This window comes from Pseudomonas graminis (assembly GCF_004364335.1).
GTDB lineage: Bacteria > Pseudomonadota > Gammaproteobacteria > Pseudomonadales > Pseudomonadaceae > Aquipseudomonas > Aquipseudomonas graminis_D.
Genome location: NZ_SOCR01000001.1, coordinates 230,687 through 288,357, shown reverse-complemented (window position 1 = coordinate 288,357; position 57,671 = coordinate 230,687). Strand labels below are relative to the sequence as shown.

At 62.6% G+C, this 57,671-nt stretch carries 46 protein-coding genes (2 of these 46 running past the window's edge); 21 read left to right on the top strand and 25 right to left on the bottom strand.

What is annotated here, in order from left to right:
- The 11 genes from EC919_RS01220 to EC919_RS01170 all read right to left on the bottom strand — a co-directional run.
- A protein-coding gene (locus EC919_RS01220) for a YoaK family protein (protein ID WP_133770432.1) crosses the window boundary here: on the bottom strand, positions 1–736 show its 5' portion. 26 nt of this gene lie to the left of the window's left edge; 736 of the gene's 762 nt are visible here — the first part of the coding sequence; its start codon is at positions 734–736; its stop codon lies off the left edge, out of view.
- Between the two features lie 39 nt (positions 737–775).
- Positions 776–1,474 carry a PRC-barrel domain-containing protein gene (locus EC919_RS01215; protein WP_133770430.1) on the bottom strand — a complete coding sequence of 233 codons (699 nt, stop codon included), beginning with the start codon at positions 1,472–1,474 and terminating at the stop codon, positions 776–778.
- Positions 1,475–1,641: 167 nt separating this feature from the next.
- On the bottom strand, positions 1,642–2,364 hold the full coding sequence (locus EC919_RS01210) for a Crp/Fnr family transcriptional regulator (RefSeq protein ID WP_133770428.1): 723 nt from the start codon (positions 2,362–2,364) through the stop codon (positions 1,642–1,644).
- A 64-nt stretch (positions 2,365–2,428) separates the two neighbouring features.
- Entirely contained in the window at positions 2,429–11,074 is an 8,646-nt protein-coding gene (locus tag EC919_RS01205) for a GH36-type glycosyl hydrolase domain-containing protein (protein WP_133770426.1), read from the bottom strand.
- 127 nt (positions 11,075–11,201) lie between these two features.
- Complete coding sequence (locus EC919_RS01200) at positions 11,202–12,578, bottom strand: sensor histidine kinase (RefSeq protein WP_133770425.1); 1,377 nt, start codon at positions 12,576–12,578, stop codon at positions 11,202–11,204.
- Positions 12,575–13,237, bottom strand: a complete 663-nt coding sequence (locus EC919_RS01195; protein ID WP_133770422.1) for a response regulator — start codon at positions 13,235–13,237, stop codon at positions 12,575–12,577. The genes EC919_RS01200 and EC919_RS01195 overlap by 4 nt, the downstream gene beginning before the upstream one ends.
- A 10-nt stretch (positions 13,238–13,247) precedes the next feature.
- Positions 13,248–13,889 carry a tetratricopeptide repeat protein gene (locus EC919_RS01190; RefSeq protein ID WP_133770420.1) on the bottom strand — a complete coding sequence of 214 codons (642 nt, stop codon included), beginning with the start codon at positions 13,887–13,889 and terminating at the stop codon, positions 13,248–13,250.
- Entirely contained in the window at positions 13,886–14,695 is an 810-nt protein-coding gene (locus EC919_RS01185; protein ID WP_133770419.1) for an SDR family oxidoreductase, read from the bottom strand. Before EC919_RS01185 ends, EC919_RS01190 begins: the two co-directional genes overlap by 4 nt.
- Positions 14,682–15,371, bottom strand: a complete 690-nt coding sequence (locus EC919_RS01180) for a TenA family transcriptional regulator (RefSeq protein WP_133770417.1) — start codon at positions 15,369–15,371, stop codon at positions 14,682–14,684. The genes EC919_RS01185 and EC919_RS01180 overlap by 14 nt, the downstream gene beginning before the upstream one ends.
- Complete coding sequence (locus EC919_RS01175; RefSeq protein WP_133770415.1) at positions 15,368–16,849, bottom strand: AMP-binding protein; 1,482 nt, start codon at positions 16,847–16,849, stop codon at positions 15,368–15,370. The genes EC919_RS01180 and EC919_RS01175 overlap by 4 nt, the downstream gene beginning before the upstream one ends.
- Positions 16,839–17,561 carry a thermostable hemolysin gene (locus EC919_RS01170; protein ID WP_133770412.1) on the bottom strand — a complete coding sequence of 241 codons (723 nt, stop codon included), beginning with the start codon at positions 17,559–17,561 and terminating at the stop codon, positions 16,839–16,841. Before EC919_RS01170 ends, EC919_RS01175 begins: the two co-directional genes overlap by 11 nt.
- Before the next feature lie 189 nt (positions 17,562–17,750).
- Here EC919_RS01170 and EC919_RS01165 point away from each other — a divergent pair, with 189 nt between their 5' ends.
- Positions 17,751–18,302 carry a cytochrome b gene (locus tag EC919_RS01165; RefSeq protein ID WP_133770410.1) on the top strand — a complete coding sequence of 184 codons (552 nt, stop codon included), beginning with the start codon at positions 17,751–17,753 and terminating at the stop codon, positions 18,300–18,302.
- A 19-nt stretch (positions 18,303–18,321) separates the two neighbouring features.
- On the opposite strand, the gene EC919_RS27555 is transcribed toward EC919_RS01165, so the two are convergent.
- Positions 18,322–18,624: a hypothetical protein gene (locus EC919_RS27555; protein WP_279587546.1), complete on the bottom strand. Its 303-nt coding sequence runs from the start codon at positions 18,622–18,624 to the stop codon at positions 18,322–18,324.
- A 91-nt stretch (positions 18,625–18,715) separates the two neighbouring features.
- Positions 18,716–19,885, bottom strand: coding sequence for a DUF2314 domain-containing protein (locus tag EC919_RS01155; protein ID WP_133770405.1), 1,170 nt, complete (start codon positions 19,883–19,885; stop codon positions 18,716–18,718).
- 98 nt (positions 19,886–19,983) lie between these two features.
- Between EC919_RS01155 and gcvA the strand changes: the two genes are divergently transcribed.
- The gene (gene gcvA, locus EC919_RS01150; protein WP_133770403.1) at positions 19,984–20,889 is read left to right on the top strand and encodes a transcriptional regulator GcvA; all 906 of its coding nucleotides are present in this window, start codon (positions 19,984–19,986) and stop codon (positions 20,887–20,889) included.
- 77 nt (positions 20,890–20,966) lie between these two features.
- Entirely contained in the window at positions 20,967–21,794 is an 828-nt protein-coding gene (locus EC919_RS01145; RefSeq protein WP_133770401.1) for a DMT family transporter, read from the top strand.
- Positions 21,795–21,805: 11 nt separating this feature from the next.
- Here the strand turns inward: EC919_RS01145 and EC919_RS01140 are convergent, their stop codons facing one another.
- Complete coding sequence (locus EC919_RS01140) at positions 21,806–22,087, bottom strand: hypothetical protein (RefSeq protein WP_133770399.1); 282 nt, start codon at positions 22,085–22,087, stop codon at positions 21,806–21,808.
- A gap of 389 nt (positions 22,088–22,476) precedes the next feature.
- On the opposite strand from EC919_RS01140, the gene EC919_RS01135 reads away from it, so the two are divergent.
- Both EC919_RS01135 and EC919_RS01130 read left to right on the top strand, forming a co-directional pair.
- Positions 22,477–23,082 carry an FMN-dependent NADH-azoreductase gene (locus tag EC919_RS01135; RefSeq protein ID WP_133770397.1) on the top strand — a complete coding sequence of 202 codons (606 nt, stop codon included), beginning with the start codon at positions 22,477–22,479 and terminating at the stop codon, positions 23,080–23,082.
- A gap of 406 nt (positions 23,083–23,488) precedes the next feature.
- Positions 23,489–24,556 carry an alpha/beta hydrolase family protein gene (locus EC919_RS01130; protein WP_133770395.1) on the top strand — a complete coding sequence of 356 codons (1,068 nt, stop codon included), beginning with the start codon at positions 23,489–23,491 and terminating at the stop codon, positions 24,554–24,556.
- 33 nt (positions 24,557–24,589) lie between these two features.
- On the opposite strand, the gene EC919_RS01125 is transcribed toward EC919_RS01130, so the two are convergent.
- The 5 genes from EC919_RS01125 to EC919_RS01105 all read right to left on the bottom strand — a co-directional run bounded on the left by EC919_RS01125 (position 24,590) and on the right by EC919_RS01105 (position 29,171).
- Positions 24,590–25,486, bottom strand: a complete 897-nt coding sequence (locus tag EC919_RS01125) for a TIGR03915 family putative DNA repair protein (protein WP_133770393.1) — start codon at positions 25,484–25,486, stop codon at positions 24,590–24,592.
- On the bottom strand, positions 25,483–26,703 hold the full coding sequence (locus EC919_RS01120; RefSeq protein WP_133770392.1) for a putative DNA modification/repair radical SAM protein: 1,221 nt from the start codon (positions 26,701–26,703) through the stop codon (positions 25,483–25,485). Before EC919_RS01120 ends, EC919_RS01125 begins: the two co-directional genes overlap by 4 nt.
- A gap of 82 nt (positions 26,704–26,785) precedes the next feature.
- Positions 26,786–27,430 (bottom strand): HAD family hydrolase, encoded by a 645-nt coding sequence (locus tag EC919_RS01115; RefSeq protein WP_133770390.1) that lies wholly within the window; start codon positions 27,428–27,430, stop codon positions 26,786–26,788.
- Between the two features lie 230 nt (positions 27,431–27,660).
- Positions 27,661–28,614 carry a 2-hydroxyacid dehydrogenase gene (locus EC919_RS01110; RefSeq protein ID WP_133770388.1) on the bottom strand — a complete coding sequence of 318 codons (954 nt, stop codon included), beginning with the start codon at positions 28,612–28,614 and terminating at the stop codon, positions 27,661–27,663.
- 11 nt (positions 28,615–28,625) lie between these two features.
- A complete protein-coding gene (locus EC919_RS01105; protein ID WP_133770386.1) occupies positions 28,626–29,171 on the bottom strand; it encodes a cysteine hydrolase family protein in 546 nt (181 codons plus the stop codon).
- A 385-nt stretch (positions 29,172–29,556) separates the two neighbouring features.
- On the opposite strand from EC919_RS01105, the gene EC919_RS01100 reads away from it, so the two are divergent.
- The 11 genes from EC919_RS01100 to EC919_RS01050 all read left to right on the top strand — a co-directional run bounded on the left by EC919_RS01100 (position 29,557) and on the right by EC919_RS01050 (position 42,377).
- Positions 29,557–30,678, top strand: a complete 1,122-nt coding sequence (locus EC919_RS01100; protein ID WP_133770384.1) for a DUF1615 domain-containing protein — start codon at positions 29,557–29,559, stop codon at positions 30,676–30,678.
- Positions 30,679–30,835: 157 nt separating this feature from the next.
- Complete coding sequence (locus EC919_RS01095) at positions 30,836–31,315, top strand: hypothetical protein (protein WP_133770893.1); 480 nt, start codon at positions 30,836–30,838, stop codon at positions 31,313–31,315.
- A gap of 267 nt (positions 31,316–31,582) precedes the next feature.
- Positions 31,583–32,434, top strand: coding sequence for an STAS domain-containing protein (locus EC919_RS01090; protein WP_065991450.1), 852 nt, complete (start codon positions 31,583–31,585; stop codon positions 32,432–32,434).
- Positions 32,435–32,438: 4 nt separating this feature from the next.
- Entirely contained in the window at positions 32,439–32,801 is a 363-nt protein-coding gene (locus EC919_RS01085; protein ID WP_037010489.1) for an STAS domain-containing protein, read from the top strand.
- Positions 32,798–33,202 carry an anti-sigma regulatory factor gene (locus EC919_RS01080; protein WP_133770382.1) on the top strand — a complete coding sequence of 135 codons (405 nt, stop codon included), beginning with the start codon at positions 32,798–32,800 and terminating at the stop codon, positions 33,200–33,202. Before EC919_RS01085 ends, EC919_RS01080 begins: the two co-directional genes overlap by 4 nt.
- Complete coding sequence (locus EC919_RS01075; RefSeq protein ID WP_208294937.1) at positions 33,193–34,218, top strand: ATP-binding protein; 1,026 nt, start codon at positions 33,193–33,195, stop codon at positions 34,216–34,218. The genes EC919_RS01080 and EC919_RS01075 overlap by 10 nt, the downstream gene beginning before the upstream one ends.
- On the top strand, positions 34,211–35,110 hold the full coding sequence (locus EC919_RS01070; RefSeq protein WP_133770380.1) for a sensor histidine kinase: 900 nt from the start codon (positions 34,211–34,213) through the stop codon (positions 35,108–35,110). The genes EC919_RS01075 and EC919_RS01070 overlap by 8 nt, the downstream gene beginning before the upstream one ends.
- Positions 35,100–37,040, top strand: coding sequence for a response regulator (locus tag EC919_RS01065; protein ID WP_133770378.1), 1,941 nt, complete (start codon positions 35,100–35,102; stop codon positions 37,038–37,040). The genes EC919_RS01070 and EC919_RS01065 overlap by 11 nt, the downstream gene beginning before the upstream one ends.
- Positions 37,041–37,196: 156 nt before the next feature.
- Positions 37,197–39,452, top strand: coding sequence for an ATP-binding protein (locus EC919_RS01060; RefSeq protein WP_133770376.1), 2,256 nt, complete (start codon positions 37,197–37,199; stop codon positions 39,450–39,452).
- A 19-nt stretch (positions 39,453–39,471) separates the two neighbouring features.
- Positions 39,472–39,933 carry a response regulator gene (locus EC919_RS01055; protein ID WP_133770374.1) on the top strand — a complete coding sequence of 154 codons (462 nt, stop codon included), beginning with the start codon at positions 39,472–39,474 and terminating at the stop codon, positions 39,931–39,933.
- Between the two features lie 68 nt (positions 39,934–40,001).
- The gene (locus EC919_RS01050; protein ID WP_133770372.1) at positions 40,002–42,377 is read left to right on the top strand and encodes a response regulator; all 2,376 of its coding nucleotides are present in this window, start codon (positions 40,002–40,004) and stop codon (positions 42,375–42,377) included.
- Positions 42,378–42,641: 264 nt separating this feature from the next.
- On the opposite strand, the gene EC919_RS01045 is transcribed toward EC919_RS01050, so the two are convergent.
- The 4 genes from EC919_RS01045 to EC919_RS01030 all read right to left on the bottom strand — a co-directional run bounded on the left by EC919_RS01045 (position 42,642) and on the right by EC919_RS01030 (position 48,029).
- Positions 42,642–42,986, bottom strand: coding sequence for an FKBP-type peptidyl-prolyl cis-trans isomerase (locus EC919_RS01045; protein ID WP_133770370.1), 345 nt, complete (start codon positions 42,984–42,986; stop codon positions 42,642–42,644).
- Positions 42,987–43,136: 150 nt separating this feature from the next.
- On the bottom strand, positions 43,137–44,720 hold the full coding sequence (locus EC919_RS01040; protein ID WP_133770368.1) for an aldehyde dehydrogenase (NADP(+)): 1,584 nt from the start codon (positions 44,718–44,720) through the stop codon (positions 43,137–43,139).
- Between the two features lie 251 nt (positions 44,721–44,971).
- The gene (locus tag EC919_RS01035; protein ID WP_133770366.1) at positions 44,972–46,078 is read right to left on the bottom strand and encodes a Gfo/Idh/MocA family protein; all 1,107 of its coding nucleotides are present in this window, start codon (positions 46,076–46,078) and stop codon (positions 44,972–44,974) included.
- 505 nt (positions 46,079–46,583) lie between these two features.
- Positions 46,584–48,029 carry a PLP-dependent aminotransferase family protein gene (locus tag EC919_RS01030; RefSeq protein ID WP_133770364.1) on the bottom strand — a complete coding sequence of 482 codons (1,446 nt, stop codon included), beginning with the start codon at positions 48,027–48,029 and terminating at the stop codon, positions 46,584–46,586.
- Positions 48,030–48,243: 214 nt separating this feature from the next.
- On the opposite strand from EC919_RS01030, the gene treS reads away from it, so the two are divergent.
- The 4 genes from treS to mnmH all read left to right on the top strand — a co-directional run bounded on the left by treS (position 48,244) and on the right by mnmH (position 54,187).
- Positions 48,244–50,313, top strand: coding sequence for a maltose alpha-D-glucosyltransferase (gene treS / locus EC919_RS01025; protein WP_133770362.1), 2,070 nt, complete (start codon positions 48,244–48,246; stop codon positions 50,311–50,313).
- Between the two features lie 362 nt (positions 50,314–50,675).
- Positions 50,676–51,824 (top strand): MFS transporter, encoded by a 1,149-nt coding sequence (locus EC919_RS01020; protein WP_243842168.1) that lies wholly within the window; start codon positions 50,676–50,678, stop codon positions 51,822–51,824.
- 216 nt (positions 51,825–52,040) lie between these two features.
- Entirely contained in the window at positions 52,041–53,075 is a 1,035-nt protein-coding gene (gene selD, locus EC919_RS01015; RefSeq protein WP_133770360.1) for a selenide, water dikinase SelD, read from the top strand.
- Complete coding sequence (gene mnmH / locus EC919_RS01010; protein WP_133770358.1) at positions 53,075–54,187, top strand: tRNA 2-selenouridine(34) synthase MnmH; 1,113 nt, start codon at positions 53,075–53,077, stop codon at positions 54,185–54,187. Before selD ends, mnmH begins: the two co-directional genes overlap by 1 nt.
- 275 nt (positions 54,188–54,462) lie before the next feature.
- On the opposite strand, the gene EC919_RS27060 is transcribed toward mnmH, so the two are convergent.
- Positions 54,463–54,609 (bottom strand): hypothetical protein, encoded by a 147-nt coding sequence (locus EC919_RS27060; RefSeq protein WP_166650460.1) that lies wholly within the window; start codon positions 54,607–54,609, stop codon positions 54,463–54,465.
- Between the two features lie 341 nt (positions 54,610–54,950).
- On the opposite strand from EC919_RS27060, the gene EC919_RS01005 reads away from it, so the two are divergent.
- Complete coding sequence (locus tag EC919_RS01005) at positions 54,951–56,309, top strand: MFS transporter (protein ID WP_133770356.1); 1,359 nt, start codon at positions 54,951–54,953, stop codon at positions 56,307–56,309.
- A gap of 83 nt (positions 56,310–56,392) precedes the next feature.
- Here EC919_RS01005 and EC919_RS01000 read toward each other — a convergent pair whose 3' ends face one another.
- Positions 56,393–57,671, bottom strand: partial view of a DUF3772 domain-containing protein gene (locus EC919_RS01000; RefSeq protein WP_133770355.1) — the 3' portion only. 1,151 nt of this gene lie beyond the right edge of the window; only the last 1,279 of its 2,430 coding nucleotides appear in the window; its start codon lies beyond the right edge, outside the window — the gene reads right to left on this strand; it ends in the stop codon at positions 56,393–56,395.

Genomic DNA, 57,671 nt, shown 5'->3' with positions numbered 1-57,671 from the left:
ACCGCCGCACATCGTCCAGCGCGGGCACCACGGCCAGCGCGCCAAGCACCAGCGACAGCGGCACGGTGGCGATGTACCCCACGTGTTTGAACCCGTACGCACCCGCCACGCCGCCGGCGAAAAAGCTCAAGGCCAGTACGGTCAATATTTTCAGGCGCGCACGATTGGCCAGCACGCGCGGCTGCCCGGGCGGTGTGGCGCCATTCCAGTAAAAGAATTTGCCGAGCTCAATACCGATGTCCGTGACGATGCCGGTGATGTGCGTGGTTCTGATTTCGGCTTTGGAGACTTTGGTGATGAGGGCGTTCTGCAGGCCCATGATGAAACACAGCAGCATCACGGTCAGCGACACGATCATGCCGTCAAGGGCCGACAGCCTGGCACCCAGAAAGCCGAAGCAAATCAGCAAAAAAGCTTCCAGCAGCAGCGGCAGTGCGAATGCACTGTGGAGGCGTTTGCGACGGGAGTAGTTGACCATGATGGCCGAACAGGCCGCGCCTGCCACGAAGGACAGCAGGGCGCTGCCGCCGCGCACGACCAGTTCGTACGCACCCAGCACCGCGTTGTCGGCCATTGACGAGACGATGCCGGTCATGTGCGAGGTGTATTGCTGAACCGCCAGAAAGCCCCCGGCGTTGATGGCGCCGGCCACAAACGCCAGGGCGAACCCAAGGTGCCGGTTAGCGGCGGGGGTGCGTCTTCTGCCGGTCAGGCTGCGGATGTATCTGATCGCCACTGAACGGTCCCGTGCCTGCTGGTTAATCCGATGCCGTTGTCACCCGACCTGCGCAATCACCGCCTCGACCCGCCAGTACGCCACCCGCCCGTAGTGTGCGTACAGGGCTTCTTCGCGTTCGCGGTTCAACTGCTGCGTGGATTCGTAATGAGGGGATGCCCTGACGGCGGCCTGTTCGAGGTCGACCGCGACAGACTTGTCCTGCCACGACACCTCGACGATCCACTCTGGCGCGATCAGCACCTTGTGTCCATGCCACCAATGGCTGGTATTGACCACCAGGTACTGAATCGCCCAAGTGTCTTCGTTGATCAGCACGTCATCGACATGGCCGATGTCACCGTCTGTGGCTTTGATGTGACAGCCGATCAGTGCACGGCAGCTGCGCAAGCTCTGATCATCGGTGGGCTCCTGCGTTGGGGGCGCAATCGCCCAACTCTCGTTCGGCGGCTGATGCCGAGCGGCGGCGTCGAGGCGCCGGTCATGCTCGGATTCAAGAATCGCTGTGACCTCCTGCTTTTCAACATTGATTGGCAACCGGCGTGACGCCCAATCAGGCAGTCCGATGGAAAACGGCGAGATCAGCACTTGACCGCCGAACAGCCAGGAGCCGGTTTCGACCACCAGATACCTGATCACCCAGGCTTCGTTGTCGAAGTAGAAGTCGCTGACGTCACCGATGTCACCGTCGATCGCGACGAGGGTGAAACCTTCAAGGTCTCGCATGCTACGTAACATAAGGGTGTCCTTTGGTGTGCCGGTCGAGTGCTCGGCACGGGGGAAGGGTGCAAACCGGCCGCTCGATCGGGCCACGGACACTCTGCGCGGTGCTGCACGTCGCGTCTGTTCGTCAGCGCACGGTAAAAGCAATACGTCTCCAGGTGCTTGAAACCATTGACGGGACCTCACTCACGTCGGCGGGTGTAGCTCAGCAAACGGTCGGACTCGGCCTTGACCACCGAATAACATTCGCAGCTCAAGCGCTCCAGCCGCGGGCGGTCCATGACCTTGATCTGGCCCCGGCTGTATTCGATGATGCCCTGGCGCTGCAGCTTGCCCGCCGCCTCGGTCACGCCTTCCCGGCGCACGCCCAGCATGTTGGCCATGAGTTCCTGGGTCATGGTCAGCTGATTGCCTTGCAGGCGATCCAGGGACAACAGCAACCAGCGGCACAGTTGCTGATCGATTGAATGGTGACGATTGCACAAGCCGGTCTGTGACATCTGCGCAATCAGGGCCTGGGTGTAACGCAGCATGAGCAGCAACAGGTCGCCGTGACGGTCGAACTCTTCCTTGAGTTTGTGGCCGGCCAGGCGAAAGGCGCCGCCGGCACTCTGCACGACCGCGCGGCTGGACGTGCTCTCGCCACCCATGAACACCGCGATCCCGACCAGCCCCTCGTTGCCGACCACGGCGATCTCTGCCGAGGCGCCGCTTTCGGTGACCTGCAGCAGGGACACGATCGCGTCGGTAGGAAAGTACACATGACGCAAGGTGTCGCCGGGTTCGTACAGCACCTCGCCCAATACCAGCTCCACCCACTCCATGTGCGGCGCCAGCCGACTGAGTTCTTCATCGGCCAGCGCAGCCAGCAAGTGATTGTCGATCGGCTGGGGCGCAGTGCACATACGGGAACTCCGGAAGAGGGAACGACGAACAGAGAGTACTCCAGCGCGGCGCCGGCACTGGAGGTCAATCATCGGCCGCCTTCCTGTATTCCACTGCCGCTGGCGCTGCCGGCCGCGAACCGCCGCACTGGATGCGCACCCGGCGTTCAACGCCATCATTCACCAGCGTGAGCGTGTCTCCCTCGGCCGGCTCGCCGTCCAGTGTCATCGAGTTGCCCTGCCCATCGCCACGGACCACCTCGAAGTGATACTGCGTCTCTGCGAAGCGATAGGTCAGGGTGAATCCGGGCCAGTCCGCCGGCATCAGCGGGTTCAGCTGCAGCAGGTTGCCGTTGCGCTGAAGCCCCAGCAGCGACTCGACACCCAGACGGTACATCCAGCCTGCGGAGCCGGTGTACCAGGTCCAGCCACCCCGTCCTGCATGGGGCGCAATGCCGTAGACATCGGCTGCCATCACATAGGGTTCGACTTTATAGGTGTCGATCCTGAGGCTGTTGAGGGGGTCGGCCGGGTTGATCATGTGCAGCAGCTCCCAGGCTTTGGTGGTGTCGCCCAACTGCGCAAAGGCCATCGCCGCCCAGACCGCCGCGTGAGTGTACTGCCCACCGTTCTCGCGCACGCCCGGCACATAGCCCTTGATGTAGCCCGGGTCTTGCATGCCCTTGTCGAACGGTGGGTCGAGCAGCAGGACAGCGCGGATGTCCGGTTTGACCAGGTACTGATCCACCGCCTGCATGGCGAGGTGCTGGCGCGCGGCTGATCCGGCACCGGACAGCACCGACCAGCTCTGGGCGATGGAATCCAGCCGACACTCATCGTTGACTGATGAGCCCAGAGGTTGCCCGTCGTCAAACCAGCCGCGGCGATACCACGCGCCATCCCAGGCAGAGGCTTCCAGGTTGTCACGCAGCTGTTTCGCCTGTTCACCGCAGCGTGCCGCGAATTCGCTGTCGCCGTGGCGTGCGGCGACCCGCGCAAAGCGCTCAAGCACATGACACCCGAAAAAGCCCAGCCACACGCTTTCACCCCGGCCGAGATAGCCCACGCGATTCATGCCGTCGTTCCAGTCGCCGCTGCCCATCAGCGGCAGACCGTGTTCGCCGCGGCTCAGGCTGTGCTCGATGGCGCGAACACAGTGCTGATACAGCGGCTCCTGCAGCGCTGATAGACCGGGCAGGTCGTAATAGGATTCTTCCCCGGGCCCCAGCGCGCGCCCTTCAAGGTAGCCGGCGGGTTCGTCCAGCACGGACAGATCATCGGTGACCTCAACGTAGCGGCTGGTGGCGGCGACGAGCCACAGGAAGTCGTCAGAGCAGGCCGTGCGCACCCCTCGATTGAGGGGAGGGTGCCACCAGTGTTGAACATCGCCCTGGGCGTATTGATGATGGGCGCAGAGCAACAGATGAGCCCGCGCCGCTGCCGGGTCGGCATGAATCATCGCCATGCTGTCTTGCAGCTGATCGCGAAAGCCGATGGCGCCGCCCGACTGGTAATAGCCACTGCGGGCGAGAAACCGGCAGGCGATGACTTGGTACATCAACCAGCCGTTGAGCATCACGTCCAGGGCGGGCACCGGGGTCTTCACCTGAACCACGGAAAGCACCGAGCGCCAGTGATCTTTGACTTTCTGCAACTCGGCCGCCGCCACCTGCGCGCCTTTGTAGCGTTGCGCCAACTGGGTGGCCGCCTGGGGATTTTTCTCCGCACCCAGACGCAAGATGACTTCCGTGCCCTGGCCGTGTGCGAGCGCCACCGACACCTGTATCGCGGCGCAGGGGTCCAGACCGCCGCCGGTTTTTCCGGACAGCCCCTTGTGCCGCATCGCGGCGGGAGACTGCAGGCTGCCGCAACGTCCGATGAACTCGGTACGGTCCGCCGTCACGCTGTGATCGACGGTGTCGGTATCGAAAAACGCCACACGCTCGCTGAATTCCACCGACCAGGCGTTGCGCGCGAACAGGGCGCCGCTGGCAGGATCCGAATGGGTGACCACATGCATGGCCGATTTACTGCGCAGATCGCCCAGCACCCATTCCACATAGCCGGTCACCGTCAGTTTGCGCTCACGCCCCGAGAGATTGCGCAGCACCAGTCTGGAGAACTTGATCGGTGCATCCAGCGCCACGTAAACCCAGAGCTCGCTCTGGATGCCATCTTCCTCGTGTTCGAACACGCTATAACCAAAGCCGTGACGCGTCCGGTAAGCGCCAGTGCCCGAGGCGGGTCTGGGGGTGGCCGACCAGAAGTGGCCGGTGTCTTCATCGCGCAGGTAAATGACCTCACCGACGGGGTCGCTCACCGGGTCGTTGTGCCAGGGCGTGAGGCGGAATTCGTGGGCATTTTCGGCCCAGGTGTAGGCACTGCCGGACTCCGAAACCACCGTGCCCATCTGGGCATTGGCAATGACGTTGCCCCAAGGGGCTGGTGTGGCATGGGAGGCCGGGTCGTTGATGATGTACTCACCGCCCTCCTGGCTGAATCCACCGTAGGCATTGCTCAGTGGCAATGACACGGGCAAAGGCGCAAGGGCCTTTAATGGCGCTGGCACATGAACGGCGGTAGCGACAAACGGCGCGTGCACCCGGACCACGCGGCGGCGGTGAACCTGTTCGGCGAGGTTCCCCAGGCCTTCGGAAAACACCAGGCGCGCAGCCGACAGAATCAGCGTGCGGTCCTCGTTCGACATCTGCTGCGCCATGCGGACGAATATGCCGCCCGGCCGGTCCACCAGCGTGGCTTCGCTGCCGGAAGTGACCAGGCCCATGATCGCGTCCTGCAGTTGCTGGCGATAACCGAGCTGATCCTCGTTCCAGATGAGGAGGTCCGTCAGCAGGCCTTTCTGGCGCCAGTAGGCGTGGGCCTGAATCATCTTCTGCACCAGCTCGATGTTTTCAAGGCTTCTGACCTGCAACAGCACGATGGGCAGGTCGCCTGAAATCGACTGTCCCCACAGGCCTTGCTGATTGCGCAAATTGGCCGTCAGCACGGTGTTGTCGGCGCGCAACCCTGCGTTGGCGTAAATCAGTGAAGAAGCCATCTGTTCGAACAAACGGGCATCGGCGGGCGAAACGTTGAGCTGACGCAGCAGCACCTGACTGTGGGTCCACGACAAGTCGAAGACCCGGTCCGCCAGATGTCGATCCCGGTACTTGTTGATCAGCGAGAGGCAGTCTTCGCGGCTGTCCGCAACGCCCGTGACCAGGTCGAGGGTGCCTTGCTGCCCGGGCTGCAGGGTGATGCGGCAACGGATGGCGACAATCGGGTCGAGAACCGGGCCGGCGCTGCCGGACAGTTGCTCGCAGTCCGGGTCCAGCGCCGCCGGCGACCGGGTGCTGCGGCCTCGACCGATGAAACGGGCGCGATCGGTCTCGTAGGAAATGGCCTGGATATCCACCCCATGGGCTGCCAACAGGTGGCACATCCACGGCGTGTGTTCATCGCTGGCCCGCGGGCGACGGCTGCAGACGATGGCTTGCAGCGGCAACAGCAATTCGGTCTGCACGAATAGCTTGCTGAACGCCGGGTGCATGGCGTCCGTTTCCGGCGCAGCCAGCACCACTTCCGCATAGGTCGTGATCTCCAGGGTCTTGGCAGACTCCCCTCGGTTGGTCACGTGCAGGCGGCGCAGTTCGATGTTGTCTTCAGGGGAAACGACGATTTCCATATGGGTGTCGAAACCCCGTTCCCGGGTGCGAAATTCGGCACGGGCATCGCTGAAAATAGCCTCGTGGCTCTCGGCCCGGTGCAAGGTCGGCTGAAAGGCGCTGGACCAGACGGCACCCGTGGCAACGTCCCTCAAGTAACAGAACATGCCCCAATTGTCCTGGGTGGTGTCTTCGTGCCAGCGGGTGGCGGCCATGTTGTCGAGGCGGCTGTAACCGCCGCCGTTGCTGGTGAGCATGACGTGGTACTTGCCGTTGGACAGCAATTGCACCGCCGGGCGCTTATGCCCCGGGTTGGCGAACACCCGGAGATCATTCTCCTGGCCGGCGCCTGTATCAATTGCGGCGGGCTGCTGGGCGGTTTGCAGGTAAGGCGCTGCCACTTTGGGCACCCGCTCCTGCAACAGCAGAAGTGCCGACTGCAGGGCAGGGTCCGCTTCAAACCGCCGTTGCATGGGCTGGTTGAGCAACACACTGGTCAACGCCAGCAGGCTCATTCCCTGATGGTGCGCCATGAAGGACTGCACCCAGGCGTAACGCTGGCCCCGGGGCAGGCGGGCTTCGGTGTAATCAATCGCTTCGTAGAATCCAAAGCGTCCGCAGGCGCCTTTGCGGGCGATAAGCTGCAGGTTTTTGCAGGCCGCCTCGGCGTCCACCATCAAGGCCAGGGCGCTGGCGTACGGCGCGACGACCACGTCGTCGCCCAATCCGCGTTTGAGGCCCAGGGCCTGAACGCCGAACGCCCGGTACTGGTAATTGAAATGCGCATCCAGGGTGTAATAGCCCGATTCCGAGACCCCCCACGGGATGCCCAGGCGTTTGCCGTGTTCGATCTGCACGGCCACCGCCGCACGGCAGGTCTGGTCGAGCAGGCTGCCGTCGTAGTTGGGCATGACCAGCATGGGCATCAGGTATTCGAACATCGAGCCGGACCAAGACATCAAGGTCGGTACGCCGTCGGAGTCACCGAGCAGTCGGCCGAGGGTGAACCATGCCCGCTGGGGAATCTGCCCCTGAGCGATCACCACGAAGTTGGTCAGACGCACTTCCGACGCCAGCAGGTCGTAATAGCCGGTGTCCAGGCGACGCTCGTCGGCGTTGTAGCCGATCACGAACAAGTCGCGCTTGTTGTCATAGAGCAGGGAGAAGTCCATCTGCGCCAGGTTGCCCGTCAGCAGGATCAGACGATCAATCCGGGCGATGGCGTCGAGGGCAGCCCTGCGGACCGCATCAATGCGCGGGTGATCGTTCGAAGCCCAGTCTGCTTCATCCAGCGTGGACAGCGCCCGCAGTGTGCTGCGACGGGGTTGTCGGCCGATCAAAGGCGTGGGCAGTCGGTAACGTTCGAGGACCGCGATCCAGTCGTCACACTGCACGAGCAACGCGGTCTGCCAATACGCGCTTTCTTCGGTGCCGCCCGCCGTCAGGGCTGCAACCCGGGCACGGGCGGTCTGCACCGCCGTCAACAGCTCACGGGTGTCATGGGCGTCGGCAACTTCTTCCAGCAGCGGGTACAGCGCCTTCAACGTGTCGGCGGCGTCTGTTGTTTCCAGCAGCGTGTCCAGCGTGATGCGCAGGCCCTTGACCATCGCTTCATCGAACACCGCCGCGTCGGGCAGCTGGATCAACCCGGCGCGCAGGGTCAGCAGGTGCCCGGCCAGGTTGCCGCTGTCAACGGTGGAGATGTATTGAGGGCGCAGGGGCTTGAGTGTCTGCGTGTCATACCAGTTGTAGAAATGGTGCTGGTAGCGCTCGAGGCTGTCCATGGTGTCCAGCGATGCGGACAAGCGCTGCAGCAGTCGGTCGGTGCTGAGGTAGCCGAAGTCGTGGGCCGCCAGGTGCGCGAGCAAGGCCATGCCCATGTTGGTCGGCGAGGTCCGGTGGGCAATCATCGATTTCGGCTCTTCCTGGATGTTGTCAGGGGGCAGCCAGTTGTCCTGTGGCCCGACGAACTCATCGAAAAACGCCCATGTGCGACGCGAGAGCACTTGCAGGAAGCGCAATGCCTCCACTGAAGGCTCGAACACGGCATTTTCCGGCATTGCACTCAGGCGCCAGGCGATCCAGGGGCCGGCCGCCCAGGCGAGCAGGAACGGCAGGGCGATCAACAGGGCAAGCGGGTCAGTCAGTAGGCCGGCGAACCCGCAGAAAGCGAGCACAGGGCCTATCCACATCTCGCGGTAGAGCGCCGGCAGCGGGTTTTGCGTGTTGCGCTCGACTTCCCGGGAGGGTTGCCATTGCAATAACAGGCGGCGGCTGAACAGGATCCGCCAGAGCGAACGGGCGATGGCGCCCACGCTGTAATACATCTCGAACGGCAACCATGCAACGCTGGCCGCGGCCTGGGCGAGGTCCTGCCCCAGACTCCTGCACAGCGCGGCCAGGTATTGCCGATACGGCACGTTCAACGGCGGTTGCAACCCATCGGTCAGGGTCCTGAGCAGCGGTTGCATGACCAGCAAGCCGACCACCGCCAAGGTCCAGGCCAGCGGTTCACTGCTGGCGAACCAGCCCCAGGCCAGCATCAGCAACACAGCCGCCGGCTCAAGGCTGCGGCGCAGGTTGTCGAGAATCTTCCAGCGCGCCATGACATCGAGACGATTGCGGGTCCATTCTCCCCGCGTGTTCAGGGTCCAGGGCAGGATCCAGGGGATCAGTTGCCAGTCGCCGCGAATCCAGCGATGGCGTCGTTTCACGTCCACGCTGTAGCGGGACGGGTATTGCTCATACAGCTGCACGTCGCTGAGCAGGCCCGACCGGGCGTAGCAGCCCTCGATCAAATCGTGACTGAGGACCTGGTTGTCCGGCAGACAGCCTTCCAGCGCACAAGTGAAGGCGTCGACATCGTAGATGCCCTTGCCAATGAAAGAGCCTTGTTTGAACAAATCCTGATAAATGTCCGACACCGCCCGGGTGTAGGGATCAACGCCGCCGCCACTGCCGAACAGGCGTGAATAGATCGAGCGGGGCGTGCTGGTCAGGCTGATGCCGACCTGAGGTTGCAACAGCGCATACCCGGAAATGACGCGCTCACGGCGCGCATCGAACACAGGGCGGTTGAGCGGATGCATCATGGCGGCCACGCACTGGCGGGCCACCTCGCCAGGCAGCAGGGTGTCGGTATCCAGGGTCAGCACGTAACGCACAGACCCAAGGGCCGAAGTGTCGCCCGCCATGGTGGTGAAACGATTGTCGCCCTCACCACGCAGCCACGCGTTGAGGTCGGTCAGCTTGCCGCGTTTGCGTTCGTGGCCCATCCAGGCGCGCTCACCGGCGTTCCAGCGGCGGGGGCGGTGAAACAGGAAAAACCGCGCTGGCAATTCGTCCAGATACTTGCCGTTGAGTCGGTTGATCGCCTCTGAGGCGTAGATGAGCAGTTCTGCATCCGCTGGCTGCACTTGCGTCGGTGAGTCGAGAAAGTCGGTCAGCAGCGCGAAGAAAAGATTGCTGTCGCGATTGGCCAGGAACCTGACTTCCAGGCCCTCCACCAGTTCGTCGATGTCCGCGCGCGAACCGATCAGGGTCGGAATGGCGACCAGCGTGCGCGCCTCATCGGGAATTCCGTCGGTGTAATCCATCTTCGGCAACATCGCCGGCAGCAGGCTGAAGGTGACCAGCCAGTTGATGAGGCTGAACGCCAGGCGACTGGTCATGACCAGACAGGGCACGGCCAGTGCGATGAGCGCAAGATCAGGCAGTCCGTCCCGGTATGCCGAAGTCAGCAGCGGCAGCGCAAAGATAATCGTCAGGGCGCCGGCAGGTGCCAGGTAGAACGTCAGCGGAGAGCTTTCCAGCAGGCGTTTCCAGCGTTCATGAAAGGGCACACGGGCGTCGAGTTTTTGCTCGAGCACCCCGATGCCGGGGCCGACCAGAAAAAAACCGATATGGCGGGCGAGATTGTCTCCGGCGGCTGCGTCCCGATGTTCCCCGGACAGCGCCACGACGGTCTGGGCGACGAACATCTCCGTGTGTCGACTGCGCCTGGCCAGCCGTTCGATGACGTGGCGATAGCTGTCGCGGGTGGCGAAGTCCATGCGCGGGTAGACCTCGGCCGGATCCTGTTGAAGGGTCTGCTCGACATGGCTCATCGCTTCGACAAACTCACGCCAGGGGGTCGCTGAAAGCAGGCGCAGGCTGGCGATGCTGTTGCTGATGGACATCTGATCCGCAGACTGTTGCTGCGCATCGAATTGCACCTGGCGCTCGATACTCGAACCTGTCTCGGCGAGCAACTGCTCGATCCAGTTGAGCGGCAGCGCCAGGGCGGCGCTTTGACCCTGTAATCGGCGGGCGAACTCGGCAACGAATGCAGCCGTCATGGGCGGGGAGGAATGGGCCATGTCGGCGACGCTCAGCACCACGCTTTTCACATCGTGCTCGGACACCTCGATGAGCCGTTCGGCCCAGTCATCGGCCAGGTTGCGATCGTCCCAGTTGGCCATGACCCGCGAGGCGACCCGTCGCAGGTTCTCGATCAAGGCCAGGCGCAGCATGATCGGAATGGCCCACAACTCGCCCAGCGTCAGCGGCATGACCGTCTGATAAGAGACGACGAAGCGCTTGAGGCTCAGTTCGTCAAAGCGGCCATCACCGTGGGAGATCGTCTCCAGGGCAATGTCATAAACCCTCGGCAGGCCGCTGGAGGGCCCATCGCTCAGGCGCGGCAATTCACGGCTGTAACCCTTGGGCAGGTGGGACCGTGCAGTGCGGATGTGATCTTCGATCAGAAAAAAATTATCGAGCAGCCACTCGGCGGCCGGGGTGATACGGCGCTCGGACGCCTGGGCTTGGGTCAACGCGTTGCAGCTTTCCTTGAGCAGTGCCTCGTTGTCATCCAGCCTGTCCAACAGGAAGTCCCGCGTAGTCACTGCACCGAGCTGATGCTGGGTGGCCAGGGCAATGCCGTGGCTGGCCATCTGGTCGGCGTTGAAGAGTTCGGCGCGCAGCAGCCGTTCATAGGCGAACGCAAGTTTTGGATGGGCCCCGGCGCGACCCGCCAGCCTGACCCGTGAGATCGCCTGTTTGGTGCGTGTCCATGTGCTCGTCATTAGTTTCCCTGAAATGACTTGCACTCCGGCGAACGCAGCGTGTTGGGCAGTGTGCACAGCGGAGCGCCGGCACGGTTGTGCCCTGGTGAACGAGACGTTCAAGCCCTGATAGTGTGAGTACGCTTTCTCAGGGCTGTCTGTTCGCTGGCGCACATAGCGTTGCGCGCAGGCCTTTTCCTGCGCGGTTCTCCAGGGTGATTTCACCGCCGAGGCGTCGTGCAATCGACTGCACGATGGTCAGGCCCAGCCCGGCGCCCTGATCGTTGCCGCGGCTGTAGAACCGCTCGAACAGACGCTCCCGCTCGGCTTCGTCAATGCCGGGTCCCTCGTCCGCAACGCTGAGCTGGAAATAGCCATCGACCACGCCCAGGGTGACGATCACCTGACCGTTCGCGGGCGAAAAATTGACCGCATTGGTGATCAGGTTTTGCAGGGCAATGTCGATGGCGGCGAAGTCGGTTCGTACCATCAGGGAAGGTTCATCGCAGTCGAACACCAACTCCAGCCCTCGGCTCAAGACCCACGGCGTCATTTGCACCAGGCTCTCGCGCACGGCCGCAACGAGATCGGCGTTGCGGGTCACAACGGGGCCTGCACCGGGTTCCATCCGCGCGACGGTCAGCAACTGATTGACCAGCCGTGTCGTGCGGTCGACGCCAACGATGAGGTAACTCAGTGACTGGTCGCGCTGCGCCGCGTCGTGTGCCTCCAGCACGTTTTGCGCATGCACCCGCAGCACCGCCAGCGGCGTGCGCATTTCGTGGGCAGCGTCGGCGATGAACCGCCGTTCGCGGCTCAACACCTCTTGAATCTGTCCGAGCAGTCGGTTCAGTGCCGCTTGCATGGGTTCCAGCTCGCTGGGCAGCGGCGCCAGTTGCAAGGGTTCGAGGGAGCCCGGATGACGACCGCGCAGCGTGGCAGCCAGATCAGCCAGCGGCTTGAGTCCCCAGCCGATGGCCAGCCAGATCGCGGCCATCAGCAGCAAGCTGCCGATCAGATTGGGGATCACGGTGTGGCGGACGATGCGGTTGACCAGGTCCGAGCGCACGTCGTCACGCTCGCCGACCCAGATCAACAGGTCGTGTTGTTCGTCCCTGAGCACGAAGGTGCGCCATTCATGTTTGCCGAGATCATCGATAACGCTGAAACCGGTGTACCGGGGCGCACGGCTCAGGCTCGGTGCGCTGGGGGTATGCACCAGCAGACGGCCTTGAAGGTCCCAGACCTGAAAGGCGATTTTGCTCTCGTAGGGGTGGCCGTCGACTCGGGGTTCGGCCTGAGCCAGGGCCTGGTTGAACGCCTGGTACAACTGCGCATGCTCCTGCCGCGCCAGGGGCATGCGCATGACGCCTTGCAGCAACCGGGCATTGGTGGCGAGCTGGGCATCGTAGACTTCGGCGATCTCGTGGTTGCTGTCATGGAGGTTGACCAGCGTCAGGATCAGCAACCCGATCAGCACCAATCCGAGGATCAGGGTCAGCGTGCGGCGACGGATCGAGGTCAAGGGCGATCCTCTACCAGGTAGCCGACACCGCGCACGGTGCGGATCAGCTCGCTGGAAAACTTCTTGCGCAGGTGATGGATGTGCACTTCCAGAGTGTTGCTCTCGGCTTCTTCGTTCCAGCCGTACAGCAGTTGCATCAAGCGTTCGCGGGTCATCACCCGGCCCGGTGGCGAGAGCAGTTCGTACAACAGCTGGTATTCCTTGGGCGTGAGGGCGACGGGTTCGTTCTTGTAGCTGACTTGCTGGGTGGCCGGGTCCAGGCGGATGCCCGCGTGCTCGATCGTGACCCGCGCGCGACCGGCACTGCGCCGCAACAGCGCCCGCAGGCGTGCCTTGAGTTCGGACAGGTCGAAGGGCTTGATCAGGTAATCGTCGGCCCCCGCGTCGAGGCCGGCAATGCGGTCCTCGGTGGCGTCCCGTGCCGTCAGGATCAGCACCGGCAGTGCCGAGCCGCTTTCACGCAGGCGCCGCAACACCGCCAGGCCGTCCAGCCTGGGCAATCCGAGGTCGAGAATGGCCAGATCGAAGACTTCGCTTAACAACGCATGGAGAGCGCTGGCGCCATCTTTCACCCAGTCCACCGTGTAGCCTTCGCGACTCAGCGCCTGATGAATGCCCTCGCCGAGGGCGACATCGTCTTCAACCAGCAGCAAACGCATGAATGCTCCGTCATTTCAGTTTCTTGTTTACGTCCACCAGCAATAGCTGGATATCTTTGCGGCGTCCACTGTCCGCCACTTCGCGGCCGGGCCGAGGCGCGGCGAGCAAGGCCTTTTCCAGCGCTTCCTTCGCCTGACCGTAGTGGCCCTGGCGGTAGAGATGATCGCCCCAGAAGTAAAACGGATCGATACCGTCGGGATTGAGCTTCAGCGCCTGCTCCAGCAGCCCTTGCGCCTTATCTGCATCGCCGAATCCAATGGGCCATCCCGGCACGCGATCATAAAGCGCAGCCAGGCTGGCGTAGGCCGAGCCTTGCAAGGCATTGGGGTCCAGCGTCATGGCTTTTTCAAGATCGGCCTTCGCGGTTTTCACCTTGCTCAAGGCACCCAGTCCGCCCTGGGCACCGGCCCAACTGCTGGTGACAATGCCCGACCATATCCAGGCCTCGGCGACGGCGGGACGCTGCTGGGTGAAGGCGGAGGACTTGGCGGCCAACTGTTCGAATGCAGCGACGCGCTGGTCTTCCGGCAACTGGTATTGAATTCGCGCCCACTCCTGCTGGATCCCGGTCAGGCGTTGCTGGTCAGGTGCATCCAGTGCCCACACTGGCAGGGCGAAGGTGGCGAGCAGTACGACGAGTAGACGTTTCATGGCTTGGTGCTCTTTTCGAGGGGGGCGCTGCTGAGTCGGCGAATAAGGGGCAAATGTTTGCGCAGCCCACGGTCCACCACGGCAGGCAGCAGACTGTTGAGGCGCACAAAGAACTGTTCAGGCCAGCCCATATAAAGCTCACGCTGATTACCGACGATCGCACGGACCACGGCGGCGGCGACCGTCTGCGGATCGTCCTCGGCGGTTTTCAGGGCAGAGTTGAGCGCGCGTGCTGCGGGACTGTTCATCGTGGTGCGGGTGGCGCGCGGGGCGACGTACAACACGCCCACCCGGGTGTCCGCCAGTTCGCGGCGCAAGGCTTCGGAAAACCCGCGCAGCGCAAACTTGCTCGCGCAATACGTGGCGTAACCGGCGTAGCCGATCGAGCCATAGGTCGAACCGACATTGACCACCATGGCGCGGCTGGCCTGGCGCAGCAGCGGCAACAGCAGGCCGGTGAGCTGGATCGGCGCATTCACGTTGATGTCGAGCATCGAATCGATCTCGTGCCCCGGCAACTGTTCCAGCATGGCGAAATGATTGATGCCGGCGGCGTTGATCAGCAGGTTGACCCCTTCCATCGCCTGCGCGGTCATCAGCACGTGCTGACGACCTTCGGCGGTGGTCAGATCGGCCTTCACCCCGTGCAACAGATGCGGGTACTGCTGTTGCAACGGCAGCAGTGGCTCCTGATGGCGGCACACGGCGAGCACTTCAGCGCCATGGCTGCACAGCGCTTCGGCAATGGCCATGCCGATGCCGCCACTGGCGCCGGTCAGCACCACGCGGGTTTCAGACAGACGCATGGGCGAGTTCCTTCACGGGTTCGGCGTGTACGAGGGGCAACTGACGGAACATCTCGGTGTACAAGCCGTACACCACTTTCGAGGCCTTGATCACGGACGCTTGATCCTGCGGGTCTTCGAGACGGTCCATCAGCGTGCGATAGGTCTCCATGTGGCCGACATCGAGGCTGCCGTGGGAACTCAGGTAGCTGAACGCAGTGGCCGGGAGTCCCAGGCGCTGCTGAATGCTGCCGGCGGCATGGGTGGCCAGGGCGATGCTGGTGCCTTCCAGCACATTGACCATGCCGAACAGTCCCACCGGATTGCCCCGGGCGATGAGATCGTAGAGGTAGGCGACCATCAGCTCAATGGGCAGGCCGGGCGTACCGTCGCGCACGGCATCAGCATCGCCACCGCAGGCGCGCAGGTCATTGAGGATCCACTGCTCGTGGCCGTATTCGTCTTCGATGTACTCGCAGACTGCGCCTCGCAGCCATTCCAGTCGCGACGGCAACCGGGCGCCACAGGCCATCATCAACGGCACGGTATGCCGCACGTGGTAATAGGCCTGGGTCAGGAAGGCGCGATAGCTCTCCAGCGAGACTTCGCCGTGCAGCGCCTGATGGATAACGGGCAGATTGAACAAGGTCTCGCGCTCGGTGCGGGTGGCGTCTTGCAGGGTTTGGAAAAAACTCATGATTGAAGGTCCTTTGCTCGAGTGGGCTCAGTGAACAGATGTCGGTAATTCGCCAGAATGGCGTCGCGCCGGGGTCGGCCGTTGGCAGTGGCCATGCCGTTGGCGGTGGTGAAAGGCTGATCGAGACGGGTCCAGCTGTGGACGCGTGCGTAGTCGGGCAGCGCCTGGTTGGCCTGGGCGACAGCGCTGTGGATCTGCGCGTCGGTGATGTCCGGGCGCAACGGCCACAGCAGCGCATGATTGCGAGGCAGGGCTTCGCCGTAGACGAGTGCTTGAGCGATCAGACCGCGTTGGGTCAGTTCGGCCTCGACCCACTCAGGGTTGACGTTGCGACCGTAGCTGGTCACGAACTGATGCTTCTTGCGGCCGTGAAGGTAGAGGTAGCCGTTGGCATCAAACTCGCCGAGATCGCCGCTCGGCCACCACTCGGGTGCGGGGTCTGCATCGCCGAGATAGCCCCGCATCCGCGACCCGCGAATCAGGACCTCGCCGTCCTCGGCCAGGCGTATCTGCACATGGGGCAAGGGTTTGCCGACGCTGCCGGGATGATGGGCGTCGGGACGGTTGAGGGCCACCACCGACGAGCATTCCGACAGGCCATACCCTTCGTACACCGGCATGCCGAGGGTTTCGGCGCGCAGCAACAGCTCATGGCTGACTTTGGCGCCGCCCACCGCGATGAAACGCAACGCCGCCGGGTTAAACGCGCGCATTTCGCAAGCGCTGACCAGCAGCAACAACAGCTGCGGGACGAGGATCATGCTGTGGGGCTGGCGCGCCGCCAGCGTTGACAGCAGACGCGGCAACTCCACGCCACTGGCCCCTTGAATCCCCAAGGCTCGCTGGCTGGGCAGGCTCAGCATCGCGCCGGCATAGAGCGCGGCGTAGCAGCCAACGTTTTCCAGCAGGATCGCCAGCGGCAAGAGTGAAAGGTGGTGGGCGGGCTGGCGAGATTCGCTGGCGCGCTGCAGCTCCAGGGCAACCGTTAGTACGCTTGCGGCGTCCAGGCAGACGCCTTTGGGCGTGCCGGTCGTGCCGGAGGTAAACGTCAGCTTTGCCGCGCCAGGGGGCAGGGGAGAAGTCTGACGGTTGGCCCGCAGCCAGAACCCGTCCTGATGATGAAACACAGACGGGGTTAGCTCATCGGCATAGTCGTCGTCCGCAATGACCACGTCGGCCTGGCTCTGCTCCAGGCAATAAAGGCGCTGCGCTGGGCTGAAGAACGGCGGCAGCGTCACACAGGCCAGGCCTGCGAAGAGGATCGCCAGGTCCCAGATCAGCAGGTCCGGGCCATTCTCCAGGGCCAGGGCCACGACCCTGGCGTCCAGGTCCTTGAGCCTCTCCTGACGCAGATTGATTTCTGCATCCAGCTCGGCATAACTCAGTTTCAGGTCATCGCCCCACAGCGCGCACGCATCGGGCTGCTTGGAGGCGAGATCGGTGATGCGCTGGCGGAAGCCGGTCAGTTCAGGCGACATGGCAGCTGTCCTCCAGTGTCAGGGGCAGCCCGAAGCGTTCAAACACGCCACTGCTGCTCAAATGCAGAAAGCCTGCGCGGATGTCGCCGACGTGCACGTTCGGTTGCGTGTCGTAGTAATGACCCCATGCGTGGCGGTCCTCGCCCAGACGCATAGGGTCGGCAGCACAGAGGGTGACGGGGCGCAGCCCGAGGCGATTGAAGCTGTTCACCAGTCCGGCGTTGCCGGTGAACGCCACCCATTCCAGGCCGCTCATGGCGAGCAGCCAGGTCACGGTGATGATGCTCAGCCGCGCGCTGCCCAAGTTGCTGGCGGCGAGGTTGCCCACCTCGACGATGCCCTGACGGTCCGCTGGCCTGTCTGCATGGGCTTCGATCATCTGCTCGACAGGCTGATCGAGATAGCGCTCCAGAAACAGCCTGCCGGAGGTCGCCACACGCACGCCGGCCACGGCGCAGAGCGTGCCGGTGTTGTCGTGCAGTCCGAACAGCTCCGGCATGAAGCTGCGGATCTCGGCGTTGTGCGCCTGGCGGAAGCGATGCTGGATGAACGTCTCGTAGGCGTCGCGCAGGGGCTCCTGCGACAGCGCACGATTGAGCGAGAGGGCCGGTGATTGCGCCGCGCCGAATCCCATAGGCAGGAAATCCAGAGGCAGCGCACCGGACGGCATTGAGTGCTGTGGTAATCGGTTATTCCAGTCCAGACCCTGCATGGGTGTGGCTCCTCCCCAGTGGTGATGGGGTGGAGTATCGGTGTCGATTCTTAACGAAGTCTGAAGGTGAGAAATTTGTCGGGTCTGGCTTTCCTGGCGATCTGCGCCACGTCTTCAGACTGCCTTAAGACAGTGGCCCCAAGGTGCGCGGAAATCAGCAACATCCTCCCCACTCAGCGAGCGCCCACGATGAAGTCAACCCCACACCGGTACGCCAGATTGTCGATGTCCCTGCACTGGCTGATGCTGGCGCTGTTCGTCGGCGTTTACGCCTGTATCGAGCTGAAAGGCTTCGCGCCCCGGGGCAGCACGCTGCGCTCGCTGGCGTTAGGCATGCACGGGATGTTCGGCCTGTCGATATTTGCACTGGTCTGGCTGCGCCTGCTCGGCAGGCTGATGCACAAGGCGCCTCCCATCACGCCGACCCCTCGTACCTGGCAGCTCGGGATGGCACACCTCGTTCATGGGCTGCTCTACACGCTGATGATCGCGACACCGGTGCTGGCCTGGCTGATGCTGTCGGCGGGTGGCAAGCCGATGCCGTACTTCGGCTTCTTCCTCCCGTCACCCCTGGCCGTCGACCCTGATCTGGCCAGACAAATCAAAGGCTGGCACGAGTGGGCCGGCAACCTGGGCTATTGGCTGATCGGCGTCCACGCCGCAGCAGGGCTCTTCCATCATTACTTTGTCCGCGACAACACCCTGCGCCGCATGCTGCCGTTGACGGCCGAAAAGCGTTAATAAGCGGTCACTGCTTTTATCACTCCACCGCGACCCAATGATCCACCGCCACCGCCGAAAACCGCTGCACCGGCGCGACAAAATCCTTTGTCTTGATCGGATCAGGCCGGTCCAGCTCTTTGAGCAGGCTCTTGAAATCCCGGCGCCGGCCCACTTCGGGCACCGGCACTGCGGAGAGCAGGCGGCGGGTATAGGGATGCTGCGGGTTGTGCAGCACCTGATCGCGGGCGCCGATTTCGACGATGCGGCCGCCTTTCACTGATTGCACGGGATGCTTTGCTGGGACCGGCTTCAGCCGGGAAGCGGGTAGTTTGAACGCCATCAAGCTTGCGGTGTGACGCCTGACGCCTTCCCGGCTAAAGCCGGTCCCACATTGGAGTCCATACTCGATTTCACTGACTGCGCGCACTGCGTCAATAACGAAGACTGACGAGGTAGCGGCCCAAACAGTCATACAGCGCATAGCCAAGCACCCATAAGCCGAGCATCGCCATCAGATCCAGCACGCGGCTATTTCCCGCTCGCGGGGTGCGCAGACGCAGCCTTGAGTACCAGGGGCCCATGGCCGCGAGCCCGCAGCCGAGCAAGAGCAACGCAGCCGCAAACTGGAGCGGACCCTGAATCTGGCTGCCAAGACCGGCCGCCGCCGTGCGTATGGGGTAGATCACCAAGTAATAGAGCCATGCAAGCGCTGCGGCGATGAGCGCCAGACCCAAGGGCATGCCAGGGATTTCCTTGCGTTTGACCGGATCAACGTGGTCCGAGTCCTTCCCCTCAAGCAGATCCACGATACGCTGCCAACCGGCAACGCTCGCCAGCGCCAGCGAGGTCTGGCCGTTGCAGTTGGGTGTCAGCGGATCCGCACCGTGGCGCAGCAGCGACCGAACCACCGTGTAATTGCCCGCCAGCACTTCGCGATGCAGGAGCAACCACCCGCCGGCATCCAGCTCGTGGATCACTTCCGGATGCTGTTGCAACCCTTCTTCGACCTTGTCGCGCATGTTAAGCGCCATCGGATGCTCGGTGCGTTCCAGGGCGGCCAGCGTCTTTCGGTCCTGCGGGAGATCCAGATTTCGGGACAGCAGCCGCGGCGGCCGGCCTTCTTCAGCGGGCACCACTTCAACGCTGCCGGCCTTTCCGAAATTCAGGCCCCAGGCGCGGTCATGGGCTTCGCGGTCATCTGTAGACATTCCGCTGCGCAGCGCATCGACGGTAAAGCCTCCGTAGACATGCCCTTCGCGAACGTACATCCAGTCGTTGAGGGCTGCGAGCGGGAGCGTTACCGGGTCGGACGCCTTCAGTGAGGTGAACCAGCGAAGTTCGTTCATCAGCACGCCGCTGATGGACTCCCCGTCGAACTCGATGTCGGTGACCCACATGTTTTCGACGCCGGGGATGTCGGGGTCATCGGCGTCCAGCACGAAAGACATTTTGACCGCCGCCATGTCCAGACTTTTGACGATTCGGCGGGCCTCCCATGACAGCTCACGCCAGAAGAAATTGAAGGTAGCCTGTGCGCTGGCGACCGCCGCCTTGAGTTCGTCACTCTCGCCTTTCACGCTGTAGATGATCTGTCCGGTCATAAGTGAATCGTTCCCTCTGTCGATTTGAATAATGTTCTACCATGAGCCGTCATTCATGATGTGGGCAGCTTCGTTCATGCCCCCCGAGGCCCGATGAGATGAGAGACCTGCCACCTACCGCCACCTTGCGCGCCTTCGAGGTCGCCACCCGTCACGGGACGTTTACCTCCGCATCCGAGGAGCTGCACGTTACCCAAAGTGCGGTCAGCCACCAATTAAAACATCTTGAAGACATCTGGGGCGTGCAGCTGTTTCAGCGCGGCAAGACGTTAAGCCTGACGCCGGCCGGGGCGGCCCTGGCGCCGATCGTACGGACGTTTTTCATGAACCTGGAGGCGACGCTCGCGGACCTTCGGGAAGAGAACGGCCGGGTCAGGCTCAAGGTCAGTACGACCTATTCCTACGCGCTGAAATGGCTGCTGCCGCGCTTGCCCAATCTGTCGCAACTGCATCCGGAAATCCTCGTCACGCTGGACAGCACAGACACGGCCATCAACTTTGCCAGCGGCGAGGCCGACGTGGCGATCCGTCTGGGCAGAGGCAACTACCCTGCGCTGCACTCGGAATTCATGTTCAGGGAACACATTTTTCCCGTGGCGAGCCCTGACTTGCTCAAGCGCTTCGGCATGCCCCGGGAGCCGGCCGAGTTGTTGCGTTATCCGCTGCTGGCCCGGGACGGTTCGGATCTGGTGCCGAAATGGGAGGTGTGGTTCCAGAACATCGGCCTGGGTGTTACCTCGCTCAAGGAAAGCGTGCGTTTCCCCGACACCAACATGACCGTGGAAGCGGCTTTGCTGGGGCAGGGCATCGCCCTCGTTCGCAGTGGCCACGTGGAAAAAGAGCTGCGCGACGGCACTCTGATCAGGTTATTCGACGTGCCGTTTCCCTCGCCCGTGGCCTATTACTTCGTCTGCCCGAAGGGGGTCGAAACCCAGCCCCACGTCGCCAGCTTTCGCGACTGGCTGATTGAGGAATCGACCTCAGCCGGCCTCAGTTATGACTGAAGCATGAGGAATTGCTCATCATCCAATGAGAAGACTTCGCTTTCGTTTCTTCTGTCAGCCTGACTAAGATCGGCCCCATGCCTACTCACATCATCCTGTTAATCCTCTTCGCCGCTTTGCTGCACGCCAGCTGGAATGCCTTGCTGCGCGGCGGTGGCGACAAGCTCTGGTCGATGACCGTCATGTGCGTGGCGGTGGCCATCGTCAGCCTGGCCGGAGCACTGTTCATGGATGCCCCGGCGCGGGAGAGCTGGCCTTACGCGGTGCTCTCGGCGCTGCTGCATGTCGGCTATAACCTGTTTCTGGTGCGCACCTATCGCAGCGGCGACCTCGGGCAAACCTATCCAATCTCCCGGGGTTCATCGCCGGTGTTGATTACGCTATGTGCGTCGATCTTCGCGGGGGAGGTGGTCGATACCGGCGCGACGATCGGCATTGCACTGGTGTCAGCGGGGATTATTTCCCTCGCGTTCAAAGGCCGCAAACTGGATGTCCCCAGCCTTCCTTATGCGCTGGGCACCGGGTGTTTCATTGCGGCCTATAGCGTGACGGACGGCATCGGCGGGCGTCTGTCCGGCGCGCCAATGGCTTACACCGCCTGGATGTGCGCCCTGTGGGGTGTACTGATGCCGATCACTTACATCTGTCTGCGGGACGCACGCAGTCTGTTCACGGTGCGGCCCGGTTTGGTCGCCTCGTTGGGCGGAGGTGTGGTGTCGCTGCTGGCCTACGGCATCGTCATCTATGCGATGACCCTCGCGCCCATGGGAGCGGTGTCGGCCCTGCGTGAGACGAGTGTGCTGTTTGCCGCATTGCTCGGGTATCTGTTTTTGGGCGAGTCGCTGACCGTGCGCAAGATCCTCGCGTGCGTGGTCATTGCGGCCGGGACGATCATCATTGGCTAAATAGCGGGTGCTCACCTGCGCAGCTTTGGCTTCACCGCTTTCAGCCGCGCAATGGCCAGGTTGTGCAGATATTGGCGTACGGCGTCGTGGTGCTCGACGCTCACGTGATAGCTGTCCAGCAGCCCTAACAAATACCCCTCGGCCATGGCGTGATAACGCGACACGCTTTCCCGGGTGTCACTGGTGTTGAGCCTGGCAATCAACTCGTCGATCCGGGCGCGGTGCTCAGGTGAGAACCAGTCCTGCTGAGGCGCAGAGCCGGCGTCGTCGGTCAGGGGCGTGTGCAGATTCATCGGGCCTCCAGGCAAGCACATCGGTCGCGGGCTAAATGACGCAGGACGGTGCTGCCACTGATCCCGCGAACATGGGTTTGGACAGCGTATGGGCGGCAAAATCCAGTCGCGCGGCGAGCACATGAGACAAGCAATGGGACTGACTGCCGCACGCGATGCTTTTAGTGGGACCGGCTTCAGCCGGGAAGGGGCCGGAGTGAACGCCATCGATGCCGGCATTTTCGCGGATGCCTCGGACCAACACTCAGACCAACCCAGGGCCGGGGTTTCGATTGTCCTGTATGCGGGACGATCTATCGCATTTCCACCCTCTAATCACGCATTACCCCATCAGGTAGGATGACGCCACTTGATCGCCAGGCGGCGATTCTCACCTTGGGAAGCACTTCATGAAACTCTTGCACCTCGATTCCAGCATCCTCGGCGATCACTCCGCTTCGCGTCAGTTGAGCCGCAGTGTCGTTCAGTCTTTCACCGCTATCACCCCGGACACGCAGGTGGTGTACCGGGATCTGGCGAACGCGCCACTCAATCATTTCTCCGGCGCCACGCTGGCCGCTGCCGGTACGCCGGTGGAAGGCCGCGACGCGGCGCAGACGCTTGAAGTCGACACCAATGAAGCGACGCTGGAAGAGTTTTTGTCGTCTGACGTGGTGGTGATCGGTGCGCCGATGTACAACTTCAGCATCCCGAGTCAGTTGAAAGCGTGGATCGACCGCATCTGTGTGGCGGGCCGCACCTTCCGCTACACCGAAGCGGGCCCGGAAGGTCTGTGCAAGGGCAAGAAAGTCATCATCGTTTCCACCACGGGCGGTCTGCATCAGGGCTTGCCGAGCGGTGTTGGCCATGACGACCTGCTCAAAGTGGTCTTCGGCTTTATCGGCGTCACGGATCTGCACTTCGTCGTGGCCGAAGGCCTGGCTTATGGCGACGAGCCGCGTGCCGCTGCCATGGCCGCCGCGCAGAAGCACATCAGCGAAACGCTGTTCGCCTAAGCCCGACCACGCAGCGAGCGTCCCCGCCAAGGGGGCGAAGCGGCTCTAAGCGAAAAAAGCGCCACCTGAAAGCCCTGTCACCATCGGCCCACACGCCGATGGATGGCAGGGCTTTCGTCGTTTTGCGGTCGCGCGTTCAGCCGGGCGACAGCCTTTATGACTTCTTTGCGCGTAACCTTCTCCAGGCCCGTAGAATGCCGGCCCATCCGGTCGGTTCTGCGTCAAACGGCGGCCGATGTCTTCAATTCATCGAGCTTGGCCCGCCTTGTGCACTATTGATCCTCAAACGTTTCGGAATGTTATCGAACCCCAAGGGTCAGATAGCGACAGACGCCGTTTTTGCGGGGCTTCATCCCTTGAGCGTCTGAATCGGCAGGCATGGATTGATAAGGTGAGGGGCATTGCAATGATGCGTCTTTGTGCAGTGATGATGATCAGCCTGCTGGGCAGCCTGATTTCGGTGCAGGCCAGCGAGCTACAGAGCTGGAGTGTGGGCTTTCACGAGCTGACGTTCCTCGATCCGCTGGATTCCCGGCCCATGCACGCCTACGCCTTTTACCCCTCCACCGACGATGAGCACATCACCCGCGTTCAGGGTTATCCCATTGAAGCTTCCGAGGACGCCACCATTGCCATGGGTCGTTTCCCGCTGCTGATGCTGTCCCACGGCAACACCGGCACGCCGCTGGCGCAACACGACCTGGCGACGTCACTGGCGCGCAAGGGATTTGTCGTTGTGGCGGTGTTTCATCCGGGCGACAACTACATGGACCACAGCCGCCTGGGCAGCCTGAGCAATCTCTACGGTCGTCCGCTGCAAATATCCGAAGCCATCAGTGCCGCATTGATCGACCCGATGCTGTCGCCGTACATCAGCGCGCGCCGCGTCGGCGTGATCGGCTATTCGGCGGGGGGCGAAACGGCGTTGATTCTCGCCGGCGCCCAGCCTGATCTGCAGCGTCTGCGCCATTACTGCACCGAGCGCCCCCAGGATCGTGATGCCTGTAAAACCCAGGGCGAACTGGTCGCAGATCGCGATGACTTGCACGCCCAGGCTGACCCCCGTGTGGGCGCATTGATGTTGATGGCGCCGCTGGGATTGATGTTCGGTCGGCAGACCTTGGCTGACGTGCACGTGCCGGTATTGCTTTACAGCGGCGACGGAGACGAATTGCTCGCCATCGACAAGAACGCCGAAGCGCTGGCGCGCAAGCTGCCCGACGTTTCGGATTTCAAACTGTTCGCCGGGGCAGGGCACTTTGTGTTCATGGCGCCTTGTGATGACGAGCAACGCGCCACCCAGCCTGGGCTGTGCACCGATGCCATCGGCGTCAATCGCGAAAGCATTCACCGCGACCTGAGCACGGAAGCCGTGCGTTTTTTCGGCACTGCTCTGGGCACGCCGACCAGTACCGCCGGAATGCAGACCGCCGCCCATCGTGAGCTTGAGCCCGTCAACAGCCTGGATCAGTGAGTCTCACCGGGGACCTGAGCCCAACCGCGCTGCCTACTGGGCGTCCGCCGCAGGCGAGGGCGTGGGTTTGCCACGAATCACTTTGCCGCGCCGCTCGGCAATCTCCCGCGCCTGACCATCACGCTGCCCGCCGGTGCGCGCTTCGCTGATCAATGCCGGAATCAATGGCCCCTCTGGCAGGTTCTTCCAGAACCGCGCCGGCAGATGGCCCTGCATGACTTTCGGATTGAGCCGCGCCGGATTGAAAATGTGGCTGTAGTAGGTCAGCCACAAATTGCCGTGGGGATCGTCGGCGTTGCGCGCCAGCGACTGCCAGGCCTCCGGGCATACAGGCTGATGAATCAGCTGCACGCCGTCATAAAACACGCCGTCCTTTGGCGTCGCGATCATCCAGCGATGACGACCCATGCGCCCGATGAAATGCTCGCTGGCGGTGCGCAGAATGTCATGGGCGGGCTCGTGCCAGGCGACGTATTCCGGCAGGCACGTCATTTCCAGTAACGCCGCCTTGGCCGCAACGTCTTCGGCATTATCGATCACCGGCAGCGCCACGAAACGCAGAAACGCATGAAGGTGATGGGCTTCGCGGCTGACCTGTTTGAGGCGCCGGTGCAGTTCGCTGCCCAGTTTGTCGCCGGCCAGCATGGCCGTGCGATCACCGTGACTGACTCGCCAGAGCACTTCGTAGAGCAGCGTCCAGCGCTGGTCGCCGCAGAACTGTGCGGCGTTCTGCAGCAGTTCCAGCAACTCAAGGGGAATGCGCGCGCGAAAAGGGCCGGGTTCGTCCGGGTAATGGGTGTCGCTGGCAAAGAGGTCAGCGTCCTGCTGCACGCTCCAGCTCACCTGATCCGGGTTGATCTGGTGGCTCATCAGCCAGCGCGCCTGCTGCCGCCAGGTGTCGAATGAGTCCGCGCAATCGAGAATGATCATCCCCACAGCGCCATCTGTTGCGGCTGGGGTTTGTCCCGCAGCTGCTCGCGCAGATCGATGCTCGAGCTTTCGGCCTGGCGGGGATGGTAGTCGCTGGTAATGATGAATGGCTTGGCCTTGGCCAGCACGCAACGCAGCCGGGTCAGGTCTTCGTAACGGATGCGGCGCTGGCGGCGCAGTTCGACCAGACGCTTGGTGGTGCGAATGCCGATGCCGGGGATCCGCGCGATCATCGCCGGTTCCGCGCGGTTGAGGTCCAGCGGGAAGATGTCGCGATGCTCCAGCGCCCAGGCCAGCTTCGGGTCAATGTCCAGGGCCAGATGCCCCGGGCCTTGCAGCAACTCATTGGCGCTGTAGCCGTAGCTGCGCAGCAGGAAGTCGGCCTGATACAAGCGGTGCTCGCGCATCAACGGTGGCGCAGCGTGGGGCACGCTTTTCGGGCTGTTGGGAATCGGGCTGAACGCCGAATAGTAGACGCGCTTTAGGCGGAAATCGCCGTACAGCGACTCAGCGGTGTGCAGGATGGTGCTGTCATCGGTCTCGTCGGCACCGACAATCATCTGCGTGCTTTGCCCGGCTGGCGTGAATTTCGGCGCCCGCGGCTCGTTGAGCACGGTTTGTTGACCGGTGTAAATGGTCTGCATCGCCTGCTTGATTGAGCCCATTTCCTTTTCAGGCGCGAGGGTTTGCAACCCAAGCTGGGTCGGCAGTTCGATGTTGACGCTGAGACGGTCGGCGTAGCGCCCGGCTTCTTCGATCAGCGCAGGGTCGGCTTCGGGGATCGTCTTGAGGTGGATATAGCCACGGAATTCGTGGTCTTCACGCAGCAGCTTGGCCACGCGAATCAGCTGTTCCATGGTGTAGTCCGCCGAGCGGATGATCCCGGAGCTGAGAAACAGGCCGCTGACACAGTTGCGGCGGTAGAAGTCCATGGTCAGGCTGACCACTTCTTCCGGGCTGAAACGTGCCCGCGGCACGTCGCTGGAACGGCGGTTCACGCAGTACTGGCAGTCGTACAGGCAGAAATTGGTGAGAAGGATTTTCAGCAGCGAGACACAGCGCCCGTCAGGGGTGTAGCTGTGGCAGATGCCCATGCCATTGCTCGATCCGAGGCCGGATTTGCCTTCGGAGCTGCGCTTGGGCGCTGCGCTGCTGGCGCAGGAGGCGTCGTACTTGGCGGCGTCGGCGAGGATGCTCAGCTTGTCGATCAGCTGCATGGATTTTCTCGATACTGTTTTTATGTACAGTATCGAGTTAGCCGGGGATGAACAAGGGCCGATCGGATAGATGACCGGTCGATCAACTGATGCGCTGTACCAATTCCTTCAATTCACCGAAATCTTTGACACGATGGAAGTTGGCGTTGTCCATGAACGCCGAAAAATCCGTGTCGCCGTAACCCGCTACTTGCGCGCCGGCACCCAGCCCGGCTTCAACGCCCGGAATGCTGTCTTCCACCAACAGGCACTGAGTGGGCGGCAGGCCCAATAATTCGGCGGCGTGTTCGATCAGGATCGGGGAGGGTTTCCACGATTGCACTTCATAAGCGCTGACGATCAGGCCGTGGAATACGTCCAGCAGGCCGACCGTGCTCAGGCAGGTTTCGATCTTGCTGCGCGGGCCGTTGGAGGCGACGCACTTAGGCAGCGCCAGGTTACGCACGAACTCGACAGCGCCGGGCATTTCTTCCAGCCGTTCACGGAGCAGCGGCAGGGTGCGTGCGCGGAATTCGCTTTCGATGTCGTCGCCTGGCAACCATGGGTAATCGCGGCACAGGCCTTCCAGGCACAGCGCAAACTGCACGCCCCGAAAGCGTTGCAGCACTTCGTCGACGCTCAGTAAAACCTGGTGTTTGTTGAGGATGTCGCGCAGCAGGCCGGCGGCCAGCCGTTCGCTGTCAACCAGGGTTCCGTCGCAGTCAAAAATGACGCCGGCAATATTCAAGCGGGGTTCTCCTTCTTTCTCGATCAGGTTGCTTGATCGGAATGCATGTGCAGATGTCTGGAATCCGGGGTGGGGCCGTTCGACCGGCATTATCCAGAAAAGTTGGCCTCGATGTTCGGGCACTGACTTACGGTACGGCGCGTCCAGCCCGTGGGTCGCGGGTGCCGGGATTTAAACGGCTCGCAGGCAGGCCGACGTCGTTATCGTCAGGCCTGCACGTGAAACGCCGGTTACAGCTCGACCGGCGTGACCAGCGTCCCTTTCTCGAAATGATCACTGACGTTGGCGAACACCAGATCGGCCATGGCCTGGCGCGTTTCGTAGGTCCCCGAGCCGATGTGCGGGGTGAGCACCACGTTGTCCAGCTTCAACAGCTCGGCTGGCACATTGGGTTCGTCTTCGAACACGTCGAGGCCGGCGCCGGCGATTTCCGAGGCCAGCAGCGAGGCCACCAGGGCCTTCTCGTCGACAACGGTGCCGCGGGCGACGTTGATCAGAAATGATTTGGGACCGAGTGCCCGGAGCACTTCGGCGTCGATCAGGTGCTGGGTGTCCGGGCCGCCGGGAACGATCACGATCAGGTAGTCCGAGTCCTGGGCCAGGTGCTGAAGGTTGTCGTAGTGCCGGTAGGCCACATCGTCGTAAGCGCGGCCACGGCGAAAGTAGGCGATGTTCATCTCGAACGCAGCGGCGCGTCTGGCGATGGTCTTGCCGATCTTGCCCAGGCCGACAATGCCGCAGGTCTTGCCGCACAGGTCGTTGCCGAGGGGGAATTTGCCGTCGGGCCACTGGCCGGCCCGCACGAAGCGCTCGGCCTGGCTGATGCGGCGGGACACGCAGAGCATCAGCGCCATGGCGGTTTCGGCGACGGCGTTGTTGAGCACGTCGGGGGTGTTGCTCAGCTTGATGCCACGGCGTGTCAGGTAGTCAGTGTCGACCGCGTCATAGCCGACGCCGAAGCTGTTGACCACTTCCAGGTTCGGCAGGCGGTCGAGGATGGCGTTGTCGGTGCCAAACACGCCGCTGGTGACGACGCCGCGCACCTTGGTCCCGTGTTGGCTGGCCCAGGCGTCGATGTCGTTGATGTCGGCGAGTTTGTGCACGCTGTAATCGCGCTCAAGATTGTGCATCAGCGATGCATGCATTGGTCCCCAGACCAGAATGTCGGCTTTCTTCTCGCTCATTGGTTTCTCCTTCATAGGGCCAGATAGGTTTCGGTGTTCAGCACCTCGGCATAGGCAAAGCCTAACGCTGACATGAATGCCGCGTGGACGTGGGCCGCCGGCACTACGTTGCCTTCGAACTCCAGGTCGCGGCTGGCGCAGGCGTCGTGAATGACTTTGACGGTGTAGCCGAGGTCCGCCGCCGCGCGGGTAGTGGCGTCGATGCACATGTGGCTCATGGAACCGATGATCACCAGGTTCTCGATGCTCTTGTCTTCGAGCAGCGCTTGCAGCCCGGTTTCGCGGAACGAGTTGGGGAAATGCTTGAGCACCACCGGTTCGCTTTCAAGGTTCAGGACTTTGGGGTGCAGCCTCGCGCCCTCGGAGCCGGGGGTGAAGAAAGGCGCGTCGGCGCCGGACTCATGGCGGATGAAGACGATCAGGTCCCCGGCGTCGCGGGCGGCCTGAATGACCCTGGCGGCATTGTCAGCGGCGGCGTCGGCCCCTGCCAGTGGCCATTTACCGCCGGGAAAGTAGTCATTCTGGATATCGACTACGATGAGCGCTGTGCTGGACATTCGGGCTTCCTTGTTGAATGAGTGGGGTGGGTCAGAGTAATGCCTGCCCGAGCGTAGGGCCACTCCCGCTACACAGGTTGAACGCGATGCTTTTTGTGGAACCGGCTTCAGCCGGGAAGGGGCCAGTGCGTACGACATCAATTTTGCAGTGTAATGATTGACGCCTTCCCGGCTAAAGCCGGTCCTGGCGGGCGCGCGGAGTGATAGTAGGACCGGCTTCAGCCGGGAAGGGGCCGGTGCGTACAGACATCGATTGTGCGGCGCGCCGTCCGATGCTGTCCCTGCTGAGCGCGGCCCTGCTATCAAGGCACAAGCCCCGTTTGAATCAGCGGCGGTTGTCGGTGTCCATAAGCCGCCACCTTATTTGAGTAACCAACGAGAAGTCATGCCCGTGAACGGAATCAGCCGCCACCTCCATGCCCTAGCCAGCCTGATCGTGCTGACACTGCTCGCCGGTTGCAGCTCGCAACGCAGCCAGGAACCCGCGCCGGACCCCGCGGTGGTGCGCAGTGAAATTGTGCGGTTGTTGCCCGCCAATGTCGCCGACCGCCAGGGCTGGGCCGAGGACATTCAGCGCGCCTTCGACGCACAGAAAATCAATCCGAGCGTTGAAAACCTCTGCTCCGTGCTGGCCGTGACCGAGCAGGAATCCAACTTTCAGGTCGACCCGGCCGTGCCTGGCATGGGCAAGATCGCCCAAGACGAGATCGACCGTCGCGCCAGCAAGGCGCACATCCCCAATCTGCTGGTGCGCAGCGCGCTGGACATCCGCTCGTCAACCGGCAAGACCTTCAACGAACGCCTGAGCGCTGCCCGCACGGAGAAAGACCTGAGCGCGATCTTCGACGACTTCATCGGCATGGTGCCCCTGGGCCGCACGCTGTTCGGCAACTTCAATCCAGTGCACACCGCCGGACCCATGCAGGTCAGCATCGACTTTGCCGAGCGGCAGGCCCGCGATTATCCCTATCCGGTCGAGGGCTCTATTCGCCATGAAGTGTTCAGCCGTCGCGGCGGCATGTACTTCGGCATCGCCCACCTGCTGGGTTACCCGGTCAGCTACGACAAACCGCTGTACCGCTTCGCCGACTTCAACGCCGGCTGGTACGCCAGTCGCAATGCGGCGTTCCAGAGCGCCCTGGCGCGGGTGTCCGGCAAACGTCTGGCACTGGATGGCGACCTGATCAGCTACGGTTTCGGCCCCGCCCTGGGGCAGACCGAACTGGCCGTGCGCAGCCTCTACCCGCAGCTGGATATGCGCAACACGACCATCCGCAGCCAGTTGGAGAAGGGCGAGACCCTGGCCTTCGAAGACACGGAGCTGTACGCGAACATTTTCGCCATCGCCGACAAAGCCGCCGGCAAACCGCTGCCGAGGGCGATTTTGCCGGGCATCGTGCTGGAAAGTCCGAAGATCACCCGCAAGCTGACCACGGCCTGGTTTGCCCAGCGGGTGGAAGAACGGCGAGTTCGCTGCATGGCGCGGGCATCGGGTTCGTTGAAGTGAGGATGGGATTGCTGAAAGCTTACCGGCGAACGCCGGCCCCACATTCAAATTTGCAGGAGGCACCCTCGTGAATCGCGACATCGAAACACCCACCATCATTACCAGCAGCAACCCGCCCCCCGAGGCTTCACCGGCCAATGATCAGGTGGCCGATGCCATGCTGTTCGGATCGCCCAAAGACCGGCTGGATTTCTACCGCAAGGAAATCCAGTACGAGACGGCGATCCTGTCCAACCGCACCAACGCCTATTTGTCCGCGCAATCATTTCTGGTCATTGCCTTCGCCTCGTCGATGGCCAACCTCAATCCGGAGTGGGGCAAGATGTTCACGCTGGTGGTGCCGCCTTTTCTCACACTGCTCGGACTGATCAGCTCCATGCACGCCTGGCCCGGCATTCGCGCGGCGTACGAAATCATCGATCACTGGCATTTCAAGCAGGCCCAGTTGCTCAGCAGTCAGCCGGCCATGGGGTTGGCGTATGACGATTCGCCGCTGTTCAGTGAGCACGAGTCCAGCGAGAAGGGCTATCGCAAGTCGCTGATGTTTTCAATGCGCACGCCATGGCTCTTCACGGGGTTCTGGTTTTTGCTGGGAGCGTTTTCCATCTATGTGCAGGTCGTCGACAGTGTGTTTTAAGTCCGCGCCGATCGCGCCGATAAAGAAACAATGAAAACGGGCTGATGTTACCTTGACACCAACTCGCGGCAGGCGTATTTCGTCTGCCCGGTTCAAGCCCTTTGCAGCGGCTGCGATCAGGCGAGCCAGGCATTGTCCCGTTCCGCGCCCGGTAACCCGCTGCTGCTCAACGTTTTCGCGCTGTTTTAGACCGCTCTGCTTATTTCACAGGCCTGCTCAAGTCGATCCACTCAAGCTTTCGACGCGCACTCACTGGAGCCACCCCCCATGGCAGCATTACAACAAATCACCGTCGACGCCCTCAAGCGCTCCGAATCGCAGCTGGCCGTTCAATGGCACGCCGACCTGGAAGCCAGCGGCGCAACGCGTAACCTCAAACCCGAGGAAATCCGCCAGCAAGTCGCCGACTTCCTGCGCCTGCTGACGTCGACGCTGGAGAAGGGCGGCTCCGCCAACATCACCACCACCGAGTGGGATGACGTTCGTCACTTCCTGGAAAAATTATCCAGCCAGCGCGCGTTGGCCGGTCAGGATTCCCAGCAGACTGCCAGCTTCATCTTCGCCCTCAAGGGCCCGCTGTTCACCCAGCTGCAAAATGCCTTCGCCGACCAGCCGTTGCTGATTGCCGAGCAAGTGCTGCAGATGTCCGAGCTGCTCGACGGTCTGGGTCTTCACACCATCCGCACCTATCAGAAGTCCCGTGAAGCGGTGATCAAGCGTCAGCAGGAAGAACTGCTTGAGCTGTCCACGCCAGTGGTCAAGCTGTGGGACGGCGTCCTGGCACTGCCGATGATCGGCACGCTGGACTCGCAACGTACCCAAGTGGTCATGGAATCGCTGTTGCAGCGCATCGTCGACACCGGCGCGGAAATCGCGATCATCGACATCACCGGCGTGCCGACCGTCGACACCCTGGTGGCTCAGCATCTGCTCAAAACCGTCACGGCGATCCGGCTGATGGGCGCCGATTGCATCATCAGCGGCGTGCGTCCGCAGATTGCCCAGACCATCGTGCACCTGGGTCTGGACCTGCAAGGCGTCGTCACCAAAGCCAATCTGGCCGATGCCCTCGCACTGGCCCTGCGCCGTCTGGGCGTCACCCTCACCAAGGCGGTATGAGCCCATGGAGCGCATCCCGATTCTGCAGATGGGCGACTTTCTGCTCGTCACCATTCAGGTGGACATGCATGACCAACTGGCGCTGACGCTGCAGGACGACTTGTCCGAGCGCATCAGCCGCACCTCGGCACGCGGCGTGCTGATCGACATTTCCGCGCTGGACATGGTCGATTCGTTCATTGGCCGGATGATCGGCATGATTTCCGGCCTGTCACGGATCATGGACGCCGAAACCGTGCTGGTCGGCATGCAGCCTGCGGTGGCTATCACGCTGGTGGAGCTGGGCATGACCCTGCCCGGCGTCAGCACGGCACTGAACGTCGAGCGCGGCATGAAGCTGCTGCGCGAGCGAGCCTATTCCCAATGACCGTGCGCAGCAGCGGCACTCAACCCATCCGCATCGAGCAGGATGTAGTGCTGGCCCGGCAGACCGCGCGCAAGCTGGCCCAGGAATGCGGCATGCGCCTGATCGACCTGACCAAGCTGGTCACAGCGGTCAGCGAGCTGGCGCGCAACACCATGGTCTACGGTGGCGGCGGTGACATGGACTGGCAGATCGTCGAGGACGGCCTGCGCGTCGGCCTGCGCCTGACCTTTCGCGACGAAGGCCCCGGCATTCCCGACCTCAAGCTGGCGATGACCGACGGTTGGACCTCTGGCGGCGGCCTTGGCCTTGGCCTGACGGGTGCCAAGCGGCTGGTGGACGATTTCGAGCTGGACACCTCACCCGGTGCGGGCACGCGCGTGACGATCTGCAAATGGACCTGAACCTGCACAGTCAGCTGACGCAGGTCTTGTCGGTGGAGGATGTCAGTCAAGTGGGCCATGCCCGGCGCACGATGCAGAGACTCGCTGAAGATGCGGGTTTTGACGAAACAGATTGCGGCCGCGTGGCGCTGGTGGTGACCGAACTGGCCAGCAACATCATCAAGCATGCCCAGAGCGGTGAGCTGCACGTGCGCGCGCTGCCGGGCGACGTCTCGGGCGCAGCGGCGGGTGTCGAGATCCTTGCCATCGACCGGGGCAAGGGTTTCGACGTCCAGAACTGCATGACCGACGGCTTCTCCACCCGTGGCACGCAAGGCATCGGCCTGGGCTCGGTGCTGCGCCAGGCGCAGGTCTTCGACGTGCACAGCGACCCCCGCGGCAGCGTATTGCTGGCGCGCTTCTATCCGCGCAAGGCCTCCTTCAAGGACCTGCGCATGGGCATCACTCAGCACTCGCTGCACGATGACCCGGCCTGCGGCGATGTCTGGGAAGTGGCGATCAAGGGACAGCAGGTGTCGATCATGATGATCGACGGCCTGGGTCACGGTCCGGAAGCCGAAGACGCGGGCATGGCGGGCGCCCGGGCGTTCATTCGCAACCCCTTCGCCGACCCCGGCGTACTGCTCGACGATTTGCACTTCGACATGCGCGGCAGCCGTGGTGGCGCCGCTGCACTGGCGCAGTTCGACGGCGCCTCGGGCAGACTGCGCTTTGTCGGCATCGGCAATATCGGGGCGACGTTGATTGGCGATGAGAAAGCCCGAGGCATTCCTTCGCACCCCGGCATCGTCGGCCTGCAATACCGCAAGGTTGCACCGATGGATTACGCTGATTGCACGGGGCAGTTGTTGATCCTGTTCAGCGACGGTCTGCAATCGCGTTGGAATCTTCGCGATTATCCCGGTCTGATGTACCGACACCCGGCGATCATTGCCGCGGTATTGCACCGCGATTACAGCCGGGGCAGGGACGATGTGACGGTATTGGCAATGGCTCTGGAGATGCTCGATGACTGACAACACCGCCGGTGAGACGCCAGAAGGCGCTTGCGGCATCGAAATCGACACCCGGCTCGAACTCGAACGCTTGCGCACCGAGGCCGAGTCGCTGCGTGCCGAGCTGGATGAGACCAATCAGGGCGTGCTCGCGCTTTACGCCGAGCTTGAAGATCAGGCCGACCAACTGCGCGAGGCGTCGGATCTCAAGAGCCGTTTTCTGTCGTACATGAGCCATGAATTCCGCACGCCGCTGGGCTCGATCCTGAGCATCGCCAGCCTGCTGTCCGATGAGCTGGACGGCCCGTTGAGCCCCGAGCAACACAAACAGGTCGCGTTCGTCAGTCACGCTGCCCGTGAATTGAGCGACATGGTCGACGACCTGCTTGATCTGGCGAAGATCGAAGCCGGGCGCATCAGCATCTCGCCGGCCTGGTTCGACATGTTCGATCTGTTCTCGGCGCTGCGCGGCATGTTCCGGCCCATCGTTGACACCTCGGCCGTGGACCTGATCTTTGAAGAGCCCGCGGGCCTGCCGAGGCTCTACACCGATGACCAGAAGCTCGGGCAGATTCTGCGCAACTTCATTTCCAACTCCCTGAAATTCACCCAGCGCGGCGAAGTGCGCGTCTCGGCACGGCTGGAATCCGAGGCCTCGGTTCGCTTTGCCGTGACCGACACCGGCATTGGCATTCCCCAGGAACTTCATGGCGCGTTGTTCGAAGACTTCATTCAGGTCGACTCGCCACTGCAGAAACGCTTGCGCGGGACCGGGTTGGGCCTGTCCCTGTGCAAACGTTTCGCCGAATTGCTCGGTGGCCGGGTGGGCGTGGAAAGCGAGCCTGGTGTGGGCTCGACGTTCTATGTGGTGATTCCGCTGACGCTGGCCCAGGAGCCTGCCGATGAAGTCTGAGACCCGGCTGCTGATCGTCGATGACAACACCGCGACCCGTTACGCCCTGCGTCGGCGCATGGAACGTCAGGGTTTTACGGTGTCGGAAGCGGGTACCGGCACCGAAGGCCTGGCGCTGATCGCCGAGCGGATCCCCGACGCGCTGATCCTCGACGTCAATCTGCCCGACATGAGCGGCTTTGACATCGTTCGTCAGTTGCGCGCGGCACCCCGCACGGCGCTGTTGCCGGTGGTGCATGTGTCCGCGGCGTCGATCCAGACCGGTGACATCGTCACCGGCCTGGAAGCTGGGGCGGACGCCTATCTGGTGCACCCGGTCGATCCTGATGTGTTGCTTGCCACCCTGCGCACGTTGCTGCGGGTGCGCGATACCGAGCACGCCCTGCGCGACAGCGAAGAACGCTTTCGCGAGATTTTCGCCAACGTGTCGGCGCCGATTGCGGTCATGGACGGCAGCCTGAAAGTCCATGAGGCCAATCACGCCTTTGCCCAATTGATCGGTCAGGACGCTGGCGACAGTTCGGTGCTGCGCAGCTTCAGCGAAGATCAGGGCTCGGCACTGGACGGGCTGCGTGAGGCGCTGGTAGCCGGCGAGCGCTGGATGGGCACCCTGAGCATGCGGGTCAAGGGCGAACTGCGCGAGACCGAGTGGCAGGTTTCGCCGTACCGGGTCAGCGGCATGAGCCTGGTGTTCATCGAGGACGTCACCGAGCACCGACGTCGCGAGCAATCGCACCTGCAGCAACTGGATTCGGTCAATACCCGGTTGGCCCATGAAGTGGCCGAGCGCGCGCGGACCGAAGAGCAACTGCTGCAAGCGCAGAAAATGGACGCCATCGGCAAACTGACCGGCGGCATCGCCCACGATTTCAACAACCTGCTGACCGGCATCGTCACCGGGCTGGAGTTGGTCAAGAAACGCACCGAAGACGGCCGCACGGAAAAGGTCCTGGTGTATGCCGATGCCGCGCTGGCGTCGGCGAAAAGCGCGTCGGCGCTGACCCACCGCCTGCTGGCCTTCGCTCGCCAGCAGCCCCTCGACACCCGCGCTTCAGACGTCAATCAATACGTGCGGTCTCTGGAAGATCTGCTGGCGCGCACCATCGGCAAGGGCATCGGCCTGAGGCTTGAGCTGACCTCGCGCAGCGCCGTGGCCATGGTCGACGCGGGCCAGCTGGAAAGCGCCTTGCTCAATCTGGTGATCAACGCCCGTGACGCCATGCCGGCGGGCGGCAATATCTGGATCAGCACCTTCGAGACCTACTCACAGGGTCATTCGCGCATGGCAGACGGCGCTTACATTGCCCTGACCGTGCGCGATGACGGCGTCGGCATCGAGCACCACCTGATCGACAAGGTGTTCGACCCGTTCTTTACCACCAAGCCCATCGGCCAGGGCACCGGCCTGGGCCTGTCAACGATCTACGGTTTCGCCCGGCAGTCGGGTGGCGACGTGCAGATTCGCAGCGTCGTTGGCCACGGCACCGAAGTGACCCTGATGTTGCCGGCCGCGGACGAGCAGGGCGTCGAGCCGCAGCAGCCCATGGCCGTCGCGGCACAGGGGGCAGGGGAGCACGTGCTCATCGTCGAAGACACGGCCTCGGTGCGCATGTTCGTCAATGAAGTGCTCACCGATGCCGGCTATCGCTGCACCCCGGTGGCGGATGTCGCTACGGCGCTGTCGTGTCTGGAAAACGATGCCACCATCGACCTGCTGCTGACCGATGTCGGCATGCCGGAGATGAACGGTCGCGAGGTCGCTCAGCGTGGCCGAGTCTGGCGTCCCGACTTGCCGGTGCTGTTCATGACCGGCTATGCCGAGAACGCACTGAACCGGCAGGATTTCCTGGGCGAACGGATGGACATGATTCTCAAACCCTTCCAGCTGGTGGAATTACTGTCGAAAGTCCGGGCCATGGTCGACAGCTAACGCGAACGAATGGTTTTTTTCTCGCCAATCAGTGAGTTCGGAGTATTTGAGCCGGTCGGTTTTTGTTACCGTGTGTGGCATTCCCATCCGTGCCGCCTTTCGGGCACACATTGCCGACGCCGTTTGCCCAAACGTTGAAGGTGAAGGAGCCAGACCTTGACCCTCAGCGACGACGCCCTCAAGGGCGCGATCGAGCAGTGCGCACGCGAACCGATCCAGATCCCCGGCAGCATTCAGCCGCAGGGGTTCGTGCTGGTCATCGATGAAGCGACATCGACAGTCATTCAGGTCAGCGCCAATGTCAGCGACTGGCTCGGCCTGGATCCGCATTCATTGATCGGCACAGCGCTCTGCGGCGTGTTCGCCGAACATGAGCTACTGCTCCAGCGCCTGCAGGCGCTGCCCGATGAAGAGCAAAACCCTTTCCACCTGGGCGACGTGAGTTTCCTGCAGGGTTCGAGCGCTGGTCAGCCGATGACCATGATGGTGCATCGTCATGACCGCGTGCTGATCGCCGAGTTCGAGCCGGCCGGGGACATGAGCACCGCCTACGGCAACGTATACCCGCTGATGCGCGGCTTCATCAGTCAGATGAACGACATGGAGACCATCGATGCGCTGTGTCAGCGCGCGGCGGCGGAGGTCAAGCGCATCACCGGTTTCGGTCGGATTCTGGCGTACCATTTCGACGCCGACGGCAACGGGCTGGTCAGCGCCGAAGTCACCGACAATGGCTATGAAAGCATGCTCGGCCTGAGCTTCCCGGCGTCCGACGTGCCGGATCAGGCTCGCAAACTCTATCTGGCCAACCGTATTCGCGTCATCGAAGACGCCAACTACCAGCCATCGGCGCTGATACCGGGCAACAATCCCCTGACCGGCGCACCGCTGGACCTGACCTTCGCCACCTTGCGCGCCGTGTCGCCCGTGCATTTGCAGTACATGCGCAACATGCAGACGCTGGCGTCGATGTCGATCTCCATCGTGGTGCGCGGGCAGTTGTGGGGCCTGGTGTCCTGCCACCATGCCGCGCCTCGGCGGGTCAGTTTCCAGACCCGCACCGCCTGTGAGCTGCTGGGCAGCGTGTTGTCGCTGCAAATCGAGAGCAAGGAAGCCCAGGCCGACAACCAGCGCATGCTCAGCCTGCGCCGGCAGATCGTGCAGATGCTGGCAGCCATGGCCGACCTCGACAGTGTGACCGGCGGCCTGCGCTCCATGCCCCAGGTGTTGCTGGATTTCGTGGGCGCGACCGGCGCTGCGGTGATATCCGGCGCCAGCATCGATGTCTACGGCGAAACGCCCAACCGTGAGCAGTTGGTGAAACTTGCCCACTGGCTGGGCGACCGCGATCCCCATGCTGTCTTTCGTTCGGACAATGTCAGCCGCGACATCCCCGAACTGCCGGGGCTGGCGGCCTCGGTCAGCGGGGTGCTGGCAACGACGATCTCCGAACTGCACTCCAACTTCATCATCTGGTTCCGGCCCGAGCAGACTCGGGTCGTGAATTGGGCGGGCAGGCCCGAGAAAAACGTCGCTTCGACTGGCTCACTGAGCCCGCGTCACAGTTTCGCCCTTTGGCAACAGACCGTTAGCGGCTTTTCCAGACCGTGGGATGACATGGTCTGCGAGGCCGTAACCGAGTTGCGTACGGCCGTGTTGGGCATCGTGCTGCGCAAGGCTGAAGAAATGGCCGCGCTTGCCGATGAGTTGAAGAAGTCCAACAAGGAGCTCGAAGCGTTTTCCTACAGTGTTTCCCATGACTTGCGCGCGCCGCTGCGCCACATCGCTGGCTACGCCGAGTTGTTGAGTGACATTGAAGGCAGCAAGTTGTCTGCACGGGGTGTGCGCTTCCTCGAGAACATCAGCGACTCGGCGCGCTTTGCCGGTACCCTGGTGGACAACCTGCTGAGCTTTTCGCAGATGGGTCGATCGGCCATGCGCTTCTCCGACGTTGACCTCAGCGCCATGGTCGAGTCGATTCGCCGGGAAATGCTGCCTGATTACGAAGGCCGCGCGCTAGAGTGGAAGATCTCGGAGCCGTTGCCCGTGGTGATTGCCGATGCGGCGTTCCTGCACCTGGCGATGCGCAACCTGTTGTCCAACGCGATCAAGTACACCCGTGACCAGAATCCTGCGGTGATCGAGGTCGGCAGTTACGAGGAAGACGGCAAGGTCGTGGTGTACATCCGGGACAACGGCGTCGGCTTCGACATGGCGTATGCCGGCAAGCTGTTCGGTGTGTTCCAGCGCCTGCATCGCATGGAAGAATTCGAAGGCACCGGCATTGGTCTGGCCAGTGTGCGACGGATCATCGAACGCCATGACGGCACCGTGTGGGCCCATAGCCAACTGGCCCATGGCGCCACTTTTTACTTTGCGCTGCCCAAGCGCGGTTTGACCGCTACTCTTTGAGTGTCGAAGGAGACGCCCAGTGCTTAAACCCATTCTTCTGGTGGAAGACAACCCCAACGACCTCGAGCTGACACTTGTCGCGCTTGAGCGTAGCCAGTTGGCCAATGAAGTGATCGTGCTGCGTGACGGTGCCGAAGCCCTTGATTACCTGCTGCGCCGCAACCAGCATGAGGATCGAGTGGCAGGGAACCCGGCGGTGCTGCTGCTGGACCTGAAGCTGCCGAAAGTCAATGGCCTTGAGGTGCTCAAAGCCATCCGTGAGACCGAGGAGCTGCGCAGCATTCCCGTGGTCATGCTGACGTCCTCGCGCGAGGAGCCCGATCTGGATCGTGCGTACTCTTTGGGTGTGAACGCTTACGTGGTCAAGCCTGTCGAATTCAAGGAATTTGTCTCGGCGATTTCGGATCTTGGAGTGTTCTGGGCTGTTCTGAATGAGCCGCCTCCCGGTTCCCTGCGACTCGCCCGCCGCCCAGGCGCCTGAAACCGGCGCCTCCTGGCCTGGGTAGACGCATTTCGCGCAAGCCCTTACTGGAACAATGACTTTTACCCATGTCGTTATCGCAGCTTAAATTGCTTTTGGTCGAAGACAGTTCGCTGGATGCCGAGCTGATACTGCTCACCCTCGAGAGCAGCGGTCTGGAGATCGACGCCACGTTGGTCTACAACCATCAGGACGTTGAACGTGAGCTGACGGCCGCGCGTTTTGACCTCATTCTCAGCGATTACCTGTTGCCGGGCTCGTCGGGGGCCGATGTGCTCAACAGCGCACTGCGCCTGGCCCCGAAGACGCCTTTCATCTTTCTCTCGGGGATTTTCGGTGAGCAGCATGCGGTCGAAATGATGCGCATGGGCGCCATCGATTACGTCCTTAAGCAGAACATGAAAATGCTGCCCAAGGCAGTGATGCGCGCCGTCTCGGAAGTGCAGGAGCGGGAAAAGCGCCTGCACGCCGAAAAGACGCTGCAAGTGGCGGAGGTGCGGGCCCATCTGGCGATCGAAGCGGCAGACATGGGCGTCTGGACGTACGATCCGCGCACCGACACGTTGCTGTGGGACGAGCGCTGCAAAACGCTTTATGGCGTTGGCGCCGACACCCCCGTCAGTCTGGCTACGATGTTTCTGCTCTGCCATCCGGATGACCGCGATCACCTGCACAGCAAGGTCATGGCCGCGCTGACGGTGGACACCTCCTTCCAGATCGAGCACCGACTGATCACCGACGACGGCGAGGAACGCTGGGTGTTTTCCAACGGTCGTTCGCTGTTCGAGGATGGCCAGTGCGTGCGCTTCACCGGTGTCATGCAGGACATCACCGAGCGCAAGCGTGCCACTGAGGCCTTGCATCAGCTCAACGACATTCTCGGCGAACGCGTCGTCCAGCGAACCCGCGAGCGCGACCGCACCTGGGAGCTTTCGCGGGAGTTGCTGGGGGTGCTGCACTTCGACATGACGCCGATTGCCCTCAACCCCGCCTGGGAAGCGACGTTGGGCTGGGGCCGTGATGAAGTGGCCAGGCAGCCTCTGAGCGAACTGATCCATCCGGATGATCTCGCCGCCACGTTGCGCGAGACCGCCAGCGTGGCCGACGGTTACGTGACGACGCGGTTCGTCAATCGCATGCGTCACGCTGACGGGGGTTTTCGCTGGCTGTCGTGGACTATTGTCCCGGACGACGGGCTCATGTATGCCGCCGTGCGCGACATCACCGGCGAGCGCGCGGTGGTGGACGAGCTGGCGGCGACCAACAAGCGTCTGCGCGATCAGATCAAGGAACGCGAGCGCGTCGAGGCCGCCCTGCAGCAGATGCAGCGGCTGGAGGTGGTCGGTCAGTTAACGGCCGGGGTGGCCCATGACTTCAACAACCTGCTGACGGTGATCCTCACCAGCGCGAACTTCCTGACACGGGATCTGGAAAAAGGCGTGTTCACCAAGTCGCCGCAGCGCCTGCAGAATATCCGTGAGGCGGGCGAGCGGGGCGCGAAGCTAACCAGCCAGTTGCTGTCGTTCTCCCGTCGCCAGCGCCTGGAGCCCGTTGCACTGAACCTCAATCACACTATCGACGGCATGCGCGAGCTGCTGGGGCGTGCGTTGGGCGGCAGCGTCTGGGTGGAAACCGAACTGGCCGAGGACCTCTGGAATGCGTTGGTCGACCCGACGCAGACCGAGATGATCATCCTCAACCTGGCGATCAACGCGCGGGACGCCATGCCCCAGGGCGGGCAACTGCGCCTGAGCACCTGGAACGAGATGGTCTACCGGCTGCCGCAGCGTCCCGAAGACCCTGAGCCCGGCGCGTATGTGGTGTTGTCGGTCAGCGACTCCGGCTGCGGCATGAGCGCGGAAGTGCTGGCCAAGGCGTTCGAACCGTTCTTCACCACCAAGGCGGTGGGCAAGGGGTCGGGACTGGGGCTGGCACAGGTGTTCGGCTTTGCCAAGCAGTCAGGCGGCGGCGTGAGTATCGACACCGCTGAAAACGCCGGCACCACGCTGCGGGTCTACCTGCCCAGTGTTGCGCGCACGGCGGTCCCGGTGGTCAGCGCCTCTGACATGCCCGGCCGCGCCGACGCCGACGACAAGCACCGCACGATTCTGCTGGTCGACGACGACCCGGACGTACGCTCGGTGACGGCGATGATGCTGGTCTCGCTGGGGTATTCGGTGGTCGAGGCGGACAGCGGCGAAGAAGCGTTGAAGAAGCTCGACCCCGGCATCGAACTGCTGCTGACGGACTTCGCCATGCCCAACATGACCGGTGGCGAACTGGCGGAAATCGTCCGTCGTGACCACCCGGCACTGCCGATCATGTTCATCACCGGCTTCGCTGACATCGACATCCTCGACGTCGACCCGAAGCTGATCGTGCAAAAGCCGTACAAGGAAGAAGAACTGGCGAACAAACTCGCCCGGGTGTTGATGAAGGCGTAGGTCCGCAATTGAAGAGGCTGAAGCCGGGCTCCCATTGTGGGACCGGCTTCAGCCGGGAAGGCGTCGGTTGTCACACCATGATATTGATGCCGTACGCACCGGCCTCTTCCCGGCTAAAGCCGGCCCTAGTGGAATGTTGGGTACGCCGCAATACCCTGTAGGAGCGCGCTTGCCGCGAAGGCGTCGTCACATTCAACATCCGCTACGTCTGACACTCCCGGTTCGCGGGCAAGCGCGCTCCTGCAGGGCCTGCGTCAGCCTTGACTATCCGTCATCCCGGGTCAGCACTTCCAGCAGTTCAATTTCAAAGACCAGATCCGAATGCGGTTTGATGTGCGCCCCCATCAACCGCTCGCCGTACGCCAGCGCCGCAGGCACCCACAGCTTGCGTTTGCCGCCGACCTTCATGCCCATCAGGCCGATGTCCCAGCCCTTGATCACCCGACCGGTGCCGATCACGCACTGAAACGGCTTGCCACGCTCCCAGGAGGAATCAAATACGGTGCCGTCTTCAAGGGTGCCGGTGTATTGGGTGGTGATCAGCGCGCCTTTGACGACGGCCTTGCCGGTGCCTTCCAGCAGATCGAGGATGCTCAATTCTTCAGTCATGTTCAGGTTTCCACAGCGAGATGGCGGCAGATGCTAGTCAGCGAGTCGCCCGCTGGCAACGCTCCCTGCCAACCACAGGGCAAAAAAACGGCGCGGCCCCTTCCAGGGTCGCGCCGTTTTCATTGGCCTGAGTGAACGGGCCAGTCACCATCACGCGATGACGTCAGTGCTCCACTCGCCGTTCACCAGGCGCTTGAGGCCCAGCGGGTTGGCGTTTTGCAGAGCGGCCGGCAGCAGGCTGTCCGGGTAGTTCTGGTAGCAGACCGGGCGCAGGAAACGATCGATTGCCAGGGTGCCCACCGAGGTACCGCGCGCATCGGAGGTCGCCGGGTATGGACCGCCGTGAACCATGGCGTCAGACACCTCGACACCGGTCGGGTAACCGTTGACCAGGATGCGACCGACTTTCTCTTCCAGTACCGGTACCAGCCACTGGTACTTCTGCAGGTCGGCAGTTTCGCCGATCAGCGTGGCGGTCAACTGTCCGCGCAGGGCCAGCAGTGCGGCTTTCAGTTCAGCGTCGTCGGCCACTTCGATCAGCAGCGTGGTTGGGCCGAACACTTCTTCCTGCAGCAACTCGTCGCCGTTGAGCAACATGCTGACGTCAGCCTTGAACAGCTGAGCCTGGGCCTGCTTGCCTTCCTGCGGCTTGCCGGCCAGGTGCGTGACGCTCTTGTGTGCCAGCAGCTTCTCGACGCCTTTGCTGTAGCTGCGCAGGCCGCCTTCGTTGAGCATGGTCTGAGGTGGCTGACCGCCCATGTGCTCGGTCAGTTGCTCGGTGAACGCGGTCAGGGCAGGGGAGCGAATGCCGATCACCACGCCCGGGTTGGTGCAGAACTGGCCTGCACCCATGACCACGGACGCGGCGAGTTCGCCCGCGATCGCAGTGCCGCGTGCGGTCAGTGCACCTGGCAGCAGGACCACCGGGTTGATGCTCGACATTTCGGCGAACACCGGGATCGGCTGTGGACGCTCGGACGCCAGTTTGCACAGGGCGTTGCCGCCGTGCAGCGAACCGGTGAAACCCACGGCCTGAATGGCCGGGTGCTTGACCAGGCCTTCGCCGACGCCGCTGCCGAAGATCATGTTGAACACGCCTTTGGGCATGCCGGTCTTCTCGGCGGCGCGAACGATGGCGTTGCCCACCAGATCGGCGGTCGCCATGTGGCCGCTGTGGGCTTTCACCACCACCGGGCAACCGGCGGCGAGTGCCGAAGCGGTGTCGCCGCCGGCGGTGGAGAAAGCCAGCGGGAAGTTGCTGGCGCCGAACACGGCCACCGGGCCAACGCCGATGCGCTGCTGGCGCAGGTCGACACGTGGCAGCGGCTTGCGATCCGGCAGCGCTTGATCGATGCGCGCGCCCAGGAAGTCACCGCGACGCAGGACTTTGGCGAACAGGCGCATCTGGCCGGAGGTGCGGCCACGCTCGCCCTGGATACGACCGGCCGGCAGCGCGGTTTCCTGGCAAACGAGGGCTACGAAGTCATCGCCCAGGGCGTCGAGTTCGTCAGCGATGGCATCAAGAAACTCGGCACGGCGGGCCGGGCTCAACTGGCGGAATTCAAGGAAGGCGTCTTTGGCGGCCGAGGCAGCGGCGTCGATTTCCGCGTCGGTGGCCTGATGGAAGGTGTAAGGCAGTGCTTCGCCAGTGGTGGCGTCGAGGCTTTTATGGCGTGCTTCGCCGAGGCCGCTGCGGGCGCCGCCGATGAAGTTCTGACCGAGAACGGTAGGCATCTGCTTCTCCTGTTATTTTTGGGGCGAATCGATCAGGCGTGGCGCCTGATGGGGGAATTCGAAATCGTATGAAGCGTAGCGGCGACGAGCTCAGCGCCCATCGCAAGGTCGACAGTCATCATACAACTGCATTTTTTCAGCCGCAAGGCGCGCAGTGATGTGCTGCCGAGCAAAGCCCGGCCACCAAAATAGCCGGGCTTTGAGTGGTGATCAACGTGCGGCGTCCAGCCACGCGTGATTAACCTTCACGGTCACGCATTCGGCTCGTCGGTGTTGATGTACTCCGGCACTTTGGCCAGCGGCAGACGACGGGCCTGTTCGATGCCAATGCCCGGGCGCTCCGGCAGAGGCTCGAGTTTCTGCGGCTGCCCGGTGGTCAGCGCCCGTTCAATGGCCTCGACCACCCGCACATCGCGCCAGCCTTCGTCGCCGTCCGGCTCGGGTTCGCGGTCCTGCAGGATGCAGTCGGAGAAGTACTGGGTCTCGCCGCCGAACTGGTCGACCACCGGATGGGTGTGCTCGGTGGTCTGGCCGTCGATGATCGCCCGGTAACCAATCGCCACGCCTTCGCCGAAACCGAAGCAGGGCGAGGCTTCAAACTCGCCCTTGGTGCCGATCAGTTGGAAGCGCTCGGTGGACGGCAGGCTGTAGCTCACGGTGAAGGTCGCCAGGCGCTCTTCAGCAAAGCGCAACGTCACGTTCACCGTGTCGAAGGTGTTGATCTCGCGGCCAGGCGTCTTGATGCCGACGGCGTGGACTTCAATCGGCTCGGCGGCAAACAGGTTGCGCACGGCGTTGATCGGGTATGGGCCCATATCTGCGACGGGACCTGCGTCGAAGCCACTCTGCATGCGGTGGTTGGCCGGGTCGGTGGTCTGGGCGAAGGTCGCGGTGAACAGGCGCAGGTCACCTAGGTCGCCGGCGCGCACGCGGTGGACCATTTCGACCGTGCCGGGCTCGAAGTGCAGGCGGTAGGCGACCATCAGTTTGGCGCCGGAGCGTTTTGCGGCTTCGGCGATGGCCAGGCAGTCTTCTTCGTTGGCGGCCATGGGCTTTTCCAGCAGCACGTGGATGCCGGCTTCCAGCGCGGGAACGGCGAATTCGCGGTGGCGGAAGTTGGGGGTTGCCAGGTAGATGGCGTCGATTTCGCCGGAGCTGAGCAGGGTGTCGAATTCGTTGTAGTGGTAGCTTTTGAGGTCGTACAGTTCCGCCAGTTTGTCGGCCTTGATCGGGTCGCCGGTGACGAGGGCGGTCATCACGGAGTTGTCGGTCTGTTCGAGTCCGGGCATGAAAGCGCCTTGGGAGATCCAGCCTCCAGCGACCACTGCGTAGCGGATTTTGCCGTTTGCGTCTGGCATGTATAAGCCTCCATTTCTCAGCGGACGGTGTGTCCGGCAGCTGTGTAGTCGGCAGGTTCTGGTGTTAGAAGTTCCATTGGATTGTGTCAGGTGGATCTGCGGGGTGCCTTGGAAGATCAAGAGCGTCTGCCTGGGGGCAGACTGTTTCGCCTTCGGCGACTTACTTTTGAAAAGCACCAAAAGTAAGCAAAAGTGCCTGCTCTCGGTTGGGCCCCTCGTTCCTCGGGGTTCCCTCACTCCGGTCTCGCTCCGTGGGCCCGCGCCGAACGGACATCCATGTCCTGACGGCGCTCTCGCCGCATCCATGCGGCTCGGCCCACTCCGCGAGACCTGCGTTCGGCCTGCACCCAAGTCGCGATTGTCGTCGTCTGGACGTCTTGCGTATGAAGATCAAGATCAAAAGCTTCCCGGCTGAAGCCGGTCCCACAGGGTGTACGCGGTCTGCTATTAGTGGGACCGGCTTCAGCCGGGAAGGGGCCGGTGTGAGCGCCTTCGATTTCCCCGATCAGCCAAACTCCCTTAGCAGATCCCGCAACCGATCCAGCGCCGGGTCGATGTCGAGCAGGTCAATCGCACCGAAGCCCAGCATCAGCCCGTCGCGGGGTGGCGCGTCGTTGTAAAAGCCGTGGAGCGGGTAGAGGCCGAGCGCTTTTTCCCGCGCGCGGTCGACCAGCAGGTGCAGGTCGATCGTCGGGTCGAGGGAGGTCTTGAGCATCACTGCCATGTGGAAGCCCGCCGTGCACGGGATGGTTTCCAGCCAGGGTGACAGGTCGCCGGCGATGCGCGACAGGATGCGTTCGCGGCGTCCGGCGTAGGTGCTGTGGCAGCGGCGGATGTGTTTGTTGAGCAGGCCTTCGCTGATGAATTTGCTCAGTGCCCATTGCGGGAGCGTCGAGGTGTGCCAGTCGGTCAGTTGCTTGGCTTTGATCACCGCTTCGAGGATCGCCGCCGGCAGCACGGCGTAACCCAGGCGCAATTCCGGCAGCAGGGTTTTGGAGAAGGTGCCGACGTAGGCGACCACGCCGTGCTCGTCCATGCTCTGCAACGAGTCGGTCGGGCGCCCTTCGTAGCGGAATTCGCTGTCGTAGTCGTCTTCGATGATGATCGCGCCAATCCGGCGTGCTTTCTCCAGCAAAGCTTGGCGACGGGCCAGGCTCATGGGCATGCCGAGGGGCATCTGGTGAGAAGGGGTGACATAGATGGCGCAGACGTTGTCCGGAATCTCATCAACGATGATCCCTTCACCGTCGACCGGCACGCTGTTCACCTGGGCACCTTGTGCAGTAAACAGCAACCGCGCCGGCGTGTAGCCCGGGTCTTCCACGGCGACGCGGCTGCCGGGTTCGATCAGTACGCGGGCGATCAGGTCCAGGGCCTGTTGCGCGCCATTGCACACCACCACGTCATTGGCCCCACAGCGGACACCGCGCGCAAAGGCGATGTGCCCGGCAATGGCGGCGCGCAGGGCGGGCAGGCCTTCGGGCTGGCTGTAGAAGCCGCGTTCGGTGGACATCTGCCGCACCGCGTGGTGCACGCAGCGCCGCCACTCGTCATGGGGGAACTGGGTTTTCGCCGTCGCGCCGCCGAGAAAGTCGTAGCGCAAGGTCCCCGCGCGGGTAGGGTGGCGCAACGGCAGGGAGATACGTTCCCATTTCGCCACGATGTGGGCGCTGGTCAGTTCCGAAGGCGCCGACCGAGGCGGGTTGTGAGCGGTCAGAGTGTTGACGAAGGTGCCGCTGCCGACCTTGCCTACAAGGTAGTTTTCGTAGGTCAGCCGGCTGTAGGTGTCGGAAATGGTTTTGCGCGACAACCCCAGTTGCGCCGCCAGCAGGCGACTGGGCGGTAATTGCACACCCGCCGCCAGCCGGCCGGACACGATACTGTCGCGCAGCTGTTCGTAGACTTGATGGGCGAGGTCCTTGCGGCCCTCGATAACAATGTGTAATTCCACGCAAACCCCTGAACCGCGCCGACGGTGCGGACGCACGCCGATGGATTTTAGCCAGCGCTGCGGCCATGGCATAGCAACCGATGCAACGTTTACGCGCCAGGGTGCTCTTAGAGTTAGGCATAAACCTGGACTCGCACAGGCAGGACGGTCTGGACAGCGCTCGCAGCGCCGTTGGCCGCCGCTCCCATCCACATGAAGATGGAACCCCGAACACATGACCACCCCGGACAAGCAGTACGTAGAATGGCTGGTTGAGCAATCGATGCTCAACGCCGCAAAGCAACGCGCAAAACTGTATGGCGGCCAGGGCCGTCTCTGGCAGCGACCTTACGCCCAGGCCCGTCCGAGGGATGCTTCGGCCATCGGTTCGGTCTGGTTCACCGCCTACCCGGCGTCGATCATTACCCGCGATGGCGGCTCGGTGCTTGAAGCGCTGGGCGATGAGCAGCTCTGGCATGCGCTGTCCGAAATCGGCATCCAGGGCATTCACAACGGCCCGTTGAAAGCGTCCGGCGGTTTGAAAGGCCGCGAGCGCACCCCGAGCATCGACGGCAACTTCGACCGCATCAGCTTCGAAGTTGACTCGGACCTGGGCACCGATGCGCAGTTTCTCAACCTCAGCCGCATTGCCGCCGCGCACAACGCGATCGTCGTCGATGACGTGATTCCGTCCCACACCGGCAAGGGCGCGGACTTCCGCCTGGCGGAGATGGCCTACGAAGAGTACCCGGGCCTCTACCACATGGTGGAGATCAAGGAGGAAGACTGGTCGCTGCTGCCGGAGGTCCCGGCGGGCCGCGACGCCGTCAACCTGCAGCCTGCTGCCGTCGATGCGCTGCGCGACAAGCATTACATCGTCGGCCAGTTGCAGCGGGTGATCTTCTTCGAGCCTGGCGTCAAAGAGACCGACTGGAGTGCCACGCCGATTGTCACCGGCGTCGACGGCAAAGATCGCCGCTGGGTCTATCTGCATTACTTCAAGGAAGGCCAGCCATCGCTGAACTGGCTGGACCCGAGTTTCGCCGCGCAGCAGATGATCATCGGCGATGCCCTCCACGCGATCGACGTGATGGGCGCGCGGGTCTTGCGTCTGGACGCCAACGGCTTTCTCGGCGTCGAGCGCAAGGCCGACGGCACGGCGTGGTCCGAGAGCCATCCGCTGTCGATCACAGGCAACCAGTTGCTGGCTGGCGCGATTCGCAAGGCCGGCGGTTTCAGCTTCCAGGAGCTGAACCTGACCATTGATGACATCGCGTCGATGTCCCACGGCGGCGCCGATCTGTCCTATGACTTCATCACCCGCCCTGCGTACCAGCATGCGCTGCTAACCGGCCGCACCGAGTTTCTGCGGCTGATGCTGCGTCAGGTGCACGAGTTCGGCATCGACCCTGCGTCGCTGATCCACGCGCTGCAGAACCACGACGAACTGACCCTGGAGCTGGTGCACTTCTGGACGCTGCACGCCCACGATCAGTACCTGTATCAGGGCCAGACCTTCCCGGGCAACATCCTGCGCGAGCACATTCGCGAGGAGATGTACGAGCGTCTGGCGGGTGAGCACGCGCCGTACAACTTGAAGTTCGTCACCAATGGCGTGTCTTGCACCACGGCAAGCATCATTACCGCGGCGCTGGGCATTCGCGAGCTGGACAGCATGACGGCGGCTGACATCGACAAAATTCAGCACATCCATTTGCTGTTGGTGATGTTCAACGCCATGCAACCGGGCGTCTTTGCGCTGTCGGGCTGGGACCTGGTCGGCGCCTTGCCGCTGCCGGCCGAGCAGGTGGAGCATCTGATGGGCGACGGCGATACTCGCTGGATCCATCGCGGTGGCTACGATCTGGTCGACATGGACCCGGACTGCGAAATCTCGGCAGGCGGCATGCCCCGGGCGCGGGCGCTTTACGGCAGCCTCGTCGAGCAGTTGAAGCGGCCGGATTCTTTCGCTTCGCAGCTGAAGAAACTGCTGGCCGTACGCCGAGCCTACGACATCGCTGCCAGTCGGCAGATCCTGATTCCGGACGTCGAACACCCGGGGCTGCTGATCATGGTTCATGAATTGCCGGCCGGTAAGGGCACCCAGATCACCGCGCTGAACTTCAGCGCGGAGGCCATCGTCGAGACCCTGCATCTGCCGGGCATCGCACCGGGTCCGGTGGTGGACATCATCAACGAGCGGGTCGAAGGCGATCTGACCGAAGAGGGTGAATTCACCATCACGCTGGACGCCTATGAAGGCCTGGCGCTGCGCGTGGTCAGCATGGCGGCACCGATGATGTAATCGGGGCTCTCGTAGGACCGGCTTCAGCCGGGAAAGCGTCAGGTGTCACATCGCAGATCCCAGGTTGTAGGGAAATGCTGTAGGAGCCGGCTTGCTGGCGAACCCGATCTGTCAGACACGTGAAAGGGTGACTGACACACAGCTTTCGCCAGCAAGCCGGCTCCTACAGTAGATGCATCTTGTCCTTCATCGGTGGGACCGGCTTCAGCCGGGAAGGCGTCAGGTGTCACACCGCATAATAACGGTGCGCATGCTGGCCTGTTCCCGGCTAAAGCCCGTCCCACGGGAGGAGCGTCTCCGCGAGGGATCGCGCTTTTTCATTCAATGTCTGCCGTCGCGCAGACCCGTTCAGGTCGTCGCTTGTGTCCATCGCTCAATCCGTTCGTGCCCCCGTTTTCGTCCATCTCTGGAGTTATCGCCTGACGTTCCTGCTGTCCGGCATGTCCCTAGGCGCGTGGGCGCCGCTGGTGCCTTTCGCTCGCGACCGCGCCGGGCTTGAAGAAGCCCAGCTTGGCTTGCTGTTGTTGTGCTTCGGTCTGGGTTCGATGCTGACGATGCCCCTGGCGGGAATGCTGACCACCCGCAAGGGCTGCCGCTTTGTCTCGCTGATTGGCGGCGCGTTGATCTGCTGCATGCTGCCGTTGCTTGCCACCTTGTCGTCCCTGCCGGCGCTGGCAGTGGCCCTGGCGGTGTTCGGCGCGGGACTGGGCAGCATCGACGTGGCAATGAACGTGCAGGGCCTGATGGTCGAGCGCGACCACGGGCGGCCGATGATGTCGGGGTTCCACGGGCTGTTCAGCCTCGGCGGTATCGGCAGTGCGCTGTTGATGACCTTGCTGCTGTGGCTGGGCGCTTCGCCGTTACTGGCCGTGGCCGTGGTGGTGGCGCTGATTGCCGGGATGCTGCTCTGGCACGCGCGCTACCTGGTGCCCCATGGCGCGGACGACCCTTCAGCGCCGTTCGCCCGGCCGACCACCAAAGTGGTGATCGTCGGCATTCTTTGCTTCATCGCGCTGCTGGTGGAAGGCGCGATGCTCGACTGGAGCGCGCTGTTCCTGAACCGCATGCACCAGATCGATTTGTCGGTGGCCGGCGGCGCGTACGCCGTGTTCTCCCTGGCGATGGCCGCGGGGCGTTTTTCCGGGGACTGGTTAAGGAACCGCTTTGGCGCGGTGAACCTGCTGATCGGCGGCGGCTTGCTGGTGATGGTCGGGTTTGCCATGGCGATCCTGCTGGAGCCGTGGCCGCTGTTCCTGCTGGGCTTCGCGCTGATCGGTCTGGGCCTGTCCAACACCTTTCCGGTGTACTGCTCGGTGGTGGGTGCGCAGACCAAAATGCCGGCGGGGCTGGCGATTGCGGTGATTACCGGGATCGGTTACTGCGGCATTTTGCTGGGCCCCGCGCTGATCGGCTTTGCTGCCCACCTCATTGGCCTGCGGGAAGCGCTGCTCTGCGTCGGCGCGCTGATGCTCGCGCAAGTGCTGACGGCACGGCGCATGGCGAAGGGTTAAAACGCACTCATGCGAACCTTCGATCTGTAGGAGCCGGCTTGCTGGCGAAGGCGGCGTGTCAGGCGACATCTCTTTTTCTGGCCTACCGTGTTCGCCAGCAAGCCGGCTCCTACAAGACCGTCTGAGAGTCCGCCGATCCAGCCAGCCATCCAGCAACCCTTCAACCCACTGGCGCCTCTGGTAGACTTCGGCGCCTTGAAACTCAAGGGGCTTCCCATGACCGACCCGATTCGTCTTACCCAATACAGCCACGGCGCCGGTTGCGGCTGCAAGATCTCGCCCAAGGTGCTGGAAACCATCCTCGCCGGCAGTGGCGCGCAGAACCTCGACCCGCGCCTGTGGGTCGGCAATGCCTCCCGCGATGACGCGGCGGTCTATGCCATCGACGACGAAAAGGGTGTCGTGTCCACCACCGACTTCTTCATGCCCATCGTCGACGACCCCTTCGACTTCGGCCGCATCGCCGCGACCAACGCCATCAGCGACATCTACGCCATGGGCGGCGACCCGTTGATGGCCATCGCCATTCTCGGCTGGCCGGTCAACGTCCTGGCCCCGGAAATCGCCCGCGAAGTGATCCGAGGCGGGCGTGCGGTGTGCGACGCGGCCGGCATCCCTCTTGCTGGCGGTCACTCCATCGACGCACCGGAGCCGATTTTCGGTCTGGCGGTCACCGGGCTGGTGGAGAAGTGCTTCATGAAGCGCAACGACACCGCCACCGTGGGCTGCAAGCTGTTCCTGACCAAGCCTCTGGGCATCGGCATCCTCACCACGGCCGAAAAGAAAGGCCTGCTGCGCGACGAAGACATCGGTCTGGCCTGTGACGTGATGTGCACGCTGAACAAGCCCGGCAGCCGGTTCTCCCGACTGGCCGGCGTTACTGCAATGACCGACGTGACCGGCTTCGGCTTGCTCGGGCATCTGGTTGAAATGGCCGACGGCAGTCAAGTCACCGCACGGTTGGACGCTGCCGCCGTGCCGCGTCTGGGCAGCGTCGATTTCTACATCGAGCAGGACTGCATCCCCGGTGGCACCCACCGCAATTACGACAGCTATGGGGAGCGCATTGGCGCGTTGACCGAGGCGCAAAAGCTCCTGCTGTGCGATCCGCAAACCAGCGGTGGCCTGCTGATTGCCGTGGAGCCGGCTGAGGAAGCCGCGTTCCTGGCAATGGCCGACGAACTCGGCCTGAGCCTTGCGCCGATCGGCGAACTGGTCGAGCGACAGCCACTCGCGGTCGAGGTGTTCTGATGCGTGACAACAGCGTCGACCTGCGCGAGATTTTCCTCAACGACGTGCCGATGATGGACGTGCGCGCGCCGGTGGAATTCACCAAGGGCGCGTTCCCCGGCGTGATCAACCTGCCGCTGATGAACGACGTCGAGCGGCAAAAGGTCGGCACCAGCTACAAGCAGGACGGCCAGCAGGCCGCCATCGAACTGGGCCACAGCCTGGTGTCGGGCGACTTGAAACAGGCGCGAATCGACGCGTGGGCGAGCTTTGCCCGCAACCATCCACAGGGCTTTCTGTACTGCTTCCGCGGCGGACTGCGTTCGCAGATCACCCAGCAATGGCTCAAGAGTGAAGCGGGCATTGAGTATCCCCGGGTTATCGGTGGCTACAAGGCGATGCGCAGCTTTTTGATCGAGGTGACCGAGCAGGCCGTCGCCGAGTGCGATTTCGTGTTGATCGGCGGGCTGACCGGCAGCGGCAAGACCGAAGTGCTGCAGCAGCTCGACAACGGGCTGGATCTTGAAGGCCATGCCAACCATCGCGGCTCGAGCTTCGGCAAACACGCGACGCCGCAGCCGGGGCAGATCGATTTCGAGAACCTGCTGGCCGTCGATATTCTGAAGAAGCGCGCCCCGCACCTGAATCAATTCGTGATCGAGGATGAAGGGCGCATTGTGGGCAGTCGGGCGGTGCCGCTCGAGTTGTACCGGACCATGCAGGACGCGCCGTTGGTATGGCTGGAGGACAGTTTTGAGAGTCGCGTCGAGCGGATTCTGAAGGATTATGTGACCGATCTGTGCGCCGAATTCGTTGCCGTGCAGGGCGTCGAAACGGGTTTTGCGGCGTACGCCGAGCGGCTGAAACAAAGCCTGTCGAGCATCGTTCGGCGCTTGGGCGGTGAGCGTCATCAGCGGCTGGCGGCGATCATGGACAGCGCCCTGGCCGAGCAGGCGCGCAGTGGGGCGGTGGATTTGCACCGGGGCTGGATCAGCGGGATGTTGAGCGAGTATTACGATCCGATGTACGCGTTTCAGCGGGACAGCAAGAACCCCCGGATCGAGTTTGCCGGGGATCAGAAGGCGGTTGTCGAGTATTTAAAACAGCGCAGCAGATCAAGAGCCTCGGCCTAACGGCCTCGCGTTTCGCCTTCGGCAACCGGTCCTTGGGGGGCACCGCCGGGCCCGCTGGCTGCACGCATACTCACTGTAGGAGCCGGCTTGCTGGCGAACGCGACGGGTCAGGTATGAAGATATCAACTGACAGAATGCATTCGTCAGCAAGCCGGCTCCAACAAATAGTGGCTGTCTGCGGTGTTCATTGTGGGACCGGCTTTAGCCGGGAATGGACGCAGAGCGTCCGGGATGCATGCCCACGCAGAGCGGAGCACGATCATGAGCGCACTCGCTTAACAACCGTCGAGACGTAAATGCGCTTCATGGCCCAGCGTTCCGGCAGCGCCTGCATCGGCAGCGCCGGTATCAAAACCGGCGTGCTTCCGGTGAAAATCGCCGAGAAGTGCGGAATAGAGCCATCTTGCAGAAATTAATTGCATCTATTTTCAGACACAAGTCGCAACAGCTGACCGCCCGGTCCTTCTACGCCTCAGGCGATACAACCGGGCACGTTGTCGCACCCGGACTGAAGTCGTGCGGTTGAGATTAATCGTTCCATCTGTCATAAAAGTCTGGCTACGGGCTCGAAAATCTAGAAAAAACATAGATTAATGGGTCGACGATAGCTGCCATCACGTCCGACCCCCGCGCGCTACCCATCAAGCCAGTTTTGCTCGCTGCCCGAAGCGTAAATCTGTGCAACATCAACTGCCTTTCAACCTCATCGAGGCCATTCATTCGGCGCGACCAAACGCCGTGCATCAAAAAAAGGACCGGAAAATTGAGCGATCAATCCACTCCGAACACTCCACTCTCACGATTCTGCGAAAAAGTCGGAATTCCCTATCCCATGTTCTGGGGGTTTGTCGGCCTGTTGATCTTCATGATCGGCGATGGCGTAGAACTCGGATACCTCTCGCCCTTCCTCAGCGATCGCGGCATGCCCGCCGACCAAATCGCCATGATCTTCACCCTCTACGGCGTCACGGTCGGGATTTCATCGTGGCTTGCCGGCGCGCTCTCCAATATCTGGGGCCCGAAACGGGTGATGTTCCTGGGATTGATCATCTGGAGCGTGTTTGAAGTGCTCTTCCTGATCTACGGTCTGCAGGAATTGAGCTACTCGATGATTCTGCTGACCTACGGCTTGCGCGGTTTCGGTTATCCGCTGTTCGCTTATGGCTTTCTGGTCTGGATCGCCGCTTCCACGCCTTCCCGCAAAATGGGCATGGCCGTGGGCTGGTTCTGGGTCGCTTACGCTGCGGGCCTGCCGATGCTGGGCTCTCTGGTGGCGAGCGCCGCGATCCCGCTGATTGGCGCACTGCAAACCTTCTGGTTGTCCTTTGCTCTGGTGGTCATAGGCGGCGTGATTGGTTTGGTCGGCATGCGTGAAGCCCACGGCATGCGTCGGCTCGCCCCCGAAGGCGAGCGGCCGATGGTGTCGATGGCCAAGAACATCACCATCATGTGGACGCGTCCGAAAGTCTCGCTGGCCGCTCTCGTCCGGGTGATCAACACCTCGTCGATGTTCGGCTTTCTGGTGGTCATGCCCGGGTTCTTCATGCACACCGTCGGCTTCACCCTGGAAGAGTGGTTACGCCTGCTGACCATCGTCTTCGTGTTCAACATCATCGGCAATCTGAGCTCCAGCGTGATCAGCACCAAGATCGGCTATCGCAACACGATCCTGTGGTTTGGCGCGGTGGGCAGCACGATCAGCACTCCGTTGTTCTTCTTTATGCCGCAAGCGTTTCCCCACGACTTCCTGATCGCTTCAATCTTCGGTGCGTTCTACGGCCTGACGCTGGCGTGTTTTGTGCCGCTGTCGGCGCTCGCACCCGCATTAGCGCCCAACAACAAAGCCGCCGCGCTGTCGGTGCTCAGCCTGGGTGCTGGCGCGTCGACATGGGTGGGCCCAGCCGTGGTGGCAATCTTCAATGAAAGCTACGGTATTGAAGGCGTGGTCTGGGCATTCTGCGGCCTGTACGCACTGAGCGCTGTGCTGACGGCCTTCCTGAAAGATCCGGAGCCGGTGCATGACCCGATCCTGATCAAGATCAAGCGCCGGATCAAAGTGTTCGCGCCGCGTCTGGATTATCGCTGGGCCCATGCCGAAGACCCGAACAAAGAGGTGAGCTGATTCCGATGGTCGCGCGGCGCGTCAGTCATTAAGTCGACGGTCGCGCCGCGCAGCCATTCACCCGGGCACGCTTGATTAAGTGATCAATCAGCCACGGCCGGCGGCTGCTCTTTGCTCAGCCCCTCATTGATCAACACCATGCTCTGCGGTGCAGACAGCGCGATGCCCATTTCGCGCAGGCGCCCGAGCACGGTAAACAACAGGTCGCTACGCGCACCGCCCACCGAACGCGGGCTGTTGACGAAACCGCTGGCGCTGATGATCAGGCCTGTGTTGGTCAGGTCTTTGAAGGTGACCGACGGCGCTGGCGTATCGAGTATGGCTTCGTGCTCGGTGAAGGCCTGCAACAGCAGTTCGCGGATCTGCAAGACATCCGTTTCCAGCGGCAGCGTCAGGGAAATCCCGACCACGCCCAGCGCATTGCCCATGGTCACGTTGCGTACGTTCTGGGTAATGAACTGTGAGTTCGGCACGATCACCGTGGAACGGTCGGACATCTGGATTTCGGTGGCACGCACGTTGATCCGACGAATATCGCCCTCGACCCCCGCCAGGCTCACCCAATCTCCCACCTTGACCGGCCGCTCGGTCAACAGGATCAGACCGGAGATGAAGTTCTGCACGATGGCCTGCAGACCAAACCCGATCCCGACCGACAGCGCGCTCACGACCCAGGTCAGGTTCGTCAGGCTGATGTGCAGGGTGGACATCACCACTGCAATCACCAGCACAAACCCGATGTAGCCGATCAGGGTCACCAGGGACGCCTGCATGCCGGCGTCCATGTTGGTTTCCGGCAGCAGGCGTTCGCCGAACCATTCCTTGAGCACGCGCACGCCAAACAGGCCGGCGACCAGGCAGCCCAGTGCCAAGAGTATGTCGCTTGGAACGATGTTCAAGGCGCCCAGGGATTTGTCGGTGACTTCCATTCGGGTGAAGCTTTCGAGCAACTCGCCCGGGCTTGAACCGGAGGGGAGGAAGGCCAGCAGCACGGCGGCCAGCAACAGCAAACTGCGGCCAACGCCCGCCAGAATGGTGCTCGCCTGGGCCTGGTGGCGCGGGGACAGGCCGAGTGCCGACCCCAGTGCCATGCCCCCTGGTTGCTTGGGCGAGAGGAGTGTTTCGCAGACGTCGCCGAAGAACGCCACCAGCAGGTAGGCGGTCGAGGCCACCACGCTCATCCAGAGCAGCTTGACTGCCAGGAAGTAGGCCAGGGTGAGGTAGCCGCTCAGCAAGGCGAGCAAACTCAGGCCGACCCACACCGCCACGACGAAAGGAATCAGCCCGGCAAGGCCGCCCGGACGCTCGATTGCACAGCGGCGGCGGGTGCGCCGGTAGCGCACCAGGCCGAAGAAGAACACC

Excerpts from the sequence above, each read along its gene's own strand:
- EC919_RS01190 (WP_133770420.1), bottom strand. The coding sequence starts at position 13,889 with ATGAAACGTCTACTCGTCGTACTGCTCGCCACCTTCGCCCTGCCAGTG.
- EC919_RS01165 (WP_133770410.1), top strand. The coding sequence starts at position 17,751 with ATGAAGTCAACCCCACACCGGTACGCCAGATTGTCGATGTCCCTGCAC.
- mnmH (WP_133770358.1), top strand. The coding sequence starts at position 53,075 with ATGCGTGACAACAGCGTCGACCTGCGCGAGATTTTCCTCAACGACGTG.
- EC919_RS01045 (WP_133770370.1), bottom strand. The coding sequence starts at position 42,986 with ATGACTGAAGAATTGAGCATCCTCGATCTGCTGGAAGGCACCGGCAAG.
- EC919_RS01140 (WP_133770399.1), bottom strand. The coding sequence starts at position 22,087 with ATGAATCTGCACACGCCCCTGACCGACGACGCCGGCTCTGCGCCTCAG.
- EC919_RS01170 (WP_133770412.1), bottom strand. The coding sequence starts at position 17,561 with ATGCAGGGTCTGGACTGGAATAACCGATTACCACAGCACTCAATGCCG.
- EC919_RS01100 (WP_133770384.1), top strand. The coding sequence starts at position 29,557 with ATGCCCGTGAACGGAATCAGCCGCCACCTCCATGCCCTAGCCAGCCTG.
- EC919_RS01075 (WP_208294937.1), top strand. The coding sequence starts at position 33,193 with ATGGACCTGAACCTGCACAGTCAGCTGACGCAGGTCTTGTCGGTGGAG.
- EC919_RS01070 (WP_133770380.1), top strand. The coding sequence starts at position 34,211 with ATGACTGACAACACCGCCGGTGAGACGCCAGAAGGCGCTTGCGGCATC.
- EC919_RS01125 (WP_133770393.1), bottom strand. The coding sequence starts at position 25,486 with ATGATCATTCTCGATTGCGCGGACTCATTCGACACCTGGCGGCAGCAG.
- EC919_RS01185 (WP_133770419.1), bottom strand. The coding sequence starts at position 14,695 with ATGCGTCTGTCTGAAACCCGCGTGGTGCTGACCGGCGCCAGTGGCGGC.
- selD (WP_133770360.1), top strand. The coding sequence starts at position 52,041 with ATGACCGACCCGATTCGTCTTACCCAATACAGCCACGGCGCCGGTTGC.
- EC919_RS01175 (WP_133770415.1), bottom strand. The coding sequence starts at position 16,849 with ATGTCGCCTGAACTGACCGGCTTCCGCCAGCGCATCACCGATCTCGCC.
- treS (WP_133770362.1), top strand. The coding sequence starts at position 48,244 with ATGACCACCCCGGACAAGCAGTACGTAGAATGGCTGGTTGAGCAATCG.
- EC919_RS01080 (WP_133770382.1), top strand. The coding sequence starts at position 32,798 with ATGACCGTGCGCAGCAGCGGCACTCAACCCATCCGCATCGAGCAGGAT.
- EC919_RS01210 (WP_133770428.1), bottom strand. The coding sequence starts at position 2,364 with ATGTGCACTGCGCCCCAGCCGATCGACAATCACTTGCTGGCTGCGCTG.
- gcvA (WP_133770403.1), top strand. The coding sequence starts at position 19,984 with ATGAGAGACCTGCCACCTACCGCCACCTTGCGCGCCTTCGAGGTCGCC.
- EC919_RS01095 (WP_133770893.1), top strand. The coding sequence starts at position 30,836 with ATGCTGTTCGGATCGCCCAAAGACCGGCTGGATTTCTACCGCAAGGAA.
- EC919_RS01105 (WP_133770386.1), bottom strand. The coding sequence starts at position 29,171 with ATGTCCAGCACAGCGCTCATCGTAGTCGATATCCAGAATGACTACTTT.
- EC919_RS01135 (WP_133770397.1), top strand. The coding sequence starts at position 22,477 with ATGAAACTCTTGCACCTCGATTCCAGCATCCTCGGCGATCACTCCGCT.
- EC919_RS27555 (WP_279587546.1), bottom strand. The coding sequence starts at position 18,624 with ATGGCGTTCAAACTACCCGCTTCCCGGCTGAAGCCGGTCCCAGCAAAG.
- EC919_RS01050 (WP_133770372.1), top strand. The coding sequence starts at position 40,002 with ATGTCGTTATCGCAGCTTAAATTGCTTTTGGTCGAAGACAGTTCGCTG.
- EC919_RS01035 (WP_133770366.1), bottom strand. The coding sequence starts at position 46,078 with ATGCCAGACGCAAACGGCAAAATCCGCTACGCAGTGGTCGCTGGAGGC.
- EC919_RS01085 (WP_037010489.1), top strand. The coding sequence starts at position 32,439 with ATGGAGCGCATCCCGATTCTGCAGATGGGCGACTTTCTGCTCGTCACC.
- EC919_RS27060 (WP_166650460.1), bottom strand. The coding sequence starts at position 54,609 with ATGCAATTAATTTCTGCAAGATGGCTCTATTCCGCACTTCTCGGCGAT.
- EC919_RS01065 (WP_133770378.1), top strand. The coding sequence starts at position 35,100 with ATGAAGTCTGAGACCCGGCTGCTGATCGTCGATGACAACACCGCGACC.
- EC919_RS01040 (WP_133770368.1), bottom strand. The coding sequence starts at position 44,720 with ATGCCTACCGTTCTCGGTCAGAACTTCATCGGCGGCGCCCGCAGCGGC.
- EC919_RS01110 (WP_133770388.1), bottom strand. The coding sequence starts at position 28,614 with ATGAGCGAGAAGAAAGCCGACATTCTGGTCTGGGGACCAATGCATGCA.
- EC919_RS01180 (WP_133770417.1), bottom strand. The coding sequence starts at position 15,371 with ATGAGTTTTTTCCAAACCCTGCAAGACGCCACCCGCACCGAGCGCGAG.
- EC919_RS01090 (WP_065991450.1), top strand. The coding sequence starts at position 31,583 with ATGGCAGCATTACAACAAATCACCGTCGACGCCCTCAAGCGCTCCGAA.
- EC919_RS01195 (WP_133770422.1), bottom strand. The coding sequence starts at position 13,237 with ATGCGTTTGCTGCTGGTTGAAGACGATGTCGCCCTCGGCGAGGGCATT.
- EC919_RS01215 (WP_133770430.1), bottom strand. The coding sequence starts at position 1,474 with ATGTTACGTAGCATGCGAGACCTTGAAGGTTTCACCCTCGTCGCGATC.
- EC919_RS01205 (WP_133770426.1), bottom strand. The coding sequence starts at position 11,074 with ATGACGAGCACATGGACACGCACCAAACAGGCGATCTCACGGGTCAGG.
- EC919_RS01145 (WP_133770401.1), top strand. The coding sequence starts at position 20,967 with ATGCCTACTCACATCATCCTGTTAATCCTCTTCGCCGCTTTGCTGCAC.
- EC919_RS01120 (WP_133770392.1), bottom strand. The coding sequence starts at position 26,703 with ATGCAGCTGATCGACAAGCTGAGCATCCTCGCCGACGCCGCCAAGTAC.
- EC919_RS01155 (WP_133770405.1), bottom strand. The coding sequence starts at position 19,885 with ATGACCGGACAGATCATCTACAGCGTGAAAGGCGAGAGTGACGAACTC.
- EC919_RS01130 (WP_133770395.1), top strand. The coding sequence starts at position 23,489 with ATGATGCGTCTTTGTGCAGTGATGATGATCAGCCTGCTGGGCAGCCTG.